48 protein-coding genes, 1 other RNA gene and 2 pseudogenes (1 of these 51 only partly in view) are annotated in these 57,549 nt (G+C 61.4%); 23 read left to right on the top strand and 28 right to left on the bottom strand.

Features of this window, described 5'->3' with window-relative positions; all coding sequences use genetic code 11:
• Positions 1-75 precede the first annotated feature (75 nt).
• From HU750_RS23240 to HU750_RS23255, 4 genes are all read left to right on the top strand, one after another.
• Positions 76-1,017, top strand: a complete 942-nt coding sequence (locus tag HU750_RS23240; RefSeq protein ID WP_186682628.1) for an EamA family transporter — start codon at positions 76-78, stop codon at positions 1,015-1,017.
• Positions 1,018-1,058: 41 nt separating this feature from the next.
• On the top strand, positions 1,059-1,397 hold the full coding sequence (locus HU750_RS23245; RefSeq protein WP_027592986.1) for an FKBP-type peptidyl-prolyl cis-trans isomerase: 339 nt from the start codon (positions 1,059-1,061) through the stop codon (positions 1,395-1,397).
• A gap of 517 nt (positions 1,398-1,914) precedes the next feature.
• Positions 1,915-2,577 (top strand): histidine phosphatase family protein, encoded by a 663-nt coding sequence (locus tag HU750_RS23250; RefSeq protein ID WP_186682630.1) that lies wholly within the window; start codon positions 1,915-1,917, stop codon positions 2,575-2,577.
• Between the two features lie 45 nt (positions 2,578-2,622).
• Positions 2,623-3,816 (top strand): D-amino acid dehydrogenase, encoded by a 1,194-nt coding sequence (locus HU750_RS23255; protein WP_186682632.1) that lies wholly within the window; start codon positions 2,623-2,625, stop codon positions 3,814-3,816.
• 115 nt (positions 3,817-3,931) lie between these two features.
• Here the strand turns inward: HU750_RS23255 and HU750_RS23260 are convergent, their stop codons facing one another.
• The 3 genes from HU750_RS23260 to HU750_RS23270 form a co-directional block, all read right to left on the bottom strand.
• Complete coding sequence (locus HU750_RS23260; RefSeq protein ID WP_027592983.1) at positions 3,932-4,660, bottom strand: aspartate/glutamate racemase family protein; 729 nt, start codon at positions 4,658-4,660, stop codon at positions 3,932-3,934.
• A gap of 16 nt (positions 4,661-4,676) precedes the next feature.
• Entirely contained in the window at positions 4,677-6,209 is a 1,533-nt protein-coding gene (locus tag HU750_RS23265; protein ID WP_085272517.1) for an NCS1 family nucleobase:cation symporter-1, read from the bottom strand.
• Positions 6,210-6,680: 471 nt separating this feature from the next.
• Positions 6,681-7,118, bottom strand: a complete 438-nt coding sequence (locus tag HU750_RS23270; RefSeq protein WP_027592981.1) for an Lrp/AsnC family transcriptional regulator — start codon at positions 7,116-7,118, stop codon at positions 6,681-6,683.
• Between the two features lie 133 nt (positions 7,119-7,251).
• On the opposite strand from HU750_RS23270, the gene HU750_RS23275 reads away from it, so the two are divergent.
• Positions 7,252-8,148: a DMT family transporter gene (locus HU750_RS23275; protein ID WP_186682634.1), complete on the top strand. Its 897-nt coding sequence runs from the start codon at positions 7,252-7,254 to the stop codon at positions 8,146-8,148.
• A gap of 146 nt (positions 8,149-8,294) precedes the next feature.
• Positions 8,295-9,221, top strand: a complete 927-nt coding sequence (locus tag HU750_RS23280) for a class I SAM-dependent methyltransferase (RefSeq protein ID WP_186682636.1) — start codon at positions 8,295-8,297, stop codon at positions 9,219-9,221.
• 58 nt (positions 9,222-9,279) lie between these two features.
• Here the strand turns inward: HU750_RS23280 and HU750_RS23285 are convergent, their stop codons facing one another.
• From HU750_RS23285 to HU750_RS23295, 3 genes are all read right to left on the bottom strand, one after another.
• On the bottom strand, positions 9,280-11,304 hold the full coding sequence (locus HU750_RS23285; RefSeq protein WP_186682657.1) for a mechanosensitive ion channel domain-containing protein: 2,025 nt from the start codon (positions 11,302-11,304) through the stop codon (positions 9,280-9,282).
• A gap of 93 nt (positions 11,305-11,397) precedes the next feature.
• On the bottom strand, positions 11,398-12,600 hold the full coding sequence (locus HU750_RS23290) for an alginate lyase family protein (RefSeq protein WP_186682659.1): 1,203 nt from the start codon (positions 12,598-12,600) through the stop codon (positions 11,398-11,400).
• 103 nt (positions 12,601-12,703) lie between these two features.
• On the bottom strand, positions 12,704-13,702 hold the full coding sequence (locus HU750_RS23295; protein ID WP_085272522.1) for a sulfate ABC transporter substrate-binding protein: 999 nt from the start codon (positions 13,700-13,702) through the stop codon (positions 12,704-12,706).
• 217 nt (positions 13,703-13,919) lie between these two features.
• Here HU750_RS23295 and HU750_RS23300 point away from each other — a divergent pair, with 217 nt between their 5' ends.
• Positions 13,920-14,921 carry an RHS repeat-associated core domain-containing protein gene (locus tag HU750_RS23300; protein WP_186682661.1) on the top strand — a complete coding sequence of 334 codons (1,002 nt, stop codon included), beginning with the start codon at positions 13,920-13,922 and terminating at the stop codon, positions 14,919-14,921.
• A gap of 57 nt (positions 14,922-14,978) precedes the next feature.
• On the opposite strand, the gene HU750_RS23305 is transcribed toward HU750_RS23300, so the two are convergent.
• On the bottom strand, positions 14,979-15,800 hold the full coding sequence (locus tag HU750_RS23305) for an ion transporter (protein ID WP_186682663.1): 822 nt from the start codon (positions 15,798-15,800) through the stop codon (positions 14,979-14,981).
• A 144-nt stretch (positions 15,801-15,944) separates the two neighbouring features.
• On the opposite strand from HU750_RS23305, the gene HU750_RS23310 reads away from it, so the two are divergent.
• Complete coding sequence (locus tag HU750_RS23310; RefSeq protein WP_238348826.1) at positions 15,945-16,685, top strand: RHS repeat-associated core domain-containing protein; 741 nt, start codon at positions 15,945-15,947, stop codon at positions 16,683-16,685.
• A 46-nt stretch (positions 16,686-16,731) separates the two neighbouring features.
• On the opposite strand, the gene HU750_RS23315 is transcribed toward HU750_RS23310, so the two are convergent.
• The 6 genes from HU750_RS23315 to gcl form a co-directional block, all read right to left on the bottom strand.
• Positions 16,732-17,607 (bottom strand): urea transporter, encoded by an 876-nt coding sequence (locus HU750_RS23315; RefSeq protein ID WP_186682667.1) that lies wholly within the window; start codon positions 17,605-17,607, stop codon positions 16,732-16,734.
• Between the two features lie 188 nt (positions 17,608-17,795).
• Positions 17,796-19,211 (bottom strand): pyruvate kinase, encoded by a 1,416-nt coding sequence (gene pyk / locus HU750_RS23320; protein ID WP_186682669.1) that lies wholly within the window; start codon positions 19,209-19,211, stop codon positions 17,796-17,798.
• A complete protein-coding gene (locus HU750_RS23325) occupies positions 19,208-20,482 on the bottom strand; it encodes a glycerate kinase type-2 family protein (protein ID WP_027592971.1) in 1,275 nt (424 codons plus the stop codon). Before HU750_RS23325 ends, pyk begins: the two co-directional genes overlap by 4 nt.
• A gap of 222 nt (positions 20,483-20,704) precedes the next feature.
• Positions 20,705-21,598: a 2-hydroxy-3-oxopropionate reductase gene (locus tag HU750_RS23330; protein WP_099428674.1), complete on the bottom strand. Its 894-nt coding sequence runs from the start codon at positions 21,596-21,598 to the stop codon at positions 20,705-20,707.
• Positions 21,599-21,689: 91 nt separating this feature from the next.
• Positions 21,690-22,514 (bottom strand): hydroxypyruvate isomerase, encoded by an 825-nt coding sequence (gene hyi / locus HU750_RS23335; RefSeq protein WP_186682671.1) that lies wholly within the window; start codon positions 22,512-22,514, stop codon positions 21,690-21,692.
• Positions 22,515-22,568: 54 nt separating this feature from the next.
• A complete protein-coding gene (gene gcl, locus HU750_RS23340; RefSeq protein ID WP_027592968.1) occupies positions 22,569-24,344 on the bottom strand; it encodes a glyoxylate carboligase in 1,776 nt (591 codons plus the stop codon).
• A 257-nt stretch (positions 24,345-24,601) separates the two neighbouring features.
• On the opposite strand from gcl, the gene HU750_RS23345 reads away from it, so the two are divergent.
• The gene (locus HU750_RS23345; protein WP_099428677.1) at positions 24,602-25,042 is read left to right on the top strand and encodes a GlcG/HbpS family heme-binding protein; all 441 of its coding nucleotides are present in this window, start codon (positions 24,602-24,604) and stop codon (positions 25,040-25,042) included.
• Between the two features lie 128 nt (positions 25,043-25,170).
• Here HU750_RS23345 and HU750_RS23350 read toward each other — a convergent pair whose 3' ends face one another.
• Positions 25,171-25,782, bottom strand: coding sequence for a TetR/AcrR family transcriptional regulator (locus tag HU750_RS23350; RefSeq protein WP_099428678.1), 612 nt, complete (start codon positions 25,780-25,782; stop codon positions 25,171-25,173).
• A 130-nt stretch (positions 25,783-25,912) separates the two neighbouring features.
• Here HU750_RS23350 and HU750_RS23355 point away from each other — a divergent pair, with 130 nt between their 5' ends.
• Complete coding sequence (locus HU750_RS23355) at positions 25,913-26,827, top strand: DUF808 domain-containing protein (protein ID WP_186682673.1); 915 nt, start codon at positions 25,913-25,915, stop codon at positions 26,825-26,827.
• A gap of 129 nt (positions 26,828-26,956) precedes the next feature.
• Here HU750_RS23355 and HU750_RS23360 read toward each other — a convergent pair whose 3' ends face one another.
• The 7 genes from HU750_RS23360 to puuE form a co-directional block, all read right to left on the bottom strand.
• Positions 26,957-27,739 (bottom strand): outer membrane protein OmpK, encoded by a 783-nt coding sequence (locus HU750_RS23360; RefSeq protein ID WP_027592962.1) that lies wholly within the window; start codon positions 27,737-27,739, stop codon positions 26,957-26,959.
• Between the two features lie 353 nt (positions 27,740-28,092).
• Entirely contained in the window at positions 28,093-28,878 is a 786-nt protein-coding gene (locus tag HU750_RS23365; protein ID WP_085272528.1) for an outer membrane protein OmpK, read from the bottom strand.
• A 143-nt stretch (positions 28,879-29,021) separates the two neighbouring features.
• The gene (locus HU750_RS23370; protein WP_027592960.1) at positions 29,022-30,377 is read right to left on the bottom strand and encodes a nucleobase:cation symporter-2 family protein; all 1,356 of its coding nucleotides are present in this window, start codon (positions 30,375-30,377) and stop codon (positions 29,022-29,024) included.
• A 163-nt stretch (positions 30,378-30,540) separates the two neighbouring features.
• On the bottom strand, positions 30,541-31,857 hold the full coding sequence (locus HU750_RS23375) for a urate hydroxylase PuuD (protein WP_027592959.1): 1,317 nt from the start codon (positions 31,855-31,857) through the stop codon (positions 30,541-30,543).
• A gap of 43 nt (positions 31,858-31,900) precedes the next feature.
• Positions 31,901-32,404 carry an ureidoglycolate lyase gene (locus HU750_RS23380; protein ID WP_027592958.1) on the bottom strand — a complete coding sequence of 168 codons (504 nt, stop codon included), beginning with the start codon at positions 32,402-32,404 and terminating at the stop codon, positions 31,901-31,903.
• A gap of 49 nt (positions 32,405-32,453) precedes the next feature.
• Positions 32,454-32,969: a 2-oxo-4-hydroxy-4-carboxy-5-ureidoimidazoline decarboxylase gene (uraD, locus tag HU750_RS23385; RefSeq protein ID WP_027592957.1), complete on the bottom strand. Its 516-nt coding sequence runs from the start codon at positions 32,967-32,969 to the stop codon at positions 32,454-32,456.
• Positions 32,969-33,895 carry an allantoinase PuuE gene (gene puuE / locus HU750_RS23390; RefSeq protein ID WP_027592956.1) on the bottom strand — a complete coding sequence of 309 codons (927 nt, stop codon included), beginning with the start codon at positions 33,893-33,895 and terminating at the stop codon, positions 32,969-32,971. Before puuE ends, uraD begins: the two co-directional genes overlap by 1 nt.
• Positions 33,896-34,270: 375 nt before the next feature.
• Between puuE and uraH the strand changes: the two genes are divergently transcribed.
• From uraH to HU750_RS27235, 3 genes and pseudogenes are all read left to right on the top strand, one after another.
• Positions 34,271-34,624, top strand: a complete 354-nt coding sequence (gene uraH / locus HU750_RS23395; protein ID WP_027592955.1) for a hydroxyisourate hydrolase — start codon at positions 34,271-34,273, stop codon at positions 34,622-34,624.
• A 182-nt stretch (positions 34,625-34,806) separates the two neighbouring features.
• Positions 34,807-35,583 carry an RHS repeat-associated core domain-containing protein gene (locus HU750_RS23400; protein ID WP_186682675.1) on the top strand — a complete coding sequence of 259 codons (777 nt, stop codon included), beginning with the start codon at positions 34,807-34,809 and terminating at the stop codon, positions 35,581-35,583.
• 252 nt (positions 35,584-35,835) lie between these two features.
• A pseudogene (locus tag HU750_RS27235) lies at positions 35,836-36,040 on the top strand (IS5/IS1182 family transposase); the annotation flags it as partial.
• 59 nt (positions 36,041-36,099) lie between these two features.
• Here HU750_RS27235 and HU750_RS27435 read toward each other — a convergent pair.
• Together HU750_RS27435 and HU750_RS23415 are read right to left on the bottom strand one after the other, a co-directional pair.
• The gene (locus HU750_RS27435) at positions 36,100-36,840 is read right to left on the bottom strand and encodes an RHS repeat-associated core domain-containing protein (protein ID WP_339549969.1); all 741 of its coding nucleotides are present in this window, start codon (positions 36,838-36,840) and stop codon (positions 36,100-36,102) included.
• Between the two features lie 158 nt (positions 36,841-36,998).
• Positions 36,999-38,348: a solute carrier family 23 protein gene (locus tag HU750_RS23415; protein WP_186682682.1), complete on the bottom strand. Its 1,350-nt coding sequence runs from the start codon at positions 38,346-38,348 to the stop codon at positions 36,999-37,001.
• A gap of 281 nt (positions 38,349-38,629) precedes the next feature.
• On the opposite strand from HU750_RS23415, the gene HU750_RS23420 reads away from it, so the two are divergent.
• Entirely contained in the window at positions 38,630-39,385 is a 756-nt protein-coding gene (locus HU750_RS23420) for a GntR family transcriptional regulator (RefSeq protein WP_186682684.1), read from the top strand.
• 236 nt (positions 39,386-39,621) lie between these two features.
• Positions 39,622-40,320, top strand: a complete 699-nt coding sequence (gene aqpZ / locus HU750_RS23425; protein WP_027592952.1) for an aquaporin Z — start codon at positions 39,622-39,624, stop codon at positions 40,318-40,320.
• On the opposite strand, the gene guaD is transcribed toward aqpZ, so the two are convergent.
• From guaD to xdhA, 4 genes are all read right to left on the bottom strand, one after another.
• Positions 40,317-41,621, bottom strand: coding sequence for a guanine deaminase (gene guaD, locus HU750_RS23430; RefSeq protein ID WP_186682686.1), 1,305 nt, complete (start codon positions 41,619-41,621; stop codon positions 40,317-40,319). The genes aqpZ and guaD overlap by 4 nt on opposite strands.
• Positions 41,622-41,631: 10 nt before the next feature.
• Positions 41,632-42,477 (bottom strand): xanthine dehydrogenase accessory protein XdhC, encoded by an 846-nt coding sequence (gene xdhC, locus HU750_RS23435; protein ID WP_085272530.1) that lies wholly within the window; start codon positions 42,475-42,477, stop codon positions 41,632-41,634.
• 120 nt (positions 42,478-42,597) lie between these two features.
• Positions 42,598-44,997 (bottom strand): xanthine dehydrogenase molybdopterin binding subunit, encoded by a 2,400-nt coding sequence (xdhB, locus tag HU750_RS23440; RefSeq protein WP_186682688.1) that lies wholly within the window; start codon positions 44,995-44,997, stop codon positions 42,598-42,600.
• On the bottom strand, positions 44,990-46,444 hold the full coding sequence (xdhA, locus tag HU750_RS23445) for a xanthine dehydrogenase small subunit (RefSeq protein ID WP_186682690.1): 1,455 nt from the start codon (positions 46,442-46,444) through the stop codon (positions 44,990-44,992). The genes xdhB and xdhA overlap by 8 nt, the downstream gene beginning before the upstream one ends.
• 267 nt (positions 46,445-46,711) lie before the next feature.
• Between xdhA and HU750_RS23450 the strand changes: the two genes are divergently transcribed.
• The 7 genes from HU750_RS23450 to HU750_RS23480 all read left to right on the top strand — a co-directional run bounded on the left by HU750_RS23450 (position 46,712) and on the right by HU750_RS23480 (position 56,735).
• Positions 46,712-47,371: a GntR family transcriptional regulator gene (locus HU750_RS23450; protein WP_027592947.1), complete on the top strand. Its 660-nt coding sequence runs from the start codon at positions 46,712-46,714 to the stop codon at positions 47,369-47,371.
• Positions 47,372-47,373: 2 nt separating this feature from the next.
• Positions 47,374-50,862, top strand: coding sequence for a chromosome segregation protein SMC (smc, locus tag HU750_RS23455; RefSeq protein ID WP_186682699.1), 3,489 nt, complete (start codon positions 47,374-47,376; stop codon positions 50,860-50,862).
• Between the two features lie 204 nt (positions 50,863-51,066).
• A complete protein-coding gene (zipA, locus tag HU750_RS23460) occupies positions 51,067-51,948 on the top strand; it encodes a cell division protein ZipA (protein ID WP_186682701.1) in 882 nt (293 codons plus the stop codon).
• Positions 51,949-52,186: 238 nt separating this feature from the next.
• Positions 52,187-54,517, top strand: coding sequence for an NAD-dependent DNA ligase LigA (ligA, locus tag HU750_RS23465; protein WP_186682703.1), 2,331 nt, complete (start codon positions 52,187-52,189; stop codon positions 54,515-54,517).
• Positions 54,518-54,638: 121 nt separating this feature from the next.
• Positions 54,639-54,735, top strand: an RNA gene (gene ffs, locus HU750_RS23470) — signal recognition particle sRNA small type.
• A gap of 155 nt (positions 54,736-54,890) precedes the next feature.
• Positions 54,891-55,445: a GNAT family N-acetyltransferase gene (locus HU750_RS23475; protein WP_186682705.1), complete on the top strand. Its 555-nt coding sequence runs from the start codon at positions 54,891-54,893 to the stop codon at positions 55,443-55,445.
• Between the two features lie 99 nt (positions 55,446-55,544).
• A complete protein-coding gene (locus tag HU750_RS23480; protein WP_186682714.1) occupies positions 55,545-56,735 on the top strand; it encodes an MFS transporter in 1,191 nt (396 codons plus the stop codon).
• Here the strand turns inward: HU750_RS23480 and HU750_RS23485 are convergent.
• A pseudogene (locus tag HU750_RS23485) lies at positions 56,682-57,125 on the bottom strand (helix-turn-helix domain-containing protein). The gene HU750_RS23480 and the pseudogene HU750_RS23485 overlap by 54 nt on opposite strands.
• A gap of 93 nt (positions 57,126-57,218) precedes the next feature.
• On the opposite strand from HU750_RS23485, the gene HU750_RS23490 reads away from it, so the two are divergent.
• Positions 57,219-57,549: the 5' portion of a DUF2938 domain-containing protein gene (locus HU750_RS23490; RefSeq protein WP_420876184.1), read on the top strand. It continues 143 nt past the right edge of the window; only the first 331 of its 474 coding nucleotides appear in the window; the start codon lies at positions 57,219-57,221; the stop codon falls past the right edge of the window.

Genomic DNA, 57,549 nt, shown 5'->3' on the forward strand with positions numbered 1-57,549 from the left:
CCCCCATCCCCCAAATCATTGCCTCCCCCCCGCACAACCAGTAGCCTGCGCCCAATTCAAACGAGGATCGCAGACGTGAGACGCGGTGTGATGTACGCCGGCATGGCCGGTGCGTTGTGGGGCATGGTGTTGATGGTCCCTGAGCTGCTGCCCGAGTTCAACCCGATGCTGCTGAGCAGCGTGCGCTATGCCATGGTCGGGGTCATCTCGTTGCTGCTGGCACTGCCCATGGCCCGGCAGCTGCGTCAGCTGACCCTGCACGACGCGTGGATGCTGCTACGCCTGGCCGTCATCGGCAACCTGGTCTATTTCGTTTTCCTGGTGGCCGCCATCCAGCGTCTAGGCGTGGCGCCGGCTTCGCTGATTGTCGGCGTACTGCCGCTGACCATCACCCTGTACGGTCGCAACGACAGTGGCGCGGTACCGCTGGCGCGGTTGATCGGCCCATTGGCGCTGATCCTGGCGGGCATGCTGTGCATCAACCTGCAGACGTTCGCCTTCGCCCCCGGCGACATCGGCGACAAGCTCCTGGGCCTGTTCTACGCATTGGCCGCCCTGGCCTGCTGGACTTGGTACGCGGTACAGAACAGCCGTTACCTCAAACAATGCGGGCATTTCGACAGCCATCAGTGGTCGGTGCTGTGTGGGGTGATGACCGGGCTGGCCAGCCTGGTGATGGTCGCAGCCCTGGCCCTGTGGCAGCCGCAACAGTTGCAGGTGGACGCGCCGATGGCGCGCTGGTGGTTGTTCTGGGCGGCCAGCCTGGGCTGCGCGGTGCTGGGTTCGTGGTTGGCCATGGCGCTGTGGAACGCTGCCTCCAAACGCCTGCCACTCACCCTGAGCGGCCAACTGATCGTCTTCGAAACCTTGTTCGCCCTGCTTTACGCTTTCCTTTGGCGGCAGACCGGGCCGAGCGTGCTAGAGGCGGCAGCGATCATTCTGGTGATTGGCGGCGTGCTGTGGTCCATGCGCCAGCACGGAACGCCGCGAGAACTTGCCAAACCGGTGCATACCTGAGAAAAGGGCGACTTTGATTTTTTCAGCGTTGGAGCATGCCCATGAGCAGCGAACTGCAGATCATCGACCTCGTCGAAGGCGACGGTAAAGCCGCCGTCAAAGGCGCCCTGATCACCACCCAGTACACCGGCTGGCTGGCCGACGGCAGCACGTTCGATTCATCCTGGTCGCGCGGCAAACCCTTCCAGTGCGTGATCGGCACGGGGCGCGTGATCAAAGGGTGGGACCAAGGCTTGATGGGCATGCGCGTCGGCGGCAAACGCAAACTGCAGGTGCCGGCGCACCTGGGGTATGGCGAGCGCAGTGTGGGGGCGATACCGCCGAATTCGGATTTGACGTTTGAGATCGAGCTGCTGGAAGTGCTGACGCGGGATGATTGAGATATTGATGAGTTTTTGCGGGTGTATGCCTTGAGGTTTGCAGTGCCTACGAGATCGAGCGCCGCCCGCGCGGCGCTTCGCAGCACAAGGCTGCTCCTACATTTGTTTCGGGCCAGTCACGCTTGCACCCTAGCGCGCGACCGCCTTGTTTGTCCGACTCGATATTGAGACGGGCACAAAGGGGCCGCGCGCCAATCTCACAGGACTAATTGGCCTGAAACCGATGTAGGAGCAGCCTTGTGCTGCGAAGCGCCGCGCGGGCGGCGGTCGGTCTCGTAGGCGCCAGATCATTCACGCCATACATACAGGGTATACATAATTCAGCAACACACATCCTCTAACGTTGGCCTTGCCTAGGGAACGGCAATCACGCTCAGGGAGGAACCAAACGGGTTGACGGCACTCTGACCCTCACTCGTTGCCAGGGATGGCACTCACTACAAGGACGCCCTGCGGCTGCGACGCAGGGCAACGTGGCGGGTCAACCCGATTTTCTCTGCCACAAGAGCCTGCCTTGATGAAGTTGCCAACCTTTCTCCGCCGTCGTCGCCACTTGCTGTTGAGCCTGGCGCTCACGGCTGTGGCCATACCGCTGGCGTTGGATGCTGTCGAAAGCCGTGCGCAGCCGGTCGATGGCACCCAGACCCTGGTCTTCCTGCGCCACGCCGAGAAACCGGGCGAGGGGCTCGGGCAACTGAACTGCCAAGGCCTCAACCGGGCATTGGACCTGGCCACGTTGCTGCCAGAACGTTTTGGCAATGCCGACTACGTGTTCGCCGCCAACCCATCGCGGCATGTCGAGGAAGGCAGCAAGGACCAGAGCTACAGCTATATCCGCCCATTGATGACCATCACCCCCAGCGCCATCCGCCAGGGGCTGCCGGTGAACATCGACTACGGTGCCAACGACACCGACGCACTGGCCGAGGAGTTGCTAAGCGACAAATACCGCAACGCGACGGTCTACACCGCTTGGTCCCACGGCTACCTGCCAGAGCTCATCAATACCGTGGCTGGCAAGGCCCTGGGCGAGGAGCGGGTGATTACCGAGGACTGGAACGGCGACGATTTCGACACCCTGTATGTGCTCACGCTGACCTGGCACGACGGCAAGGCCAGCCTGCTCAGCCGCAATGTGCGGCAGGGCCTCAATGACGGTGCCCATAGCTGTCCGAGCTGATGCGCTGCTACTGTGTGGGCAAGGAAGCCGAAACAGGGGCCACGCATGAAGCACGAGGTGACGGTCATTGGAGGGGGTGTCATTGGCCTGGCGACGGCCTATGCGCTGGTGCGCGAAGGGCTGTCGGTAGCGCTGATCGAGGCGCGTGACAGCCTGGCGTCTGCCACCAGTTTCGCCAATGGCGGGCAGTTGTCATACCGCTATGTGGCGCCATTGGCCGATGCCGGTGTGCCGTGGCAGGCACTGGGCTGGATGCTGCAGGGGGATTCGCCGCTGCGTTTGCGGTTGCGATTCGACCCGGCGCAGTGGCGTTGGTTACTGGCGTTCATGATGGCCTGTCGCAGCCGTGTCAATGCTCGCAATGGCGCACAACTGCTGGCGTTGGCGCTGGAAAGCCAAGCCGCCCTGGCGCGCTGGCGCGAGGAGGATGAGCTGACGGATTTTGCCTGGCGGCGTAACGGCAAGCTGGTCGCCTTTCGCAGTGAGCGGGCGTTCAACCAAGGGCGCAGGCGCCTGCTCGATCCAATCAACCAACGCGTGCTCGATGCCGCCGAGCTCAAAGCCCTGGAGCCGGCCTTGGCCGGGGGGCCGTTCGTGGGGGGCGTGCTCACACCTGATGAGGAAGTCGCCGACTGTCACCGCTTCTGTGTACGCCTGGCCGAGCGTTTGCGCGCATCCGGGCAGTGCCAGTTTTTGCTCGGTAAGCCAGTGACTCAGCTGGTCGCACATCACGATCGGGTGGTTGCGTTGCAATTGGGCAGCGAGCAGGTGGATGTGCAGCGCCTGGTGCTGTGTGCGGGTCATCGCAGTGCGGGGTTGGCGCTACCGGGTTTGAAGTTGCCGGTCTATCCGCTGAAGGGCTACAGCCTGACTGCGCCGATTGCCCCTGAGCATCGGGCGCCGGAGGTCAGTGTTACCGACTACGAGCGCAAGATCGTCTATGCGCGCCTGGACCGCCAGCTGCGGGTTGCGGCGATGGTGGATATCGTCGGTTACGATGAATCGGTGGATGCGCGCCGACTCGACAGCATGCGCCGGCTGGCGCTGGATACGCTGCCCAACGCCGCCGACTACGGGCAGGCGGTGGAATGGGCGGGGATGCGGCCAGCGACGCCTACCGGGGTGCCGATCATTGGGGCGACGGCGTATCGGAACCTGTGGCTGAACCTGGGGCATGGGGCACTGGGTTTTACGTTGGCCTGTGGCAGTGGGGAGCGGTTGGCCAGGATATTGCGCTGAGTGTACCGGCCTCTTCGCGGGTGAACCCGCTCCTACAGGGGCCGCGCAGTGCCTGAACACAGCGCTGAACCTGTGCGACTTTAGCCGCGAAGAGGTCGGTAAACACGAAGTAGCGTTAACGCCCGAAGCGCATCGGCCAGCCCACCACTTTCTTCACCCTCGGTGTGGCGTAGGTCCGCACCTTCGACGTACTCAACCCCATCCGCACCAGCGACTCGGCAATGGTCACCGCCGCACTTACACCGTCCACCACCGGCACGCCGGTGCGTTGACGGATCTGCTCATCCAGCCCCGCCATGCCTCCGCAACCCAGGCAGATCACCTCGGCCTTGTCGTCGCGCACAGCGCGCTCGGCCTGCTCGACGATGGCTTCCACGGCACGCTGCGGGTCGGCCTCCAGTTCGAGCACGGCCAGGCCACTGGCGCGCACCGACGCGCAGCGGTCGTACAGGCCGGAAAGCCGCAAGCGGTCTTCGATCAAAGGCACGGTGCGGTCCAGGGTGGTCACCACCGAGTAGGCGTGGCCCAGGTACATGGCCGTGCTGGCGGCGGCATCGGTGATGTCCACCACGGGGACGTTCAGCAGCTCTTGCAGGCCTTCGCGGCCGTGCTCACCGTAGCCGGCCTGAATCACTGCATCGTAGGGCCCATCGTAGGCCAGCACCCGGTCCATCACCGCGATGGCCGCCAGGTAGCTTTCAAAGTTGCCCTCCACCGACTCGGCGCCAAACCACGGGGTCAGGCCGATGATTTCGGTACCTGGCGCGGCAACGGCGCGCGCCTGCTCGGCGATGGCCTCGGTGATGGCTTCGGTGGTGTTGACGTTGGCAATCAGAATACGCATGGACAGTTCTCCCTGATCAGTGGCTGCTGTGGTCAACGGCGATGCACTCACCGCTGACATCCAGGTAGTGGCGGTTGCGTGGCGCGATCAGCAGGTAAAGGGCCGCGGCGATGCCGGCACCGATCAGCCAGGAGAACGGCGCCACGCTATGGAAGTTGGGTACCAGGGCGAGCACGATGGCCAGCAGTGCGGCCGGCACGAAGGCGGCCACGGCGCGCAGGTTGATGCCCTTGGTGTAGTGATAGGCGCCGGCCGGGTCTTCGCTGTACAGCTGCGGCACGTTGATGCAGCCTTTGCGCAGCAACCAGTAGTCGGCCATGATCACCCCGTACAGCGGGCCGAGCAGGGCGCCCAGGCCTGACAGGAAGTACACGATCACCAGCGGGCTGTTGTACAGGTTCCAGGGCAGGATCAGCACGGCGAGGGTGGCGCTGATCAGCCCCGCGCGACGGAAGTTCAGGTGGCGTGGCGCCAGGTTGCTGAGCACGAAGGCTGGGGCGACGAAGTTGGCCATGATATTCACGGCCACCGTGACGATCAGGAAGGCCAGGCAACCCAGGACCAGGAAGGGGGTGTTGGGGATGCTGGCGACGATCTGCGTCGGGCTGTCGATGATCTGGCCGTTGATCTGGAACTGCGCGCCGCACAGCACCACGGTGATCATCGCGAACACCAGGATATTCACCGGCAAGCCCCAGAAGTTGCCGACGCGGATGGTCTTGCGGCAGGGCGAAGAGCGGGCGAAGTCGCAGAAGTTGAGCACCAGGGTGCCGTAGATCGCCAACCACAGGGCACCGCCCGCGAAGATGTTGCGCCACATCTCGTAACCGGTCAGCGGCGCCGCCACCGACCAGGCGATACGCGCGTCGGCCTTGAAGTACATGAACACCGCCAGGCTGGCGACGGTGAGCAGGATCACCGGGCCGGCGAAGGCCTCGTAGCGGCGTACCATCTCCATGCCGTAGGCGAGGATCACCAACTGCACCAGCCAGATCGCCACGAAGCAGACCCAGCCCAGGCTCGACAGGCCAAGGATGCTGTCCTGGTCGTGGACGGCCAGTTGCGGCCATACGGCGGTCAGCAGCACGCGCAGCACGACCGAGGCCAGGTAGGTTTGGATGCCGAACCAGGCAATGGCAATGACCGCGCGGATCAACGCCGGTATTTGCGCGCCATGGATACCGAAGGCAATGCGGCTGATGACCGGAAACGGTACGCCGGTCTTTTGCCCCATGTAACCGGACAGGTTCATGAAGAAGTACACCAGCGCCGCACCAATGGCCAGCGACACCAGTATCTGCCAGCCGCCCAGCCCGAGGGCGAACAGCCCCATGGCGAACGAGTAGTTGGCGATGTTGTGCACATCGTTGGTCCATAACGCAAAGATGCTGTAACCGCCCCAGCGCCGACCTTCGGCGCGTGTCGGGGCGAGGTCGCGGTTGTGCAGGCGTGGGCTCAGTTCAAGTGCTGGCGCAGGGCCGGCAAGTGTGGAGATGGGGTTGCTGCTGGCGACGGAAAGTTCAGGGGCAAGGTCGAGGCTTGTACGCATTCCGGCAGGCTCCTGATGCACGTGGACTGCGATGAGCGGGCAATGCGCACGGGCTCGCCATCTCGTCGGTGCAGCGTCGGCATCACTGGGTTCTGGGCGCGGCGGCCGACGGGTAGGGCGGCGTCGCGGGTTCTTGTGTATTTATGTTTTGCCTAACTTGTATACAAAACACGAACACACAAAAGCGAGTTCCATGCCAGCCGAAAAGCGACGTTCAAGTTTCCATTGTTTTGAAATCGTCTTGTTTAACGCTAACTAAATGAAATTAAGGAAATAAAATTTGACCAATTAAACAGCTTTTATTTTTTGATCGTTATATTAGTTGATCAATTGGTCAAAATAAGTAGCGCGGAGGGTGTAACGTATTGGGGCACGGTTGAGAAAAGTGCACACAAAAATGGCACCTATAGTGACATTTATGTGTACAAAAAATAGTCAGCTTTTGCCTATGCCGACCACTTAGAGGTAGGTTCAGCCCATCGGCGGCAGGCGTCGCTTCACCGGGCTCTTCTTGATGATCGCGGTGTTGGTTTCGGCCAGCACATTGATCCGGTCGAGCAGGGTGTCAAGCTGTTCCATCGAGCGCACATGCAAACGCGCAATGAAGCAGTCCTCGCCGGTCACCTTGTCGCATTCGGTGAATTCAGGGATCGCAATGATCTGCCGCTCCACTTCCTGCAACTGCCCCGGCAGCGGGCGGATACGCACGATCGCCTGCAACTGGTAACCAAAACTGCGTGGGTCGACATCCACGGTGTAACCGCGCAAGACGCCGCGTTCTTCCAGGCGGCGCAAGCGCTCGCTGACGCTGGGGGCAGACAAGCCACTGATCTGCGCCAGGGCCTTGAGTGAGCGCCGCGAGTCTTCCATCAACGCGTTGATCAGCAGTTGGTCGATAGCATCGGTCATGCGTAACCTCATCAGGCTATTCGGGTGATTTGCCTTGATAGTAAAGGCAAGCTGGCGGATGCGCCTTTGATATCCGCTGGAAGGTCCCCCGTCACCCTTTGCATACTGTTGCCATTATCAACGGAGGTGTGAGATGGACAGTTCATTGCGCCGTGGCTCGCTGGAAATGGTCGCTGCCATGCTGATTTCCGGGACTATCGGCTGGTTCGTGCTGGTGTCGGGCCAGCCAGTACTCGACGTGGTGTTCTGGCGATGCGTGTTCGGTACGGGCACGTTGCTGGTGATCTGCGCGGCCTTGGGCTTTCTCAAACCGGGTGTGATCGGCCGCACGGCGTTTCTGCTGGCGATTGCTAGCGGTGTGGCCATCGTCGGCAACTGGGTGTTGCTGTTTGCCTCTTATTCACGCGCTTCGATCGCCATCGGCACCGCCGTTTACAACGTCCAACCGTTCATGCTGGTGGGCCTGGCGGCTGTGTTTCTGGGCGAAAAGATCACCTTGCCCAAGGTCACCTGGTTGAGCGTTGCCTTCCTGGGCATGCTGGCTATCGTCAGTGCCCACGGCGTGGGGCAGGGCAGTGGCGAGGATTACCTGCTGGGTATTGGCCTGGCGCTGGGCGCGGCGTTTTTGTATGCAATCGCTGCGTTGATCATCAAGCGCCTTAAAGGTACGCCACCGCACCTGATTGCATTGATCCAGGTTGCCACCGGCGTGCTGCTGCTGGCACCGTGGGTCAAGCTGGGTGGGTTGCCGGGTGAGACTTCGGCGCTGGCCAGCCTGGTGACCCTCGGCATCGTTCATACCGGTGTGATGTATGTGTTGCTGTACAGCGCTATTCAGCGCTTGCCTACCGCACTGACTGGCGCGCTGTCGTTCGTTTACCCGATTGCGGCAATTCTTGTCGACTGGGTGGCCTTTGGGCACCGGCTGGCACCGTTGCAATGGCTGGGCGTGGCACTGATTCTGCTGGCAGCGGCGGGGATGCAGCAGGGATGGTGGTTTAGTTCTGCGCGGGTTGCAGCCAAACATTGAGGTGACCTTGCGGGCCTCTTCGCGGGTAACCCGCTACCACAGGTATCGTGCTGTCCTTCGAAGCGGTGCAGTACGGGTGGGAGCGGGTTTACCCGCGAAGAGGCCCGCAAGGGTAGAATGCCGCTTTTTCCAGCTTGCGACCCGCCATGACCTCGCCGATCCAGACCCTTGAGCAACACCTGCTCGCCGCCCTCGACCCCGCCCCACAGGAAACCCGTCGCCTGTTCCACGGCCGTGGCCGCTGCTGGCCGGGCCTTGAGCAGGTGACGGTGGACTGGCTGCAAGGCGTGCTGTCGGTGGCGCTGTTCCGTGAGCCGCCTGAAGGCCAATTGGAAGAGTTGGAGGCCATGCTGAGTAACCTCGCCCAGCGCCCGCAATGGCATGGCCAGGCCATCCTCATCCAGCATCGCTACCTGCCGGACAGCCCCGGCCAATGGCTGTGGGGCGAGCCGTGCCAGCAGCGGGAGGTCGTCGAGGACGGCCTGACTTACCTGCTGGACCTGGGCGTACGTCAGAACAATGGCCTGTTCCTGGACATGCGCTATGGCCGACGCTGGGTACGCGAACAGGCAGCAGGCAAGCGGGTGCTCAACCTGTTTGCCTATACCTGCGGTTTCTCGGTAGCGGCCATTGCGGGTGGGGCGGAGCAGGTAGTGAACCTGGACATGGCCAAGTCGGCGTTGTCCCGTGGGCGAGACAACCACCGGCTCAATGGCCACGATGCGTCACGGGTGGCGTACTTGGGGCATGAGCTGTTCAAGTCCTGGGGCAAGGTGCGCAAGTACGGGCCCTATGACTTGATCATCATCGACCCGCCCACCTTCCAGAAGGGCAGCTTTGTGCTGACCCAGGATTACGCGAAGATTCTGCGGCGGTTGCCGGAGCTGCTGAATGAGGGCGGGACCGTGCTGGCCTGTGTGAACGACCCGGGGATCGGGCCAGAGTTTTTGATCGAAGGCATGGCCGAGCAGGCGCCGGCGTTGGCTTTTGTCGAGCGACTGGAGAACCCGCCGGAGTTTCCTGATGCGGATCCGGCTGGGGGCCTTAAAGCCTTGGTATTCCGGCAGGTTTGAGGCTTGCTTTGCTGGCCCCTTCGCGGGCAAGCCCGCGAAAGGGCCGGTGAAGCCTGCATCACGCTGAAACTCCACGCATAGGCAGCGGATACACCTGGGCAAAGCTCACCTGCTCCGTCTGGTCCACCCGCTTCTTCAGCCGCTCGTTGAACGCGCGGCTCACCGCATACTGCCCACCGGAAATGGTGCGGAACTGCGCCGTCAGCACAAACCCGTTCAAGTCCATGCGGTCGACCCCGAATACCTGCAACGGCCCCTGCAGGTTGATGCGCAGCAGCGGGTCGTCGCTGATTGATTGCCCCACCTCATGGATCAGCGCCAGCGACTGGTCCACATCGCTGTCGTAGGTGAATTGCACCGAGAAAAACGCATAGGCGAACTGCCGCGACTGGTTGGTGACCGCCTTGATCTGGCCAAACGGCACCGAGTGCACAAACCCCTTGCCGTCGCGCAGGCGCAGGGTACGGATGGTCAGGCTTTCGACAGTGCCGGCGTGGCCAGAGTCGAGCACCACCCAGTCGCCGATCGAGATGGTGTCTTCGATCAGGATGAACAGCCCGGTGATCACGTCCTGCACCAGTTGCTGCGAGCCAAAGCCGATGGCCAGGCCGATCACCCCGGCACCGGCCAGCAGCGGCGCGACGTTGATGCCCAGGTTGGCCATGGTGGTGATGGTGCAGATGACGATCAGCACCACTTTGATGGCATTGCGCAGCATGGGCAGGATGGTCCGCACCCGCGTGCTCGGCTGGCGCGCGGTACGGCGCCCGGGCGCTGGTTTGAGTGCTTCCTGGATAGCGGTGTCGAGCACCACCCAGAGCAGCCAGGTGACCAGCAGGATCAGGCCGATGCTCGACAGCGAATTGCTGATGGCCTGGCCCAGGCGGTTGCTCAGGGCGAAGCCGATGACCGAGACGCCCCAGATACGCCCCAGCAGTTCGATGAAGGCCACCGCCATGGCAATGCGCAGCAGCGCGTGGGCCAGGCTGCGCAGCAGTTCCTTGTAAGGCCGTACCCGTTGCCCAGCATCGGCTTCGCGGGGCGCCAACAGGTGTTGCAGCAAAGTACTGAGAAACAGCGTGGACACCAGCAGCACCGTGGTCAGCAAGGCTTTTTGCAGCGCCTTCTGGCTTTCTTCGCCAGCGCCGATCAGGTGAATGGCCGAGACCAGAATCATCAGCAGGATTGGCAAATACCACACTACCGAGAAGATGCGCAGGGTTTCCTGCACCGCCCGGTGTTGCAGGCGGTCCTTGAAGGCGCGGTTGCGGATCAGGTGGGCAACCGGGCGGCGCAGGCGAATCACCAGGCTGGCAAAGATGACCGTGGCGGTGAGGCCGGTGAGTACCGCGATGCTGGCGGTGATGTTGCCGCCTAACTGGCGGGCGATCTGCGGGCTGGTCAGCGCATCGCTCCAGGCGGCCAGGAAGCCGATCAGGAACAGCGGACGCGGTGCCAGGCGTTTGATCACTGCCACGGCCGAACGTTTGTGGCCCGCGTCGAACAGGGTGACCAGGCACAGGATGATCGAGGTAGAGAACAGGCCGCTGCTGGTGGCGTACGACAGGCTCAGGCCCAGGGCGCGGGCGATCGATGGGTCGAGAAAGCGGCTGACATACAAGGTCAGCGGCAAGCTGGCCAGGGCGGGAAGCGTATAGGGCAGCAGGTAGCCGAGCAGGCTGCTGGCACGTGGGCGTTCGCGCAACCATGCCGTGCGGGCGCTGCGCGTGGCGCCCCAGCGGCCAAGGGTGGTGAGCGCTGCGAAGGCCGCGGCCCAAGTGAATGTCAGCAGGATGAAGTTACCTGCCAGGGTGAGCGAGTCACTGGCCGAATGGCGATCGACCAGGCGTTCCACTTCCTTGGCTGCACGGTCAGTGCGCAGGCGCCAGGCGTCGACCAAGTGGGCATCCAGGTCAAGCTCCTGGGCGGCACTGTCCAGGCCGTCGGCCAAGGCACCGAGCAGGCCGCCCTGAAGTACCGGCTCCGGTTCGGCAGGTTGTGCGTCGGTGGGGGCGGGGTCGGCCGCCAGCAGGTGGGTGCTCAGCAGGCAGCCGAGCAGCAGGGTGGTGAGGTAGCGCAGCACTGGAGTACTCCTTGGGCCGGGATGAGCGGGGCAGGGTTACTCCAGAAACTGAGCCGTTCAGCGGTGCGAAAGTTCGATGTGCGTGTGCTGGGGTCAGCGATTGCCTTGCAGCGAGCCCGTCAGCCCATGGGTGAGCGTTTCCCAGCGCAGGTGAAACGCGCCCACTTGTGGGCGTATTTTTGCCAGAAATGTTTGCGTCTCGGGCAGGTTGACCCCTTTGCGCAGTGCGTAATGGTTGTAGGCAATTTCGAAGGTGCCGCTGATGTTCTCGCGGATAGGCCCTTCGCAGAGCGGCTGCGGGATGTTGCCATTCATCTGCGCGCTATGCAGTTCCAGCGCTGCGACGATGCGTTGCTGCTCTTTGCTATACAAATCGACGCCCTGCAGCCTGGCGGTTTCTGCGACATTGATGATGGCTGCCAAGCCCATTGAAGTGTGGGCGAGGTCACGGCAGGTTTCTTGGCTAAGGCCCTTCACGTAGTGGGTGGGAAAGTGCCAGTGGGCCTTGATGCGATCGTCATCGAGCCTGCACCACGGTGCATTGGGCGGCCTGTTATCGTTTTGCTCGTCATAAATATAAGCAGGTACGAGTTGATGCCAACGCCCGATGGCTTCGTCGAATAACGCGCGGTCATCCGTGACGATACCGATATTGGCCATTGCCTCAATCGCGGTGGCATGCCAGTTCTTGTTATGGCACAGCGAGCCAGAGATGAACATCTGCCTGATAGTGGGGAGGTGCTGCTCTGTGAGCATTTTCTTAACCTTCGCCCGTTCATCCGGCAACCAACCGGTGTAGCCTTCATCGACGATTTCAAGGCCCCGGGTAAAGAGTGCGGCGGTCCAGGCAGCTTGCAATGGGCCATTACTTGCCTGATGTCCGCCCGTCAGCGTCGTTGCCCACGCCAGCAGAATGCTTCTGACGTTCGCGGCATATTGAGGATTACCGGTATACGACCACAGCAACGCCTGTGTGTACGTCGCCGCTGCGTCATCCATTTCTTCAAAGCAGCCAACGCGTGGGTTAGTGGAGCCCGAGCCGCATTCAACCTTGGCGAAGGGGGTGGCCTTGTAGTCCTCAGCGGCCCATTTACTGTGCTTGGCTTGCGCAAAGGCATCCTTCCAAGGCTGCGTGTCTAATCGGGCTTTGACGAGATTCAAAAGTGCGGTGTCAACCAGGATGCCAGGGTGGTTCAGTGGCAGACCGACAGTCGGCGAAAGGCTTTGGGAGTTTGCAGAATTGGCCGTGCTGAGGCCTGCAAGGGTGAGGGCGGAGATTAAAAGGAATTTACGCATGGTGAGTGCCTCATTGAGTCATGAGGCCCATGCTGCCAAGTTTCTGAAGTACGGCTACTGCTAGAACTAGCAGTAGCCGTACGGCGAGGACTGTGTTTGTAAGTTACTGCCCGCTGTAGATCTGGTCGAACACACCACCGTCGTTGAAGTGGGTCTTTTGCACGGTACGCCAGTCACCAAAGGTTTTTTCCACCGACAGGAAGTCGACTTTCGGGAAACGGTCGGTGTACTTGGCCAACACCGCCGGATCACGTGGGCGCAGGTAGTTGTTGGCGGCGATTTCCTGTGCCGCTGGCGACCACAGGTACTTCAGGTATTCCTCGGCCACGGCCTGGGTACCTTTTTTCGCCACCACCTTGTCGACCACGCTTACCGGTGGCTCAGCTTCGGCGGACACACTTGGGTAGACCACTTCGAACTGGTCGCGGCCGAATTCGCGGGCGATCATTTCGGCTTCGTTTTCGAAGGTCACCAGCACGTCGCCGATCTGGTTGGTCATGAAGGTGGTGGTTGCGGCGCGGCCACCGGTATCCAGCACGGGCGCCTGTTTGAACAGCTTGCCGACGAAGTCGCGGGCCTTGGTCTCGTCACCGCCTTGCTTGAGCACATAGCCCCACGCCGAGAGGTAGGTGTAACGGCCGTTACCCGAGGTTTTCGGGTTGGGCACGATCACTTGCACGCCATCCTTGAGCAGGTCGGGCCAGTCTTTCAGTGCCTTGGGGTTGCCTTTGCGCACGATGAACACGGTGGCCGAGGTGAACGGCGCGCTGTTGTTCGGCAGGCGGGTGACCCAGTTGTCTGGCACCAACTTGCCGTTGTCGACCAGGGCGTTGATGTCGGTGGCCATGTTCATGGTGATGACATCGGCCGGCAGGCCGTCGATCACCGCGCGCGCTTGCTTGCTCGAGCCGCCGAAGGACATCTGCACATTGACCTTCTCGTTGTGCTCGGCTTCCCAGTGTTTCTGGAAGGCCGGGTTGTAGTCCTTGTAGAAGTCGCGCATCACGTCGTAGGAGACGTTGAGCAGGGTCGGGGCGGCTTGGGCGAGGTTGCCGAGGGCCAGGCCTGCGGCGAGCAGCGAGGCGGTGAAGAGTTTTTTCACTGGGAGCGTTCCTTGTTCTGACTCAAAGGTTGGCGATTAGCCGTCGACTATAGCGGGTGACTGACAGACGGATAAAGAACAAAAAACGCTTTGTTTATGCTGTGAAGTTAGGGCAGCTGACCAATGCTCAATAGGTTTTCGTTTATGACGGGCCAAGGACATGAGTCAACTGTCAAATGTGACAGTGGCAAGGCCTCCACGAAGTAAGTTTAACTGCGTGAAAATACAAGATGAGCATGTCGCTATGTCCTCCAGTCAGAAGCCGTTGAAAGAGCGTAACCGATCACGTTTCTTTGGTCAGGGAGATCGACTTTGCAGTGTGTTGATCGACGGTGACCATCATCGATTGATGAGTGGGAATGCACTGCTCATCGCTCGGCTGGTAACGTGCTCCCCCCCGATGTTGTTGCGCACGAATCACGCAGGGACTGTGACGGGAACACAGGGTAGGGAGGGCGACAAACATCTTTCCTATACCTCTTACGGTTTCAGAGCACCGTTCGGGCAGGGAGCGCTTCCAGGACTCAATGGTGAGTACCTGGATCCAATGACTGGCTGTTACCCACTGGGGCGCGGGAGGCGATTTTTTAGCCCAGCCTTGATGCGCTTTCTGTCATCGGATGTGCTGAGCCCGTTTCATGCTGGTGGGTTGAATGGATACAGCTATTGTGGGGGGGATCCTGTCAATAAGCACGATCCCTCCGGTCACAACGGCGTAATACTGAAAAACTTTCCAGGTATTTCCGAGTTCTTGACGGGGGATCCAAATCGACGAGTCACGGGCGCACTCTTCAACCCGGACACAAAAAAACTGACAGATTTTCGCGTCAAGATGGTTAATGGTGAGGCGCAAATCCGCTTGACTGACTTCGACTATAGCGATCGAACAATGTATGTCAGTGCGGATAGGACAGTATTCATTGATGAGCGTTTCAGTTATCAAGGCTCCTCCGATATCGACCTGATGCCCCTCGTGAAAACTCACCAACGGGATATGTTAGAGAAAGGTTTTGAGCTCAAGACGGTCAATCCTCGCAAAGCAGTTATGACTGAACATGGTCTTGTGGTGCAATCCCACGACATTTACTTGAGTGAACGAGGAGCTGTTGAAACGTCGCAAGCGCCGATTCATCCGCAGGTACCCGCCTCTGGCTCGTCGCGTGAGCCGCAGATGAGTTTTCTAGTGCGCCTCCGAGACAAATTACGGCGAAAAAAGTGAACTCAATGGTCATGGCCGCTTGAGCGAAGTGACTTGCCGCCCTTCGTCACCTAGAGCTCATTGCTTTGGAAACAACGCATTGCCACACCGCGAACAGAAGGCGGCGCTGTGTTCGTGGGATCTCTTACTGCATGTCGGGCAATCATGCTGCAGCTGTTCCCCCCGCATCGCATTGGCCAACTCTGCCGTGAAGATCCCGGTCGGCACCGCAATGATCGAATAACCGGTGATCATCACCAGTGACGACAGCACCTGCCCCAGCGGCGTCTTCGGCACGATATCGCCAAAGCCCACCGTGGTCAGGGTGACAATGGCCCAATAGATGCCTTTGGGAATGCTGGTAAAGCCGTGCTCCGGCCCTTCGATCACGTACATCAAGGTGCCGAACACGGTCACCAGGGTCGAGACAGTGACCAGGAACACGATGATCTTCTGCTTGCTGCCCCGCAGCGCGGCCATCAGGTAGTTGGCCTGCTTAAGGTACTGGCCAAGCTTGAGCACGCGGAAGATCCGCAGCATGCGGATGACCCGGATGATCAGCAGGTATTGCGCGTCGCTGTAATAGAGGGCGATGACCCCGGGGACGATCGCCAGCAGGTCGACCAGGCCGTAGAAGCTGAAGGCGTAGCGCAGGGGCTTGGGCGAGCAGTACAGGCGCGTGAGGTATTCGGCCAGGAAGATCGCGGTGAAGCCCCACTCGATGGCAGCGAGCAGGCCGGCGTAGCCTTGGTGTATTTCGTCGATGCTGTCGAGGATGACGGTGACCAAGCTGGCCAGGATGATCAGCAGCAGGATCTTGTCGAAGCGGCGGCCGGCTACGGTGTCGGTCTGGAAGACGATGACGAAGAGCCGCTCGCGTATTGATTGCGGGGTTTGCATGGCTTGTGATCCGGATACGTAAGCAACAAGCCTAAAAGGTCAGTGTCCGAGGCTGCAACAGGCTGAACTGGCAAAAATGCCAGTTTCAGGGATGTGAGTGTTGGCCGCAGAATGGCGTCAGGCATGGGCGAGTGTGAGACGGTCATGAAAGGGGCAACTGAACTACGGGGCTTGGCAGGGCGGGCGCTGGCATATACCGCTTATGGCTACTTGCGAAAGGTGTCGGGCGCTGCGTTGGGGTTCAATGGTGAGTGGAAGGACGAGCTGCTGCAAGGCTATGCACTGGGCAATGGGCATCGGTTGTATTGCCCTGCACTTATGCGTTTTTTCAGCCCGGATGTGTTGAGCCCGTTCGGTAAGGGGGGGGTCAATACTTATTCCTATTGCCAAGGTGATCCGGTCAATCGCTTAGACCCGACTGGTGGAGCAGGCGTTTCAAAGCGCTCGCCGGGGGGGGCAGAGCGAGTGGCGGTGCACAGGCCTGTAAAAGCGACTAATGATCGAATTTCCCCGGAGTTCAAAAAAGGTCCCGGCAAGTATCAACTTGCGAGCACTGTTTCGCGTGAAGTCGTTGAATATAGCGGTCCTGGCTTTACCGGAGGCTTCAGTGGTGCGCCTGTGAAGGTACGTCCCGTAGGGGCGGCAGCAGGCGTACAGTCACAAGGGCCAACTATTGATGAGCTTGGAGAGTATTGGCAGAACTATTGGCACTGGGAACACAGGCCTGGCACTAAGCCGATGACTCGGGACCAGATGATTCCCAATCATCAGCGGGCCCAGGGCACTCAGATTGCAGATATCGAGTACGGCATGGCGCTTATCAGGGAGCAGGAAGCACGCCGGGAAATAGATATTCAGGTGCTGGCATCCTTTGGTCATTGGTAGGGCACAATAGGCTGACAGCGTCCTGCACATTCGATGTGCTCCGCGTTCAGTTATGTAGACGCCAAATATCCCGACGCAGTAAAAGCTGCCAGAAGTGGTTGCCCGAATGCATCAGCCAGCAGGCCAGTACGAACGGCGCTGTAAGCCCGGCAATGGGCATCAAGTTGAACAGCGGTTGTAGCAACAGTGCCAGGGCAATTGCCAACAACGTCACACAGGGTTTTTCACTCTGGCGGCTGAACGCCAGTGCCGCCAGCGCTGCGTTGAAGCCGTATAGTCCCATCCAGGCCACCTGCGCCTGGTCGATGAGCAGCGCGACGCCGCCCCCGATGGCAGAGCCGATCACGGCCCACATAGCCGCGTAGGGGCTGGCGATGAACATGCCGACGATGATCAGCAGCCCGGCGAATGGATTATCAAGCAGGAAGATCTGGCCGACACCGCGCGCCAGGGCGTACAGCGGGTTTGGCTCGGCAAAGACAGCCGTCGAGGGTTCAGCGATCAGCAAAGCGCCCCAGCCCAACAGCACGAACGGTGCCGTATAGGCGATCAGCAACTTGCCACCGCGCTTGCGCCATTGGTGGGTGATGATGCTCGACAGCCCACCGGCTGCGAGGATCAGCGGCGGCATGATCGCTGACCACGGCAGTACCGCACTGATCAGGATGCCGATCAGTATGCCGTTGTAACAGTACAACCCGGCCTGGCGGTCGGCGCGGTCGTAGCCGCGGCGCTGGGCGGTGAGCAGGCCTGCAAGGGCGCCGAGCAGGGCGCCCCCAACCAGGTTGGGGGCGGTCAGCAGGATGGCCAGCAGGCAGCACAGGCCGCACAGGGGGTTGCGCAGCAGCAGCACCTGGCTGAAGCCGTTGAGCAGCGCCGTGGCCCAGTCGGGGCACGGGTTGACGAAATTTTTGGTGTACATGGGCAGTCAGTGAGGTTGATTGAAAAGCGGTGGGCCTCTTTGGGCCTCGGTTTTCCGCAGGGTTTTTGACGCTGAGCAAGGGGAGGGCTTTGCCCTCCATCGCCGGCAAGCCAGCTCCTACAGGGACCGCGTACGGCCTGTGGGAGCCGGCTTGCCGGCGAAAGGGGCGCAAAGCGCCCCCAGCGGTTTCAGACCAAGGTCTCGATCCGCAGCGTATTAGTCGAACCCGGCTTGCCGAAAGGCACACCGGCGGTGATCAACAGCGTGTCCCCGCGGCTGGCCATGCCTTGCGCCTGGGCAATTTCCAGGGCGGTCGAGCAGATTTCGTCAACCTGACGCAGGCGGTCGTTGACCACCGAATGCACACCCCAGGCCACGCTCAGGCGGCGCGCTGTGTTCAGGTTCGGCGTCAGGTTGAGGATCGGCGCCCGTGGTCGCTCGCGCGCGGCACGCAGCGTCGAGGCGCCCGACTCGCTGTAGTTGACCAGCACCGCCACCGGCAGAATGCCGCTGATACGGCGGATCGCGCAGCTGATGGCGTCCGATACGGTGGCTTCGGCTTTGGGCCGGCCAACGTCGAGCTGGGCCTGGTAGTCGGGGCCGTTTTCCACTTGGCGGATGATCTTGCTCATCATCTGCACGGCTTCCAACGGGTAGTCACCCGACGCAGTCTCGGCCGACAGCATCACCGCATCAGCACCCTCGGCCACAGCGTTAGCCACGTCGGTGACCTCGGCGCGGGTGGGCGCAGGCGAGAAGCGCATGGATTCGAGCATCTGCGTGGCCACCACCACCGGTTTACCCAGCTGGCGGCAGGTGCCGATGATGCGCTTCTGGATCTGCGGCACGCTTTCGGCGGGTACTTCCACGCCCAGGTCACCGCGGGCCACCATGATCGCGTCTGCCAGTTCGGCGATTGCCTGCAGCTGTTCGACCGCCGAGGGCTTCTCGATCTTGGCCATCAGGTAAGCACGGTCGCCAATCAGCTGGCGCGCCTCGACGATGTCTTCAGGGCGCTGCACGAACGACAGGGCCACCCAGTCCACGCCCAGCTCCAGGCCGAAGGCCAGGTCGCGGCGGTCCTTCTCGGTGAGCGGGGAGAGGTCGAGCACCGCTTGCGGCACGTTGACGCCCTTGCGGTCGGACAACTCACCGCCGTTCAGCACGGTCGTGTCGATGGCGTCGTCGTGCTTGGCGGTCACGCGCAGGCGCAACTTGCCGTCATCGAGCAGCAGGTCCATGCCGGGTTCCAGCGCAGCGATGATCTCTGGGTGCGGCAGGTTGACCCGGCGGCTGTCGCCCGGTGCCGTGTCCAAGTCCAGGCGCAGTGCCTGGCCACGTTGCAGTTGCACCTTGCCTTCAGCAAAACGGCCCACGCGCAGCTTTGGCCCTTGCAGGTCCATGAGGATGCCCAGCGGGTAGTTCAATTGCTGCTCGACTTCGCGGATCCACTGGTAGCGCAGGGCATGGTCGGCGTGCTCGCCGTGGCTGAAATTGAGGCGGAAGATGTTCACCCCGGCTTCGACCAGTTGGCGGATGTCGTCGATGCCGTTGATCGCAGGGCCGAGGGTGGCGAGGATTTTGACTTTTTTATCAGGCGTCATGATTGCGGAGTCTCGAGGATCAGAATGGCGCGGAAGTCGTTGACGTTGGTGCGTGTCGGCTCGGTGACGATCAACGCATCGAGCGCGGCGAAGTAGCCGTAGCCGTTGTTGTTGTCCAGCTCGTCACTGGCCGACAGGCCCAAGGCTTCGGCGCGGGCATAACTGCAAGGGGTCATGAAGGCGCCAGCGTTTTCTTCGGAGCCATCGATGCCGTCGGTGTCGCCGGCCAGCGCGTACACGCCCGGCAGGCCCTTGAGGTTTTCGGTGAGGCTGAGCAGGAACTCGGCATTGCGCCCGCCGCGGCCGTTGCCGCGTACGGTGACGGTGGTTTCGCCACCCGACAGGATCACGCAAGGTGCCTTGAGCGGCTGGCCGTGCAGAACGATCTGCCGGGCAATGCCAGCATGCACCTTGGCCACTTCACGCGACTCGCCTTCCAGGTCGCCCAGAATCAGCGGGCTGAAGCCAGCCTGGCGCGCTTTGACGGCGGCGGCTTCCAGCGACTGCTGGGGCTTGGCGATCAGTTGGAAATGGCTGCGGGCCAGGGCCGGGTCATCGGCCTTGACGGTTTCCGAGGCTGGGTTGTTGAGCCAGTCGATGACGGCCTTTGGCGCTTCGATGTTGTACCGCTTGAGGATGGCCAAGGCGTCGGCGCGGGTGCTTGGGTCGGCGACGGTGGGGCCGGAGGCGATGACCGTGGCCAGGTCGCCCGGTACATCGGAAATGGCATAGGTGTAGACCGTGGCCGGCCAGCAGGCCTTGGCCAGGCGGCCACCCTTGATCGCCGAGAGGTGCTTGCGCACGCAGTTCATCTCGCCGATGGTGGCGCCGGACTTGAGCAGCGCCTTGTTGATGTGTTGCTTGTCGGCCAGGGTCAGGCCCTCGGCGGGCAGTGCCAGCAGTGCCGAACCACCGCCAGAGAGCAGGAAGATGACACGGTCGTCTTCGTTCAGGTTGCTGACCAGCTCCAGCACGCGCTTGGCCACGGCCAAGCCGGCAGCATCAGGGACCGGGTGAGCGGCTTCGACCACCTCGATTTTCTGGCAGTTGGCGCCGTGGCCGTAACGGGTGACGACGAGGCCGGACACTTCGCCCTGCCAGCTTTTCTCGACCACTTCGGCCATGGCGGCTGCGGCCTTGCCGGCGCCGATGACGATGACCCGGCCGCTACGGTCGGCGGGCAGGTAGGGTTCGAGGACTTGGCGCGGGTGGGCGGCGGCGATGGCTGTGTCGAACAGCTCGCGAAGAATTTTTTGCGGATCGACCGACATGGCAGGCTCCCAAATTATTGTTGTTCTGCAGAATCGAAAACGCCCCTGGAACTGCCTCCGTGCAGGCCGAACCAGGGGCGGGTGTTGCTCGGTGTTGGGTCAGAGACCCTGGGGGCGCTTTGCGCCCCTTTCGCGACACAAGGCCGCTCCTACCTGAGACCGCGATCCCTGTAGAGCGGCCTTGCGTCGCGAAAGGGCTGCAAAGCAGCCCCCAAATTCAGCTTACTTGTCGTCGCGGATCGAGAAGTTGGCCATGTGCTCCAGGCCTTTGATCAGCGCCGAGTGGTCCCAGTTGCCGCCACCCAGGGCCTGGCAGGTGTTGAACACTTGCTGGGCGTTGGAGGTGTTGGGCAGGTTGATGCCCAGTTCCTTGGCGCCTTGCAGGGCCAGGTTCAGGTCCTTCTGGTGCAGGTTGATGCGGAAGCCTGGGTCGAAGGTGCCTTTGATCATGCGCTCGGCGTGCACTTCGAGGATTTTCGACGAAGCGAAGCCACCCATCAGTGCTTCACGAACCTTGGCTGGGTCGGCGCCGTTCTTGGCGGCGAACAGCAGGGCTTCGGCAACCGCCTGGATGTTCAGCGCAACGATGATCTGGTTGGCCACCTTGGCGGTCTGGCCGTCGCCGTTGCCACCCACGCGGGTGATGTTCTTGCCCATGGCTTCGAACAGCGGCAGGGCGCGCTCGAAGGCCTTCGGGCAGCCACCGACCATGATGCTCAGGGTCGCGGCCTTGGCGCCGACTTCACCGCCGGACACCGGGGCGTCCAGGTAGGCGGCGCCGGTGGCTTTGATCTTCTCGGCGAAGGCTTTGGTAGCGGTCGGCGAGATCGAGCTCATGTCGATCACGACCTTGTTCGGGCCGACACCTTCGGCCACGCCGTTCTCACCGAACAGGACGGCTTCCACCTGCGGGGTGTCGGGGACCATGACGATGATGAATTCAGCTTCCTGGGCCACTTCTTTCGGGTTGGCCAGGGCCACCGCGCCAGCGGCGATCAGGTCGGCCGGGGCGGCGTCGTGGTGGGTGGAAACGAACAGGCTGTGACCTGCTTTTTGCAGGTTCTGAGCCATGGGCTTGCCCATGATGCCGGTGCCGATAAAGCCGATTTTAGCCATGATAAATGTGCCTCTTTATAGTTGTTGATACCTAATCGCGGGGCTGCCACAAAACCCTGTGGGAGCGGGCTTGCCCCGCGAATGCGGTCGGTCAGGCAATGGAGGTGTCTTTGCGGGCGCTTTCGCGGTACAAGCCCGCTCCCACATGGGTCTTCAGCCAGCCCAGGCCCGCTTCAGTGGTGGTCAGCGGCTTGTACTCTGCGCCCACCCAACCCTGGTAGCCGATGCGGTCCAGGTGCTCGAACAGGAAGCGGTAGTTGATCTCGCCGGTGCCTGGCTCGTTGCGGCCTGGGTTGTCGGCCAGTTGGATGTGGTTGATCAGTTTCAGGTTGGCTTCCATCGTGCGAGCCAGGTCACCTTCCATGATCTGCATGTGGTAGATGTCGTACTGCAGGAACAGGTTGTCGCTGCCGACTTCGGCCTGGATTTCCAAGGCTTGCTTCGTGGTATTCAGGTAGAAGCCTGGGATGTCGCGGGTGTTGATCATTTCCATGACCAGGCGGATGCCGGCGGCTTTCAGTTTTTCGGCGGCAAACTTCAGGTTGTCGACGAAGGTCTTGCGCACGTCGGCGCATTGCAGGCCTTGCGGGCGGATGCCGGCCAGGGCGTTGACCTGGGTGTTGCCAAGGACCTTGGCGTATTCGATGGCCTTGTCGACACCGGCGCGGAACTCTTCAACGCGGTCGGGGTGGCAGGTGATGCCACGCTCGCCTTTGGCCCAGTCGCCGGCCGGCAGGTTGAACAGCACCTGGGTCAGGCCGTGCGCATCGAGCTGCTGCTTGATTTCGGCGGCGCTGAAATCGTACGGGAAGAGGTATTCGACGCCGCTGAAACCAGCATCGGCGGCGGCCTTGAAGCGGGCCAGGAAGTCCTGTTCGGTGAACAGCATGGACAGGTTGGCAGCGAAGCGAGGCATGAGTTGTCTCCTTGCGATGAAGGCCCCCAGGGCATGCCTGGGGGCGTCAGGCGATCAGTCCAGCATCGAGATGGCGGTTGGCGCGTCGTTACCGACCAGGGCCAGGTCTTCGAACTCGTTGACCGCGTTGATCTCGGTGCCCATGGAAATGTTGGTCACACGCTCGAGAATCACTTCAACCACCACCGGCACGCGGAACTCTTCGGCCATCTTCTGCGCCTTGAGCAGGGCAGGGGCGATCTCGCCTGGCTCGAATACGCGGATGGCCTTGCAGCCCAGGCCTTCGACCACGGCGACGTGATCGACACCGTAGCTGGCGGCGTCGCTGGAGTTGATGTTCTCGAACGCCAGTTGTACACAGTAATCCATGTCGAAGCCACGCTGCGCCTGACGGATCAGGCCGAGGTAGGCGTTGTTCACCAGCACGTGGACGTACGGCAGGTTGAACTGCGCGCCGACTGCCAGCTCTTCGATCATGAACTGGAAGTCATAGTCACCCGACAGGGCGACCACTTTGCGCGATGGGTCGGCCTTGACCACACCCAGTGCGGCAGGGATGGTCCAGCCCAGCGGGCCGGCCTGGCCGCAGTTGATCCAGTGACGTGGCTTGTACACGTGCAGGAACTGCGCGCCGGCGATCTGCGACAGGCCGATGGTGCTGACGTAGGTGGTGTCCTTGCCGAACACTTGGTTCATCTCTTCGTACACGCGCTGCGGCTTGACCGGCACGTTGTCGAAGTGGGTCTTGCGCTGCAGGGTGGCCTTGCGCTCCTGGCAGTCTTCCAGCCAGGCCTTGCGGCACTTGAGCTTGCCAGCGGCTTTCCACTCGCGGGCCACTTCGAGGAACACATCCAGCGCCTTGCCAGCGTCCGACACGATACCCAGGTCTGGGGTGAATACGCGGCCGATCTGGGTCGGTTCGATGTCCACATGCACGAACTTGCGGCCTTCGGTGTAGACGTCGACGGAGCCGGTGTGGCGGTTGGCCCAACGGTTACCGATACCGAACACCAGGTCGGATTTGAGCAGGGTGGCGTTGCCGTAGCGGTGCGACGTCTGCAGGCCGACCATGCCGACCATCAGGGCGTGGTCGTCCGGGATGGTGCCCCAGCCCATCAGGGTCGGGATGACCGGTACACCGGTCAATTCAGCGAACTCGACCAGCTTGTCGCTAGCGTCGGCATTGATGATGCCGCCGCCTGCCACCAGCAGTGGGCGCTCGGCGTCATTGAGCATTGCCAGGGCTTTTTCGGCCTGTACACGGGTGGCGGATGGCTTGTTGACGGCCAGCGGCTCGTAGGCGTCGATGTCGAATTCGATTTCAGCCATCTGCACGTCGAACGGCAGGTCGATCAGCACAGGGCCTGGGCGGCCGGTGCGCATTTCATAGAAGGCCTTCTGGAACGCGTAAGGCACTTGGCCTGGCTCCAGCACGGTGGTCGCCCACTTGGTCACCGGCTTGACGATGCTGGTGATGTCGACGGCCTGGAAGTCTTCTTTGTGCAGGCGTGCACGCGGGGCCTGGCCAGTGATGCAGAGAATTGGGATGGAGTCGGCCGACGCACTGTACAGGCCGGTGACCATGTCGGTGCCGGCAGGGCCGGAAGTGCCGATGCACACGCCGATGTTGCCTGGGTTGGCACGGGTGTAGCCCTCGGCCATGTGCGAGGCACCTTCAACGTGGCGAGCGAGGACGTGATCGATGCCACCGACTTTTTTCAGGGCCGAGTACAGCGGGTTGATGGCAGCCCCTGGGATGCCGAACGCGGTATCTACACCTTCACGGCGCATGACCAGAACGGCTGCATCGATTGCTCTCATTTTGCTCATGGGTTGTGCCTCATCGATTTTGTAATTGTATACAACTTGCTGTGCGACAGAGTGTATTCACGCCTGTGCGCTTAGGTCAATGGATTTTCATCGGGGAGAATGGCTTTCGTCGGAGCGCCCGTGAAAACGGCGTTCTGTCGGATCGAGTACGATCGTTTTAAAATATTGTATACAAAAATATCTTCTGTTGTGTTCTATTTGCGCTATTGGTTTTCAACTGCCCTTAGGGCTTCTCACAACAAGAAGAGGACCTTTTCATGAACGTTCTGAACCTGAAAGTCGCGGTAAGCCTGGTCAATGCTGCGCTGGCGGCAGGCCGCCAGATCAACGCTGCGCCGTTGACTGTGGCGGTGCTGGATGCGGGCGGGCACTTGCTGGCGCTGCAGCGCGAGGATGGCGCTAGCCTGATTCGGCCGGAAGTAGCTACCGGTAAGGCCTGGGGGGCGATTGCCCTGGGCAAGGGCTCACGCTTGTTGGCGCTGGATGCGCAGCAACGGCCGGCGTTTTTTGCCGCCTTGAATGGGCTGGGGGAGCGGCCGGTGGTGCCGGCACCGGGGGGGGTGCTGATTCGTGATCAGGACGGCAAGGTGCTGGGTGCGGTGGGGATCAGCGGGGATACGTCGGATATCGACGAGCAATGCGCAATCAGTGCGATCGAGGAAGTTGGGTTGAAGGCGGATGCGGGGGTGGCTGCATAAGGCTTTAGATTGCTGGGGCCGCTTTGCGGCCCAATCGCGACGCAAGGCCGCTCCTACAAGGGACCGCGTAACCCCTGTAGGAGCGGCCTTGTGTCGCGATGGGCTGCAAGGCAGCCCCACTGGCCCTATCAGGCCGCCTCAGGCTCACAGCCCTTGAGCACCAGCCGAATGATGGTCTCGGCCGCCGCGTCATAATCACTCTCAGCCAGCTTGGCCTTGCCCGTCACCGCCGAAATCTGCCAATCGAAATCGGCATAGGTCTGGGTCGCCGCCCAGATGCTGAACATCAGGTGATGCGCATCCACATTGGCGATCTGCCCGCGCTCGATCCAACCCTGGATGCACTCGATATTGTGCCGTGCCTGCTCGTTGAGCTGCTCCACCTGGTTGGGCGACAAATGCGGCGCACCGTGCATGATCTCACTGGCAAACACCTTGGAGGCATGCGGCAAATCGCGGGAAATGCGGATTTTCGAGCGAATGTAGGCACTCAGCACTTCTTTAGGGTCACCGTCAGCATTGAACGGCGTCGAGGCCTGCATGATCGGCGCGATGATGCTCTCCAAGACCTCGCGGTAGAGGTTGTCCTTGGATTTGAAGTAGTAATACACGTTCGGCTTGGGCAGGCCGGCCTTGGCCGCGATATCGCTGGTCTTGGTGGCGGCGAAGCCCTTGTCGGCGAATTCCTCGCTGGCCGCGCGCAGGATCAATTCCTTGTTGCGCTCGCGAATGGTGCTCATTGTCAGGGATCTTCCTCGTGTCTGGCCACCTCTAAGAGGGATCGGGCATGTTAGCACCGCGGCTGAAGGGCGCTCAAGGCAGCGACTTTCGGCTAGACTCCGGCACATTCATTTCACGGGAAACAGGCACATGGCAGGAAGCAGTCTACTGGTACTGATCGACGATATCGCCACGGTACTCGACGACGTGTCGTTGATGACCAAGGTCGCGGCGAAAAAGACGGCCGGCGTGCTGGGGGACGATTTGGCGCTCAATGCCCAGCAGGTGACCGGCGTGCGCGCCGAGCGCGAGATCCCCGTGGTCTGGGCGGTGGCCAAGGGCTCGTTCGTCAACAAGGCGATCCTTGTGCCGGCGGCGTTGCTGATCAGCGCCTTCATCCCGTGGGCGGTGACGCCGTTGCTGATGGTCGGTGGCGCGTACCTGTGCTACGAGGGGTTCGAGAAGCTGGCGCACAAGTTCTTGCACAGCAAGGAAGAGGACAGCGCGCAGCATGAGGCCCGCAAGGAGGCCGTGGCCGACGCCAGTGTCGACCTGGTCGCCTACGAGAAGGCCAAGATCAAGGGTGCGGTGCGCACCGACTTCATCCTGTCGGCCGAGATCATTGCCATCACCTTGGGGATCGTGGCGGATTCGCCGCTGCCCCAGCAGATCATCGTGCTGTCGGGCATCGCCGTCGTCATGACGGTTGGCGTTTACGGGCTGGTGGGCGGCATCGTCAAGCTCGATGACCTGGGCCTGTGGATGACCCAGAAAGCATCCAAATTATCCCAGGCGGTCGGTAAAGGCATCCTGCGCGCCGCGCCCTACATGATGAAGAGCCTGTCGGTGATCGGGACTGCGGCGATGTTCTTGGTCGGCGGCGGGATTCTGGTGCATGGCATCGCGCCCCTGCATCATGCGATCGAGGCGTTCAGTGAAGGGCGCGGTGGGGCGCTGACCGGGGCGCTGCTCAATGGGGGCGTGGGGATTGTCGCGGGGGCCGTGGTGCTTGCCGTCGTCGCTGTGGCGGGCAAGTTGTGGCGGGCGGTAAAGCCAGCTACCTGATGTGTGTGGCCGGGGCAAAGCCCCGGATCGCCAGCAAGCCGGCCCCACAGATACCCCGCCTAACTCAGGCGTGGCGCCATCTCTGTAGGAGCCGGCTTGCCGGCGATGGGCTGCAGAGCAGCCTCACGATCAGAAGTGTACTTTTACCAAGAAGCTCGCCGTGTTTTGGTCAGTGGTAAAGGCATCGGAATCCTTGATGCCGTACTTGTTCTTCCAGTAATCGTACTCAAAACCTACATACAGCTGCTTCTCACCCAGGTGCAATGCTTTGCCCAGGTCATATTTGACCTGTGGGTTGAAGTGCAGGTTGGCTTGGTAGGTGCCGCGACGGTTCTCGTCGTTGTCCACGACCCAGTCCATGAAGCCGTCGATGAGGATGTCGGACGAGCCCACTGGAATGGTGTAGGACCAGACCGGGGTAATCTGCCAGACGTTGTCACCCGCGCGGCTGCCGTCGGTGGTGCGCTGGTAGAAGTTCAGCTGGAAGTAGTCGAAGCCTGGGATGTCCAGGTCGAAGCCCGGGCCGATCAGGTAGGACTCGGTATCACCCTCGCCGAACTCGTAGGTCATCGCCAGCAGCACGTCCTTGACCGGGCCGAACGCCAGCTTCTGGTCGAAGATCTTGCCAAACGACAGGCGTGGGCTGATTTCACCGTAGTAGGTGTTGGGGCCGTTACCCGCGTCTTTCTTGCCTTGGTAGAAGATCTTGTCGACGAAAATGAAGTTGTCGCCGTACTTCCAGCCATCGGCGTGCTCGAAGGTCACGGTTTGCTGGATCTCGGGGTTGACCTTGAAGTTCTTGCCCCACAGGTAGGTGAGGCTGTTGTTCTGCCACTGCAGCAGGTCGCCGCCGAAGGTGGTGCCGCAGGCCAGCAGGCCGCCGGCGAGGATCAGGCTGTTGATGGTACGCATTGCGAGTGTCGCTCCCTTGATTGATCTGTTGTCAGCGCTCGGTGTTGGCGCTGTTTTTGTCTTTTGAGTCAGCTTTTTTCGATAGGCCACAGCTGTTTGGCAAGAGCTGAGCCAACTTTTCCGGGCTGGCACAACCTTCCTGCTCGACTTCGTTCTGAACGGATGAAAAGGGTCTTTCAGGCTGGCAACACGTTGGCCAACCGCCCGTATTCATTGACTGAGCGGTCAGTAAACGCAGGCAGAATCCGTTCTGCCCTGATCGAGGGGGCGCGCAGATTACTGGCTTGCGCGCCGGTCCTCAAGTGCTCCGTCCTGGAGCGGTGTGAATCAAACTTGTGCGTTTGGTCAGGTTATTAGAAATGGACTTTGATCAAGGCGCTTGCAACGCTCTGGTTACTGTCCACATTGCCACGGCTGTCGATGCCGTATTTGTCCTTCCAGTAGCTGTATTCAAAGCCCACGTACAACTGCTTGGCACCCAGGTTCAGCGCCTTGCCCAGGTCGTACTTGACCTGCGGGTTGAACTGCAAGTTGGCGTGGTAGGTGCCACGGCGGGTCTGGTCGTTGTCCACGACCCAGTCCATGTAGCCGTCGATGAGGATGTCGGACCTGCCCACGGGAATGGTGTACGACCAGGCCGGGGTGATCTGCCAGACGTTGTCGCCGGGGCGGCTGCCCTCGGTGTTGCGCACGTAGAAGTTCAAGGTGAAGTAGTTGAAGCCGGGGACGGCCAGGTCGAAGCCGGGGCCGATCAGGTAAGCCTCGTTGTCGCCTTCGCCACGCTCGTAGGTCATGGCGATGAGCACGTCTTTGATCGGGCCGAATTCGAATTTATGGCCGGTCATCTTGCCAAGCGACAGGCGTGGGCTGAACTCACCGTAGTAGGTGGTCACGCCTTTGCTGCGGTCGGCCTTGCCGTTGTAGAAAATCTTGTCGACGAACATGAAGGTGTCGCCGTACTTCCATTTGTTGGCGTGCTCGAACGTGATGGTCTGCTGAATATCAGGGTTGACCTTGAAGTCCTTGCCGTACAGGTAGCTCAGGCTTTCGCCGTGCCATTGCAGCCATTCGCCTGCATGCGAGGGGAGGGTGGCCAGCAGGCTGCTGCCCAATAACAGGGACGTGGTGATGCGCTTCATGTCGTGATTCCCGGACTTATTGTTTTTGTTGGCGGTTTTTTTAGCGCGCAGGGGCGCCCCGAGCGGCCCATTCCGGCGGGCCGACGGTGTAGCGGTTACTGCGGGTGTGAGTCAGGGGCGGCCATTGCGCCGCCCCCTCTGGCTCAGTGCTGGTGACAGGCGTCGTTATGCGCCGCGCGGTCGGCACCCCCGAGGATGTTGAACAGCACGTTCAACACCAGGGCGCTTACCGTGGCCATGGCGATGCCACTGTGGGTGATCGGTTCCATCCACTGCGGCATCTGTGCGAAGAACTCCGGGCGTACCACGGGGATCAGCCCGAAACCGACACTCACCGCAACCAGCAGCTGGTTGCGACGGTCGCCGATGTCTGCTTCTTGAAGGATCTTGATCCCGGTGGCGGTGACCATGCCGAACATGGCGATGGACGCGCCGCCCAGTACCGCAGGCGGGATCGAAGCAATCAGGAAGGCCGCTTTGGGCAGCAGGCTGAGCAGGATCAACAGCGCGCCGGCCACCACGGTGACGTAGCGGCAGCGTACCCCGGTCATCTGCACCAGGCCGATGTTCTGGGCGAACGAGGAGTGGGTGAAGGTGTTGAAGAAGCCCGCGACAAACGACGCGCCGGCATCGCACAGCAGGCCGCGACGCAGCATGCCAGGCGTGACTTCACGATCGGTCACCTTGCCCAGGGCGAGGAACATGCCCGTGGACTCGACGAAGATGATCACCACCACCAGGCACATCGACAGGATCGGTGCCAGGCTGAAGGTCGGCATGCCGAAGTGCAGTGGGGTGACCACTTGCAGCCACGGTGCGTCTTTCAGGCCGGTCAGGTCGACCATGCCGATGGAGCCGGCCAGGATGTAACCCAGGCCCATGCCGACCAACACCGAAACGTTGACCCAAAAGCCACGCATGAAGCGGTTGATGAGCAGGATCACGGCCAGTACCAGGCCTGCGACCATCAGGTAGATGGGCGAGCCGAAGGCTTCTGCCTCATGGCCGCCACCGGCCCAGTTGACCGCGACCGGGAACAGCGACAGGCCGATCGAGGTGATGACGGTACCGGTAACCAGGGGCGGGAAGAAGCGTACGACCTTGGACATGAACGGCGCGATCAGCATGCCGAAGAACCCGGCGGCGATGGTCGCGCCGAAGATCCCCTGCAGGCCGACGCCGGGCATGCCGGCCATGGCCACCATGCTGCCGACGGCAGCGAAGCTGGCGCCCATCATCACGGGCATGCGGATGCCCACCGGGCCGATACCGAACGACTGGATGATGGTGGCAACGCCTGCGACCAGCAGGTCGGCGTTGATCAGGAAGGCGACTTCTTCACGGGACAATCCGGCGGCTTGGCCAATGATCAAAGGCACGGCAATCGCGCCTCCGTACATCAACAGCACATGTTGCAGGCCTACCAGGATCAGTTGGAACAGGGGCAGAGGCTGACGCGGCGGCGCAACGGGAATGTACGCCTTGCGTGACTCGGACATGCAGCACCTCGAGTTTTGTTTTTATTCTCGGATCCAAGCGCCAGGCTGCAGGCCTGGGCGCTCGATGCTTGCTAGTTGCGTATTGCCTTGAAACAGAGGCCGGACAGGCCGGCCTCTTCGCGGGTAAACCCGCTCCCACCGGGAGCGGTGTGTGCCCGATGGGTCAGTTGACCGGGGCGCCTTTGGCGATCCAGTCACCGACGAGCTTGCGCTCTTCGGTGGTCATCTGGGTGATGTTGCCCAGCGGCATGATCTGGCTGGCGACCGCTTGCGCCTGGATGCGCGCGGCTTGTGCCTGGATCTGCTGCGGGGTGTCGAACATCACGCCGGCAGGGGCGGCGCTGAACAGTGGGCTGGTCGGCTTGGACGAGTGGCACACGGTGCAGCGTTCCTGGATGACATTGTGGATCTTGTCGAAGCTGTCGCCGCTTGCCTGGGCAGTGGCTGGCGCCGGTGCCGCAGGGGCTTCGGCGGGCTTGCTGGCCTCCTCGGCGCGCAGCTCGGCAGCCGTCTTGCCGCCGACGGCGGTGGCGGGCAGCGGCTGGTACTCGATCTTCGCGGCGGCTTGCTCAGGGCTGACGGCCATCGGCTTGGGGCCGGTGACGTAGGCCAGGCAGATCATCGCCAGAGCGCCGACGGGCAGGGTCCAGGCGTACTTGCTGCTGTCATGGCGGGTGTTGAAGTAGTGACGGATCAATACCGCCGCCACTGCAATGCCGGCCAGGATCAGCCAGTTGTACTGGCTGCCGTAGGTGCTCGGGAAGTGGTTGCTGATCATGATGAACAGCACCGGCAGGGTGAAGTAGTTGTTGTGACGCGAACGCAGCAGGCCTTTGGCCGGCAGGCGTGGGTCAGGCGTGGTGTTGTTCTCGATTGCAGCCACCAGCTGGCGCTGGGCCGGCATGATGATGCGGAACACGTTGCCGACCATGATGGTGCCGATGATCGCGCCGGTGTGCAGGTATGCGCCACGGCCGCTGAATACCAGGCTGAAGCCCCAGCACGCAGCGATGATCAGCACGAACAGCACGCCACCCAGCAATGCCGGGCGCTTGCCCAGCGGCGAGTCGCAGAGCAGGTCGTAGATGAACCAACCGGCCACCAGCGAACCGATACCAATGGCCACGCCCTCGGCACCGCTCAGGGTGCTGCCAGGGGCCAGCAGGTACAGGGTCGGGTTCCAGTAGAACACCACGCACAGCAAGGCGATACCGGACATCCAGGTGAAGTAGGCTTCCCATTTGAACCAGTGCAGGTTCTCGGGCATTTTCGGGGGTGCCAGCTTGTACTTTTCAAGGTGGTAGATACCACCGCCGTGGATGGCCCAAAGGTCACCCGACAGCCCGTCACGCGGATTGCTCCGGTTCAGGTTGTTTTCCAGCCAGACGAAGTAGAACGATGCACCGATCCAGGCGACACCGGTGATCATGTGAACCCAGCGAATGCTCAGGTTCAGCCATTCGTGAAGGTGTGCTTCCACAGTATGTACCTCTGCCGATCACCTTACGATGATCGACCTTTTCTTATTGGTGGGGATTGAGGATCAGCATCTGTTCCTCGGTGAAGTAATGCTCATCGCAGTTGTTGCCAGAACCACTGCGATCAACCACCAGGAAATCATCCCGCTTTTCGATCGTAAGCACCGGGTGGTGCCAAACGCCGCGATGGTAATTGATGCCCTGCCTGCCGTTACTGCGGAAGGCGCGGACCAAGCCTGATACAGGTGCATCGCCAACGGGCGCGACCACGATCAGAAAGGGGTTGCCGAGCAGCGGGATGAAAGCCTGGCTGCCCAGCGGATGGCGTTCCAGCATGCGTACGGTCAGCGGCATGTCCAGCGCGTCGGCGCGGAAGATGCTGATGATCGCTTTGTCTTCAGGCTCGGCGGTTTCGACCGTGGCGAGCTTGTGAAAGCGCATGGTCGAGCCGTTGTTGATCATGAAGTGGTCGCTGCCATCGGTTTCGATCACGTCACCGAAGGGGGCGAAGGCTTCTTTGGTCAGGGGCTCGATCATCAGGGTGCGCATGCGGTTATCTCTTCTATTGTTCGTTTTCTGAATGAGGTTCGGCTGTTGCTTACAGCTGCAGCAGACGGAACAGGGCGATCAGGTTGATCTGCGCCAGGGCTTCCTTGAATTCGGCATCCGCGTCGTTGTGGATGCGTTTCTCGAAAGCGGCGAGAATCTGGTGCCGGTTGCTGCCCTTCACGGCCATGATGAAGGGGAACTGGAACTTGGCCTTGTAGGCGTCGTTGAGTTCGGTGAAACGGGCGAACTCTTCGGCGGTGCACTGGTGGATACCGGCGCCGGCCTGCTCGTTGGTGCTCGATTCGGTCAGCTCGCCCTGGATGGCGGCTTTGCCGGCCAGGTCCGGGTGAGCGTTGATCAGCGCCAGCTGGTCGGCGTGGTTGGCGCTGAGCAGGATGTCGCTCATGCGCTGGTGCAGCACTTCGATCTCGTCCAGCTCGCTCAGGTTGCCCAGGCCATAGGCTTTTTCAGCGACCCACGGCGAGTGCTCGTAGATGTCGGCAAAGGCGGCGACGAAGGCGTCGCGGCCCAGGGTCGATGGCGTGAGGGTCTTGAAAGCGGTCATCAGGCGTTCTCTTTCTTGTACGGGTGGGTGGTGTGCCAGTGGCGGGCGATGTCCGCGCGACGGGCGAACCAGACCTGGTCATGGCTCTTGGCGTAGTCGACGAAGCGCTTGAGCGCGGCCAGGCGCGCCGGGCGGCCGACCAGCCGGCAGTGCAGGCCGATGGAGAGCATCTTCGGCGCTTCGGCGCCTTCGGCGTACAGCACATCGAAGGCGTCCTTGAGGTACTGGAAGAACTGCTCGCCGCAGTTGAAGCCTTGTACCTGGGTGAAGCGCATGTCGTTGGTGTCCAGGGTGTAGGGGATCACCAGGTGCGGCTTGCCGGTGGGGTTGTTCGGCTCCCAGTAGGGCAGGTCGTCGTCGTAGGTGTCGCTGTCATAGAGGAAACCACCTTCCTCCATCACCAGGCGGCGGGTATTCGGGCCGGTGCGGCCGGTGTACCAGCCCACAGGGCGCTCGCCGGTCAGTTCGGTGAGGATGCGGATGGCTTCGAGCATGTGCTCGCGCTCTTGGGCCTCGTCCATGTTCTGGTAGTCGATCCAGCGGTAGCCGTGGCTGCAGATCTCGTGGCCGGCTTCGACCATGGCGCGGATCACATCCGGGTGGCGCTGGGCGGCCATGGCCACGGCGAACACGGTCAGCGGAACGCCGCTGTCCTTGAACAGCTTGAGCAGGCGCCACACGCCGGCACGGCTGCCATACTCGTACAGCGACTCCATGCTCATGTTGCGTTGGCCCTGCAACGGCTGGGCGGCGACCATCTCGGACAGGAAGGCTTCGGACTCTTTGTCACCGTGCAGGATGTTGCGCTCGCCACCTTCTTCGTAATTGAGGACGAAAGACAGGGCAATGCGGGCGTTGCCCGGCCATTGCGGGTGAGGTGGGTTGTTGCCGTAACCGATCAGGTCGCGAGGATAGTCAGCGCTCACTGCAGTCTTCCTTCTTGTGTGTTAGTGCGGGGTGGGCGGGCCGCGTCGGTATGTCGCACCACCGGATGGGCTGATTGTATACAACTTCTGAAATCTTTTGTAAGCCTGTTTTTCCGCATTTCTTCCCTTTTGTCGCCTGAGAATCCCTTGCAATAAACCTGCCTGATTGGTCAGCTAATGACGTTGCCCTCGGCACGGTGCCTGTATTTGCGACTGTTGGCGGGTTTGCCTGGGCCGCGACGGATGGGTTCAAAAAATTGTGTACAATTTGGCGATGGAATGTCTTAATAACGTCATTCCCGCACATCGCAGGCCGGTTGGCGTGATGATGGCCGTGTATTTTTTGCCCACAGATTGAACAAGAGGCGACAAGCAATGGGACGTTTGACCACACACGTACTGGATGCCGCGCATGGCTGCCCGGGCAGCTCGATCAAGGTCGAGCTGTACCGTGTCGAAGGCCAACAGCTGGAGCTGGTGAACACCGCCCTGACCAATAGCGATGGCCGTGTTGATGCGCCGTTGCTGCAGGGTGACGATTACCGCACGGGCGTTTACCAGTTGCAGTTCAGCGCTGGCGATTACTACCGCGCTCGCGGTGTGCAACTGCCGGCCCAGGCGTTTTTGGATGTTGTCGTGCTGCGCTTTGGCATCGACGAGAAACAGGAGCATTACCACGTGCCGCTGCTGATCTCGCCGTACAGCTATTCGACCTATCGCGGAAGCTAGTTGGTCGCTAGAAGAATCTTCGTAGGTCCTTTGGCCCGCTCTCACACTGGCGGGCTTTTTTTCGTCTGGTGTATTTAATTTCTCAGGTGGAATCAACCGCGCGACTGATATTTTTGTCAGTAGATTCTTGCAGGTGCGTTAGGGATGATCGGGTTTTCCGTCGCACTTGAGGATGTGGTCTGATGGACACAAGAAATGCGTATTCGCCCTATGGTTACCGAAGCGCCAAAACGGCGACGGCCGGAGCTTTAGGCTTCAATGGTCAGTTTTTTCATGCTGCGCTGGAGTGCTATGCACTGGGAAATGGGCACCGGATATACAACCCTCGCATGATGCGATTTATCAGCCCAGATGCCTTAAGCCCTTTCCTCAAAGGCGGCATCAACGCTTATACTTACTGCCTGAACGACCCTGTCAATGGGCTGGATCCCAGTGGGAAAACGGCTTTATTTAAGACCGCAGTTCAGGGGGCTGATCGTTTAGCGACTCTGGCAGCCAGCTATCTTAAGTTTTCTGTTCGGGACGGGATGTTCACGAATCTTCAGCACTGGCTTCTTGGCGATGAGATGTCGTACGCGAAGCTAGCAGTAAAGGCAAGCTACATCACCTATCGCGAGATGGAGAGCAAAGCCAGCTTCTCCCAGCTCAATCCGTCAAAAGCACACAAGTTCGTATTCACGACTGAGCGAAAAGTCGTGGTTTTCAGCGGTCCGGTAGGCGGAACTATGCCGAGTCATGCCAGTCTCGGAGAATATTCAGGGCTGGGTTACGGCACAAAAGGTCTTGGCGAGAAAGCTATCAGCGCCGGTTATATCATTAGAGACAAAGAGGGTAATATATCTATTAATAATCATTCTGGCCACTTTCAGCCTGATTTAGAAAGCCTGAACCTCGTGAAGGAACATCTGAATAAGCTCGGAGTCGACGTAACACTCATACGTACTGGGTTCTCCACGTAATCCCGAGAAACCAATCAGTGCCCCTCGGGGGCTGAATTTTTGTGGAGTTTCCAGCCATCTACGGAGAGGAATTCTGCGATGGCAACGCGTTACGAACTCTCGGATGATGCTTGGGCTGTGTTTGCTGATCTCTTCAGCGAAAGCCGTGGCCGGGGGCGCCTGAATGACCGGTTGAAGTTCGATGGCATGCTCGGGTGCAATGCTCGGTTGCTGCCTGGCGAGAAATGCCGGGTCGCTTTGGTCCATGGCTATAACAGGGGCTACAATGCCGAAGCGCTATGCCGCTACTTCGACCAATATCGAATGTAACCGGTCATTCCGCTGTGCTCGATGAGCGCAAAGGCTGGCTAAAAGAAAACCGCCGGATCGTGATACGCGTCGACAAACTCGCGAAATCTTTGCTGCTATGGTCCCGCTGGATAGTTCCATGCGGTGTTTGCGACATCTCTTTTCGTAAAGAGACTAGAAGAATCTTCTATGGTCCTTCGGCCTGCTCTCACAACTGGCAGGCTTTTTTTATTGACGTACGTCGCCGACTGGAACCCTGAAAATCGCTCCCGATTTGTTGGCTATGTGATCCAGAGCTCCTGAAATCAATGTAGCGCTGGCATTGAACAAGAACCCGGTCGCCGCTGCCGGATCTCCGGTCTGCGCAAGTTGCAGCGCCCAGCCGACGGTGCTATGTAAATGCAGGGTGGTGTTGCTGTCCTCTGACCACGTTCCTTCTGTGTAGTAAGCGGCTTGTGTTGCTGAAAGTGCGCCATCACCGTGTGATCCCAGATTTTCGTTCACCCGGTTCACCGCGTTGTTGAAAGGTTTGTCAGCCTTGTTCGCGTTTCTCCAGAGGTTATATCGGTGCTCCGGGAAATTTTCAGGCGGTATCGGTCCGCGAGTGAGTGCTCGCTTGCTGGTCGTGATGACTTCACTGATGAAGTCACGGCCCTTTATTGCTCCCCCGACAATCCCTCCTCCTGCCAGCAGTTCAATAGCGGTTTTGAGCGGTAGGGAGATTCTGCCGCTCGGGTCTGTACGATTGACCGGGTCTGATTCGCAGTACGCATAGCTGTTCAAGCCACCTTTGTCGAAAGGGCTAAACTTGTCGGGGCTAAAGAATCTCATCAGGATCGGGCTGTACATACGATGGCCGTTACCCAGTGGATAAAGGCCGGTAAGCCCATCTTGAAACTCGCCATTGAAGGCCAATAGGCTTTGACCAGACGTGCTTTGGCCAAATGGGGTATAGATACGTTTGTGCACTGAGCTGTCTCCAGCGGTTGCGCTAACGGTGTAGTTGTAACTTTGTATCAAATATCAATTTTCCGCGCACCTGGCAATAATATCAGGGAGAAGCTGTTAATGTGTGGTGAAGGACATTACAAAGGGCGCCGAGGCGCCCTTTGTTGGTGTTGTGAAGGTCAGAGGAATATGAATTTGGCAATGAAAATCGCACACAGCACCCACAGGCTGGCCGAGATTTCCTTGTACTTGCCAGTCCCCGCCTTCAGCGCCACATAGGTAATGAACCCCAGGGCAATACCGTCCGCGACCGAGAAGGTCAGCGGCATCATGATCACCGTGACGATCGCCGGAATGCTGTCGGTGGCTTCGTCCCAGTGGATGTGGGCCATGCTGCCCATCATCAGCATCGCTACATAGATCAGCGCACCGGCAGTGGCATAGGCAGGAATCATCCCCGCCAACGGCGCGAAGAACATCGCGGCGACGAACAGCAGGCCGACCACGACGGCAGTCAGGCCCGTACGGCCACCCGCCGCAACCCCCGCAGCACTTTCCACATAGCTGGTCACAGGCGGCACGCCGACCACGGCACCGAACACGCTAGAAGCACTGTCGGCCTTCAACGCCCGCGACAGGTTTTCGATGCGGCCATCCGCTGCCACCAGGTTGGCGCGTTGCGCCACGCCCATCAGGGTGCCGGCGGTGTCGAACATGTGCACGAACAGGAACGCCAGCACCACGCTGATCATGCTGACGTTGAACACGCCGGCCACGTCCATCGCCATCCAGGTCGGTGCCAGGCTCGGCGGCATCGACATCACCCCGCCAAATTTCACCAGGCCCAGGCCCCAGCCGGCCAGGGTGACGCCGATGATGCTGATCAGGATCGCGCCGAACACCCGCTTGTAACTGAGGATGGCAATCGACAGGAAGCACACCGCCGCCAGCAGTGGGCCGGGTTCATGCAGCGAACCGAGCTTGATCAGCGTGGCCGGGCTGTCGACGATGATGCCTGCAGTCTTGAGGCCGATCAGCCCGAGAAACAATCCGACGCCGGCCCCCATTGCATGGCGCAGGCTCACCGGGATGCTGTTGAGCAGCCATTCGCGCACTTTTGACAAGGTCAGGAACATGAACAGCACACCCGAGACGAACACCGCGCCCAGTGCCGTTTCCCAGTTGTAGCCCATGGTGCCGACCACGGTGTAGGTGAAGAACGCATTCAGGCCCATGCCGGGCGCCAGGCCCACCGGCCAATTGGCGTACAGGCCCATCAGCAGGCAGCCCAGCGCGGCGGCGATGCAGGTGGCGACGAACGCCGCGCCGTGGTCGATGCCGGCGTCAGCCATGATGTTGGGGTTGACGAAGATGATGTACGCCATGGTGATAAAGGTGGTCACCCCGGCGATCATTTCGGTTTTGACAGTGCTGCCATGTTGCTTGAGTTTGAAAATCCGCTCCAGCCAGCTCGTTTCGAGCGGTGGGGCGAGATCCAGCGTAGGGGCTTCGGATTTGCGGCTTTCCACAGCGGGTACTCCTCAAGTCTTTCTTGTTGTTTTGGAGCCATTGTCCTGCGCTTGCACTTGGCGGCTCCGCGAGGGAAGGCAGACGTCTGACCGTTTTGTTGACTTATGGGTCAGGAAGTTGCACGGTGGATTATGCTTTTGTGTACAAAGAAAGCAAATAATGTTTTATCTTTTGTGTGCGCAATGCGCAGTACAACGGCTATATAGGTAAAAGGCCACCTGCAGAAACGGCTCAGCCTGTGTACAATGGCGCCATACTTTCCTTCGTGCCTCGAGAGCCCATGAACGAACAGCTGCAACCTCTGAAAAAACCTGTGCGCGCTGGCAAGGCCGGGCGCAGCGGTACCCAGGACGACATCGTCTACGCGCATATTTTCGAGGCGATCCTCGAACAGCGTCTGGCGCCGGGCACCAAGTTGAGCGAGGAAGCGCTGGGCGAGATCTTTGGTGTCAGCCGTACCATCATCCGTCGCGCCCTGTCGCGCCTGGCCCACGAAAGCGTGGTGCTGCTGCGGCCCAACCGCGGTGCGGTGGTGGCCAGCCCGACGGTGGAAGAGGCACGCCAAGTGTTCTTCTCGCGGCGCATGGTCGAACGCGCCATCACCGAACTGGCCGTGCAGCACGCTACCCTCGATCAGCTCAACGAGCTGCGTCAGATGGTGCGTGAGGAGCGTGACAGTTTCTCCCGTGGTGACCGCGGCGCGGGCATCCGCCTGTCTGGCGAATTCCACCTGAAGCTGGCCGAGGCGGCGGGTAATGCGCCGTTGGTCAGTTTCCAGCGCAGCCTGGTGTCGCAGACCTCGCTGATCATTGCCCAGTACGAAAGCGGCAACCGCTCGCATTGCTCGTACGACGAGCACATGCAGCTGATCGATGCCATCGAGGCGCGTGACGCCGAGCAGGCGGTAAGCCTGATGATGCATCACATGGACCACATCGACAGCAAGCTGAACCTGGACGAAGAAAGTGCCTCGGACGATCTGCATGCGGTGTTTTCGCATCTGTTGAAAAAGCCCAAGGTTGCTGCCAAGGGTTGATCGTTTGCTTGTATGAACGAGGGGGCCGCTTCGCGCCCCATTCGCAGCACAAGGCTGCTCCTACAGGGGTTACGCGATCCTTTGTAGGAGCAGCCTTGTGCTGCGAATGGGGCGCGAAGCGGCCCCTGGTCGTTACTGGCCATAAACCAAACGTCTGCTAAATTCTTGTGAGCAAACCTTCATCAAGCAGTTGGGCTTGCGCATTCGTTGCGTTCAACTTCTTGAGGAAAGGGTTCATGAGCATGTCCCTCGGTACACGCATGGGGGCCGAACTGATCGGCACCTTCTGGCTGGTCCTCGGTGGCTGTGGCAGTGCGGTAATCGCAGCCAGTTCTCCGCTCGGCATCGGCGTTCTCGGTGTCGCCTTCGCGTTCGGCCTCACTGTCCTGACCATGGCGTTCGCCATCGGTCACATCTCTGGCTGTCATCTCAACCCCGCCGTGTCGTTCGGGCTGGTGGTGGGCGGGCGCTTCCCCGCCAAAGAACTGCTGCCCTACGTCATCGCCCAGGTGATTGGCGCCATCCTTGCGGCAGCGGTGATCTATTTCATCGCCAGCGGCAAGGCCGGTTTCGAGCTGTCGTCGGGGTTGGCGTCTAACGGCTACGCCGATCACTCGCCCGGCGGCTATTCGCTGGGGGCGGGGTTTGTCAGTGAGGTGGTGATGACGGCGATGTTCCTGGTGGTGATCATGGGGGCCACCGATGCCCGCGCCCCGGCAGGCTTTGCGCCGATTGCCATCGGCCTGGCCCTGACCCTGATCCACCTGATCTCGATCCCGGTGACCAATACCTCGGTCAACCCCGCGCGTAGCACGGGGCCGGCACTGTTCGTCGGTGGTTGGGCCCTGCAGCAGCTGTGGCTGTTCTGGCTGGCGCCGCTGATCGGGGCAGCGATCGGCGGCGCGTTGTACCGGGGCCTGGCGAAAGAGCCTTAGCGCTGGTGCACGCAACGCCCAGCGGCGTAGGTTTCGCGCACGGTGCGGTCATCGCCCAGGGTGGTGAGCACGAACAGGGTCTCTTCGATGCTGTTGGACTGCTGAATACGGTAGTCCATCAGCGGCGTGGCCTTGTAGTCGAGCACCACGAAGTCGGCATCGTTGCCGGCGCGCAGGCTACCAATGCGGTCGTCCAAGCGCAGTGCGCGGGCGCCGCCGAGGGTGGCCAGGTACAGCGACTTGTACGGGTGCAGGCGTGCGCCCTGCAGTTGCATGACCTTGTACGCCTCGTTCAGTGTGTTGAGCAGCGAGAAGCTGGTGCCGGCGCCCACGTCGGTGCCCAGGCCAACGTTGACCTTGAAGCGCTCGGCCTGGGGCAGGTTGAACAAACCGCTGCCCAGGAACAGGTTGGAGGTCGGGCAGAAGGCCACGGCCGAGCCGGTTTCGGCCAGGCGCTGGCACTCGTCGTCGCACAGGTGCACGCCGTGGGCGAACACCGAGCGCTCACCCAGCAGCTCGAAGTGGTCATAGACGTCCAGGTAGCCTTTCTGCTCGGGGAACAGCGACTTGACCCAGTCGATTTCCTTGAGGTTCTCCGACAGGTGCGTGTGCAGGTACACGCCCGGGTGCTCCTTGAGCAATTGGCCGGCCAGGGTCAGTTGCGCTGGGGTGCTGGTCGGTGCGAAACGCGGGGTGACCGCATAGTGCAGGCGGCCCTTGCCGTGCCAGCGCTCGATCAGTGCCTTGCTTTCGGTGTAACCAGACTCGGCCGTGTCGGTCAGGTAATCAGGGGCATTGCGGTCCATCATCACCTTGCCGGCGATCATCCGCAGGTCGAGCCGTTCGGCTTCTTCGAACAAGGCGTTGACCGACTCCGGGTGCACGCTGCCGAACACCAGGGCCGTGGTGGTGCCGTTGCGCAGCAGTTCCTTGAGGAAGATTTTCGCGACCTGGTCGGCGTGGCCCTTGTCGGCGAACTGTTTTTCGCACGGGAAGGTGTAGGTGTTGAGCCAGTCCAGCAGCTGTTCGCCGTAGGAGCCGATCATGCCGGTCTGTGGGAAGTGAATATGGGTATCGATGAAGCCCGGGGTGATCAGGGCATCCTGGTAATGCACCACGTCGATACCGGCATCCAGGGTCGGCAGCAGCTCGCTGGCGTGGCCGATGGCGCTGATGCGGCCATCGTCGACCACCAGCAGGCCGTCTTCGTAGTATTCATGGGAGGCCTCCAGGCCGACCTCGGCCGGGTCGGCGATGCTGTGCAGGATGGCGGCACGGTAGGCTTTGCGGGTTGCGGTCATAAAGCGCTCGTCAAATGGCTTGGCTGCGCCGGGAGGGCGGCAGCAACTGGGCAATGGGGCCGGCGTTGGCGGCAGCGTCATGCTGGCCGAAGCAGGCGTTGTAGGTGGCAATGATTTCCGCGGCGATGGACACGGCGATCTCGATCGGCAGCTTGCCCTTGACCTCGGCAATGCCCATCGGGCAGCGCATGCGGGCCATGACGGCAGCGTCGTAGCCGCGCTCGCGCAGGCGGTGCTCGAACTTGGCCCGTTTGGTCTTCGAGCCGATCAGGCCGAACCAGGTGAAATCGTTGCGCTTGAGAATGGCGGCGGTCAGTTCTAGGTCGAGCTGGTGGTTATGGGTCATGACGATGCAATAGCAACCGGCTGGCAGCTCGGCCACTTCATCGACCGGCTCCTCGTTGACCACCTTGGTCACCCCAGGGGGGATGAGCTCGGGGAATTCCTGTTCGCGCGAATCGATCCAGCGCACCCGGCAGGGCAGCGCGGCGAGCAAGGGTACCAGAGCGCGGCCGACATGGCCCGCACCGAACACCGCGATCTGCGCCTGCACTGCGGCCATCGGTTCGAACAGCAGCACGGTGACGCCGCCGCAGCACTGGCCGAGGCTGGCACCGAGGCTGAAGCGCTCCAGGTGCGGGGTGGTGCGTTGTGCTTCGAGCATCTGCCGGGCGATGTGCAGGGCCTTGTATTCCAGGTGGCCGCCGCCGATGGTGTCGAACAGCGCGGTGGCACTGACGACCATTTTCGAGCCGGCGTTGCGCGGGGTAGAGCCGCGTTCCTCGATGATGGTGACCAGTACGCAGGGTTCGCCACGGGACTGGTGGTCGGCGAGGGCGTTGATCCATTGGTGCATGATTCAACCTCTCTTGAAGGCTGACATTGTCCTTGTGGGAGCGGGCTTGCCCCGCGAATGCGGCAGTGGCCACACCCTCGTATTCGCGGGGCAAGCCCGCTCCCACAGGGTTACGCGATGTCAGTGAGTCACGGTTTCCAGTTCTTGTTCGGCAGATTGTTGCTGAGCCACTTCCTTGCGCATCTGCTCACAGCCCCACAACACGCGCTCCGGGGTCGCCGGTGCGTCGATGTTCGGCTGCACGCGGTAGTCGGCCAGGCTCGCCACGGCGTCCTTGATCGCACACCAGGCGGCGATGCCGAGCATGAACGGCGGCTCGCCCACGGCCTTGGAATGGAACACCGTGTCCTCCGGGTTCTTGCGGTTTTCCACCAGTTTCACGCGCATGTCCAGCGGCATGTCGGCTACTGCCGGGATCTTGTAGCTGGCCGGGCCGTTGGTCATCAGTTTGCCCTTGGCATTCCACACCAGTTCCTCGGTGGTCAGCCACCCCATGCCCTGGATGAAGCCGCCTTCGACCTGGCCGATGTCGATGGCCGGGTTTAGCGAGTCGCCCACGTCATGCAGGATGTCGGCGCGCAGCATCTTGTACTCGCCGGTCAGGGTGTCGACGATCACTTCCACGCAGGCCGCGCCAAAGGCGAAGTAGTAGAACGGCCGGCCGCGGGCCTGGCTGCGGTCGTAGAAGATTTTCGGCGTGCGGTAGAAGCCGGTGCTCGACAGCGACACCTGGGCGAAGTACGCCTGCTGCACCAGTTGCTCGAAGCTGACGATCTGGTCGCGCACGCGCACATGGCCATTGCGGAACTCGACGTCCTCTTCGGTCACCTGGTAGTGCCGCGCGGCGAATTCGGTCAGGCGCTTCTTGAGGATCTCGGCGGCGTTTTGCGCTGCCTTGCCGTTCAGGTCGGCGCCGCTGGAGGCCGCGGTAGGCGAGGTGTTGGGCACCTTGTCGGTGTTGGTGGCGGTGATCTGGATACGGTCGAAATCGACCTGGAAGATCTGCGCGACCACCTGGGCGACTTTGGTATTCAGGCCCTGGCCCATCTCGGTGCCGCCGTGGTTCAGGTGGATGCTGCCGTCGGTGTAAATGTGGATCAGCGCCCCCGCCTGGTTGAGGAAGGTGGCGGTGAACGAGATGCCGAATTTGACCGGAGTCAGCGCCAGGCCCTTCTTGAGGATCGGGCTGTTGGCATTGAACCGGCGGATCGACTCACGGCGTTCGGCGTAATCGCTGCTGGCTTCCAGGTCGGCGGTCATCTCGTCGAGCATGTTGTGCTCGACGGTCTGGTAGTAGTGGGTGACGTTGCGCTCGGTCTTGCCGTAATAGTTGGCTTTGCGCACGGCCAGCGGGTCACGGCCCAGGTGGCGGGCGATGTGATCCATCACCTGTTCGATGGCGACCATGCCCTGTGGGCCGCCGAAGCCGCGGTAGGCGGTGTTGGAGGCGGTGTTGGTCTTGCAGCGGTGGCCATGCACGGTGGCATCGCCCAGGTAATAGGCGTTGTCGGAGTGGAACATGGCGCGGTCGACGATCGAGCCGGACAGGTCGGGCGAGTAGCCGCAGTTGCCGGCTAGGTCGAAGTTGATGCCGTGCAGGCGGCCGTTGTCATCGAAGCCGACGTCGTACTCGACATAAAACGGGTGACGCTTGCCGGTCATGGTCATGTCTTCAACGCGCGGCAGGCGCATCTTGGTCGGCAGGCCGGTCAGGCGCGCAATGACCGCGCACAGGCAGGCCGGGCTGGCGGCCTGGGTTTCCTTGCCGCCGAAACCACCACCCATGCGGCGCATGTCGAGGACGACCTTGTTCATCGGCACGTCCAGCACTTCGGCCACCAGCTTCTGCACCTCGGTGGGGTTTTGCGTGGAGCAGTAGACGATCATGCCGCCGTCCTCGGTGGGCATCACCGAAGAAATCTGCGTCTCCAGGTAGAAGTGCTCCTGGCCGCCAATGTGCAAGGTACCTTGCAGGCGATGCGGAGCACTGGCCAAGGCCGCGGCCGAGTCGCCGCGTTGGTGGGTGTGGCTGTCGAGCACGAAGTGCTTCTTGCGCAACGCTTCGACCACATCCAGTACCGGCTCCAGGTCTTCGTACTCGACGATGGCCGCCATGGCGGCGCGGCGGGCGGTTTCCAGGTCACGGGCGGCCACGGCGAGCACCGGTTGACCAAAGAACTCGACCTTGTCGATGGCCAGCAGCGGGTCACCGGCTACGACTGGGCCGATGTCCTTCAGGCCCGGGATGTCTTCGTGGGTGATGGCGATGCGCACGCCTTCGAAGGCATAGCACGGCGTGGTGTCGATGCGCAGGATGCGCGCATGGGCACGGTCGGCGGTGCGCGCATAGACGTGCAACTGGTTGGGAAATTCGAGGCGGTCATCGATGTACACCGCTTCGCCGGCCACGTGCTTGTCGGCGCTGTCGTGCTTGACGCTGCGGCCGACCCCGGTGGTCAGGTCCTGGCTGAACAGTTCGGCCATCTCGGCCTGGCTCTTGGCTACGTGATGGTTAGACATAAGCGGTCACCCGGGTTTCGATGTGCGGCGTTTGCTGTTCGATGAAGTACTTGCGCAGCAGGTTCTGTGCTGTCAGCAGGCGGTATTCCTTGCTGGCGCGGAAGTCGCTGAGCGGGGTGAAGTCTTCGGCCAGGGCCTGGCAGGCGCGCTCGATGCTGGCCTGGTTCCATGGCTTGCCGCGCAGGGCTGCTTCGCAGGCGCGGGCGCGTTTGGGGATCGCGGCCATGCCACCGAAGGCGATACGCACACCGCTGACCACGCCGTTCTCGATGCTCAGGTTGAACGCTGCGCACACGGCAGAGATGTCGTCATCCAGGCGCTTGGACACTTTATAGGCGCGGAAGGCCCAATCCTCACTGGCGCGCGGCACGATGATCTTCTCGATGAACTCGCTGTCCTGGCGCGCGGTGATGCGGTAGTCGATGAAGTAATCCTCCAGCGCCAGGGTGCGCTGACGTTCGCCTTGGCGCAGCACCACCTGCGCATCCAGGGCGATCAGCAGGGGCGGCGAGTCACCAATCGGCGACGCGTTGCCGATATTGCCGCCCAAGGTGCCCTGGTTGCGAATCTGCAGCGAGGCGAAGCGGTGCAACAGGTCGCCGAAATCAGGGTACTCGGCGTTGAGCGCCTCGTAGCAGTCAGTGAGCGGGGTAGCCGCGCCGATTTCCAGGTGGCTGGCGGTTTTGTCGATGCGCTTGAGCTCGGCCACATGGCCGACATAGATCATCACCGGCAGGGTCTTGTGGAACTGGGTCACTTCCAGCGCCAGGTCGGTACCACCGGCCAGCAGACGTGCTTCGGGGTGCGAGCTGTACAGGTCGGCCAGGTCGGCCACGGTCAGCGGCACCAGGCAGCGTTTGTCGCCGCTGTTGAGCTCGCCGGTCTGGGTTGGCGCAATGGCCTTGAGGCGGCTGATGGTTTGGGCCTGCTGGGCGTCGAACTGATCGCGGCAAGGCTGGCGGCAGCTTTGCTCGGCGGCATCGAGGATCGGCCGGTAGCCGGTGCAGCGGCACAGGTTGCCGGCCAAGGCTTCCTGGGCCTGATGCACGTCGGCGCCTTGGCTGTTTTTCTGCAGGGCGAACAGCGACATGACAAAGCCTGGGGTGCAGAAGCCGCATTGCGAGCCATGGCAGTCGGCCATGGCTTTTTGCACGCTGTGCAGTTCACCTTGGTGCTTGAGGCCTTCGACGCTGATCAACTGCTTGCCGTGCAGTGACGAAACGAACGTCAAGCACGAATTCAGGCTACGGTAGCGCAGGGTATCCTGGCCCTGGTCGTCCTGGGTCAATTCACCCACCACCACGGTACACGCACCGCAGTCACCGCTGGCGCAGCCTTCCTTGGTGCCGGGTTTGCCCAGGTGCTCGCGCAGGTATTGCAGCACCGTCATGTTCGGGTCCAGGGCGTGCTCATTACGCAGCTCCTGGTTGACGAGAAACTGGATCACGGGGATGGCCTCGCAATGGTTTTATTGTTGTTGGGCGGACAATAAGCAGACCTGACGAGCTGGTCAATATTTTTCTGACTCAAAGGTCAGGAAAATGCGTATGTCTACACCCGGCCGAACACATTGCCCATATCACAAGCATAGATCGCGCCGTGCAGGCAGCTGCCTGGCAGGTCAAATAAAGCGCAAGGCCCCTCTGCGCGAGTGCGGGTCAAGTACGCTACAATCCGCCCCTTGTGCCCAGTTCAATGATTTTGAAGGAAAACCATGACGTTCAAGGCCCCGGACAGCCTCTCCGAGCAGATTGCCGATTACCTGGCCGAACGCATTATTCGCGGCGAGCTGGCGCCGGGCGAGCGCATTCAGGAGCAGAAGGTTACCCAGGCGCTGAATGTCAGCCGCGGCTCGGTGCGTGAAGCGCTGTTGATCCTCGAGCGTCGGCATTTGGTAGCGATCTTGCCGCGTCGCGGTGCGCATGTGACCAAGTTGGACGAGCGCAGCGTGCGCAGCCTGTGCAACTTGATGGGTGAGTTCTATATCCTGCTGGGCAACGCCGTTGCACAAAAATGGCGCCTGGAGGCCGACTTGCGCCCGTTTCTGGAGATCCAGCAGCGCTTGCAGCATGCCCGCGACCAGCAAGACATCAAGGCCTTCGTCGCCGAAAGCTTCGCCGTCATGCGGGCTGCCTACCCGTTCGCCGACAACCCGTACCTGCAGGAAACCGTCGAAAACCTGCAGCCGGCCATGAGCCGCGCCTACTACCTGGCCCTGGACCAACGCCAGGCCAGCACGGACGACTACCTGGAGCTGTTCGCGCGCCTGCTCGAGGCCGTGGTCGCCCGCGACCTGCCGCGCATTCGCGAGGTGCTCACCGCCTATTGCCAGCGCAGCTGTGAGCTGGTGCTGGCGGCGTTGGCCCGGGCCTGACGATGCGCCTCAAGTGCATTCGCCTGGCCGGGTTCAAGTCGTTCGTCGACCCCACCACGGTCAACTTCCCCAGCAACATGGCGGCCGTGGTAGGCCCCAACGGTTGCGGCAAATCCAACATCATCGACGCGGTGCGCTGGGTGATGGGCGAAAGTTCGGCGAAGAACCTGCGTGGCGAGTCGATGACCGACGTCATCTTCAACGGCTCCACCAGCCGCAAACCGGTCAGCCAGGCCAGTATCGAGCTGGTGTTCGACAACAGCGACAACACCTTGGTCGGGGAGTACGCGGCTTACGCTGAAATCTCCATCCGCCGCAAGGTGACCCGCGACGCGCAGAACAGCTATTACCTCAACGGCGCAAAATGCCGTCGCCGGGACATCACCGATATTTTCCTTGGCACCGGCCTTGGGCCGCGCAGCTACTCGATCATCGAGCAGGGCATGATCTCCAAACTGATCGAAGCCAAGCCCGAAGAGCTGCGCAACTTCATTGAAGAAGCGGCGGGCATCTCCAAGTACAAGGAGCGCCGCCGCGAGACCGAGAACCGCATCCGCCGCACCCAGGAAAACCTGGCGCGCCTGACCGACTTGCGTGACGAGCTCGAACGCCAGCTCGAACGCTTGCACCGTCAGGCCCAGGCAGCCGAAAAGTACCGTGAGTACAAGGCCCAGGAACGCCAGCTGAAAGCCCGCTTGTCGGCCCTGCGCTGGCGCGACCTGGACGAACGCGTACGTCAGCGCGAGGCGGTGATCGGTGATCAGGACGTGTCTCACGAGGCCTTGGTGGCCGAGCAGCGCAACGCCGACGCGAGTATCGAGCGCCTGCGCGATGGCCACCACGAATTGTCCGAGCGCTTCAACCAGGTGCAGGGCCGCTTCTATTCAGTAGCGGGCGATATTGCCCGGGTCGAACAGAGCATCCAGCACGGCCAGCAGCGCCTTCGCCAGTTGCAGGACGACTTCAAGGAAGCTGAGCGCACGCGCTTGGAGACCGAGTCCCACCTGGGCCATGACCGCACTTTGTTGGCCACCCTCGGCGAAGAACTGGCCATGCTCGAGCCGGAACAGGAAATGACCCTGGCGGCCGCCGAAGAAGCCGCCGCCACCCTCGAAGAAGCCGAGCTGGGCATGCACGGCTGGCAAGAACAATGGGACACCTTCAACACCCGGTCCGCCGAGCCCCGCCGTCAGGCAGAGGTGCAACAGTCCCGCCTGCAGCAGCTTGAAGCCAGCCTGGAACGCTTGTCGGAGCGCCAGCGCAAGCTGGGGGAAGAGCGCGACCTGTTAGGTGCCGAGCCGCAGGACGCGGCCCTGGTCGAGCTGTCCGAGCAGTTGGCCAGCAGCGAGATGCTGCTCGAAACGTTGCAACTGTCCGAAGAGCAAGTGGTCGAGCAACTCGAAGGCACGCGTGAGCAATTGCAGAAGGCCACCCAGGCGCAACAACAGGCGCAGGGTGACCTGCAGCGCCTGGGCGGGCGGTTGGCATCGCTGGAGGCCTTGCAGCAGGCCGCGCTGGAGCCGGGCGTGGGCGCCTCAGACTGGTTGCGCGAGCAGGGCCTGGCACAGCGCCCGCGCCTGGCCGAAGGGCTGCGGGTCGAGCCGGGCTGGGAGCTGGCCGTGGAGACGGTGCTTGGCGCCGATCTGCAGGCCGTGCTGGTTGATGATTTCAACAACCTCGCTTTTGCCGACCTGGAGCAAGGCGAGTTGCGCTTGCTGCTGGCAAGTGGCGAGGGTGCGCGGCTGGCGGGCAGCCTGCTGGATAAAGTCGAAGGGCGTACCGACCTGACCCCCTGGCTGGGGCAGGTCAAGCCGGTCGATGACCTGGCCCAGGCGCTGGCACTGCGTGCGACCCTGGCTGAAGGGCAAAGCCTGGTTAGCCGCGATGGTTATTGGGTTGGCCGGCATTTTTTGCGGGTCAGCCGAGGCGGCGAGGCCGAAGGCGGGGTGTTGGCCCGTGGCCAGGAGATCGAGCGCTTGGGCCAGCAACAGCTGGAGCAGGAAGCCGCCCTGGAGCACCTTGAGCAACAGCTGCAGGATTTGCGCGAGCAGCAATTGGGCCTGGAAGAACAGCGCGAGCAACTGCGCCGCCGCACCCAGGAAGAAAGCCGCCAGCACGGCGAGCTCAAGGCCAGCCTGTCGGCCAGCCGGGCCCGTGCCGAGCAAGTCGAATTGCGTCGCCGCCGCCTGCACGAAGAGCTGACCGAGCTGCAAGAACAGCGCGCCCTGGAGCACGAGCAACTGGGTGAGGCGCGGCTGGTGCTGCAAGAAGCCCTGGACCTGATGGCCCAGGACACCGAGCAGCGCGAACAGTTGATGGCTCGCCGCGATACCCTGCGCGAAGGCCTTGACCGCATCCGTCAGGAGGCCCGTCAGCACAAGGACCACGCCCATCAGTTGGCCGTGCGCCTAGGCTCGCTGCGTGCCCAGCACGACTCCACCCATCAGGCCCTGGAGCGCCTGGAACAGCAGGCAGCACGCCTGACCGAACGCCAGGAGCAACTGAGCCTGAACCTGGAGGAGGGCGCAGCGCCCCTCGAAGAGCTGCGCCTCAAGCTCGAAGAGCTGCTGGAGCGGCGCATGAGCGTCGACGAAGAAATGCGCCAGGCGCGCCTGCACATGGACGAAGCCGACCGCGCCCTGCGCGACGCCGAAAAACGCCGCACCCAAGCCGAGCAGCAAGCCCAACTGCTGCGTGGCCAGTTGGAGCAGCTACGCCTGGAGTGCCAGGGCCTGGATGTGCGGCGCAAGACCCTGCAGGAACAACTGCTGGCCGACGGCTACGACCTGCAAGGCGTGCTTGCCACCCTTGAAGCGGACGCCACCGAACAGAGCACCGAACAGGCGCTGGAGCAGACCGAGGCGCGTATCCAGCGCCTGGGCGCGATCAACCTGGCGGCCATCGAAGAGTACGAGCAGCAGTCCGAACGCAAGCGCTACCTGGACGCCCAGAACGCCGACCTGGTCGAGGCCTTGGAGACGCTGGAAAACGTCATCCGCAAGATCGACAAGGAAACGCGCAACCGCTTCAAAGATACCTTTGATCAGATAAATGCCGGATTACAGGCACTTTTTCCAAAAGTTTTCGGTGGTGGCAGCGCTTATCTGGAACTGACGGGCGAAGATCTACTCGATACAGGGGTAACGATCATGGCGCGACCCCCGGGCAAGAAGAACAGCACCATCCATCTGCTGTCCGGTGGCGAGAAGGCACTGACCGCCCTGGCGCTGGTGTTCGCCATTTTCAAGTTGAACCCCGCACCGTTCTGCATGCTCGACGAAGTCGATGCGCCGCTGGACGATGCCAACGTCGGGCGTTACGCCAGGCTGGTGAAGGAAATGAGTGAAAGCGTGCAGTTCATCTACATCACCCATAACAAGATTGCCATGGAGATGGCGGATCAATTGATGGGGGTGACGATGCATGAGCCGGGCTGCTCACGCCTCGTTGCAGTGGACGTGGAGGAGGCGATGGCCATGGTCGACGCCTGATGCGCGAAGATAGGGCACATTCTGTAGCGAAATGGCCCCGCCATGTGCGACAGACGGTGTAAAGTTGTCTTTGGTCGTGCTAGCTTAATGTCACTCGTTTTTTGCGTGGGTAAAACGCCTGTCAGAACATAGAGTTGGCGCCACGTGTTAAAGGGCTTTGAACCCTTTGTTTTCAAGCATATTTTTATAGAGGCACGGGATTACATGGAAATCGGTCTGCGCGAGTGGCTGATCCTCATCGGCATCATTGTCATTGCCGGTATTCTTTTCGACGGCTGGCGCCGCATGCGCGGCGGGAAAGGCAAGTTGAAATTCCGTCTGGACCGCAGTTATTCCAATGTCCCCGACGAAGAGGGCGGCGCCGAAGTGCTCGGCCCATCGCGGGTATTGGATAACCACAAGGAGCCAGAACTGGACGAGAGCGACCTGCCCTCGCTCAGTGCGTCGTCGCGCGATCGCGAACGCGAGCCCAAGCCGGTCAAGGCCAGCAAGCGTGGCAAGCGCGCCGCAGAAGTGCCGCAAGGTGACCTGAACCTGGTCGCAGAGGCGCGCGAGCCTGATCTGTTCGCCGATGCCGATGATGATTTTGCGGCCGACAACAACCGCAACAGCGGTGTATCGTCCAGCAACAACACGGTCAAGGAACTGCCTCCCGCTGAAGAGGTGCTGGTGATCAGCGTCATCTCCCGCGACGAGGGTGGTTTCAAGGGCCCGGCACTGCTGCAGAACATTCTCGAGAGCGGCCTGCGTTTTGGCGAGATGGACATCTTCCACCGCCACGAGAGCATGGCCGGCCACGGCGAGGTGCTGTTCTCCATGGCCAACGCCGTGAAGCCCGGTATTTTCGACCTGGACGACATCGACCACTTCAGCACCCGTGCGGTGAGCTTCTTCCTGGGGCTGCCAGGCCCGCGTCACCCTAAGCAGGCTTTCGACGTGATGGTCGCGGCGGCGCGCAAGTTGGCCCATGAGCTCAATGGCGAACTCAAGGACGACCAGCGCAGCGTGCTGACCGCCCAGACCATCGAGCACTACCGCCAGCGCATCGTCGAGTTCGAGCGCCGCGCGCTGACCCAGAAGCGCTGATAGATCCAGACGAAAGAGCAGCCTGCGGGGCGTGCTGGCCGGTTCGGGCTCCTAGGTTGTCTGATCTGGCCCCTTCGCGGGTAAACCCGCTCCCACAGGTACCCCACTGTTTTTGAACCCAGTGGCGTACCTGTGGGAGCGGGTTTACCCGCGAAGGGGCCAGACCAGGGATAAAGGATCCAGAGCCCCAGGCAACGTCCCCAGGCTGCTCTTTTGCTTTGCAAGAGAAGACAAACGAATGACCGCCGAATCCCGAATCCACGCCCTGCGCGCCGAGCTCGACCAGCATAACTACCGCTACTACGTGCTCGATGAGCCCAGCGTGCCCGATGCTGAATACGACCGCCTGTTCAATGAGCTCAAGGCGCTGGAAGCCGAACACCCGCACCTGGTAACGCCTGACTCGCCAACCCAGCGCGTCGGCGGCCAGGCCCTGGCTGCATTCAGCCAGGTGCGCCACGAAGTGCCCATGCTCAGCCTGGGTAACGCCTTCGAAGAAGCTGACCTGCGTGAATTCGGCCGCCGTGTGGTAGATGGCCTCGATCAGCCGGGTGCGGTCGACTACAGCTGCGAACCCAAACTCGATGGCCTGGCGGTAAGCCTGTTGTACCGCGACGGTCAATTGGTGCAAGGCGCCACCCGTGGCGATGGCACCACCGGCGAAGACATCAGTGCCAACGTGCGCACCGTGCGCAACATCCCGCTCAAGCTGCAGGGCGAAGGTTGGCCCGCGGTGCTGGAGGTGCGTGGCGAGGTGTACATGAGCAAGGCCGGTTTCGATCGGCTCAATGCCGCCCAGGCAGAAGCGGGTGGCAAAACCTTCGCCAACCCGCGCAACGCCGCCGCCGGCAGCCTGCGCCAATTGGATTCGAAAATCACCGCCAGCCGCCCGCTGGAGTTCTGCTGCTATGGCGTAGGCCAGGTGTCCGCAAGCATCGGCGACAGCCACATTGGCATCCTTGAGCAGCTCAAGGCCTGGGGCCTGCCGATCAGCCGTGAGCTACGGCATGCCGCCGGCATCGAAGAGTGCCTGGCGTATTACCGCGACATCGGCGAGCGCCGTAACAGCCTGCCGTATGAGATCGACGGCGTGGTGTTCAAGGTCAACAGCCTGGCGTCTCAGCGTGAACTGGGCTTCCGCGCCCGCGAGCCGCGTTGGGCGATTGCCCACAAGTTCCCGGCCATGGAAGAGCTGACCGAGGTGCTGGATGTGGAATTTCAGGTAGGGCGTACCGGGGCGGTGACGCCTGTGGCACGCCTGAAGCCGGTCAAAGTGGCCGGCGTGACCGTGTCCAACGCCACCCTGCACAACATGGACGAAATCGCCCGCCTGGGCCTGCGCATTGGCGACACGGTGATCATCCGCCGTGCCGGCGACGTGATCCCGCAAGTCATGCAAGTAGTGCTCGAGCGCCGCCCCGAAGATGCCCGCCCGGTTGAAGTGCCGAGCGCATGCCCGGTGTGTGGCTCGCAGGTCGAGCGCACGCAGCTGGTCAAACGCAGCAAAGGCAAGGAAACCACCAGTGAAGGCGCGGTGTACCGGTGCGTCGGTCGCCTGGCCTGTGGCGCCCAACTCAAACAGGCGATCATCCATTACGTTTCGCGCCGCGCGATGGATATCGACGGCCTGGGCGAAAAGAGCGTCGAGCAGTTGGTGGACGAAGGGCTGATCGGCTCGCCAGCAGACCTGTACAAGCTTCAGTTCGACCAGGTCGTCGGGTTGGAAGGTTTTGCCGAAGTTTCCAGCAAGAAGCTGCTGGATGCCATCGAAGCCAGCAAGCGCCCGAGCCTGGCGCGCTTCATCTACGCCCTGGGCATTCCGGATGTGGGGGAGGAAACCGCCAAGGTCTTGGCTCGCTCGCTGGGCAGCCTGGCGCGGGTGCAGCAGGCGCTGCCACAGGTGCTGACCTACCTGCCAGACATCGGGCTTGAAGTGGCATACGAAATCCACAACTTCTTCGAAGACGAGCACAACCGCAAAGTCATCGAGCAACTGCTCGCCTGCGGCATGCAGTTGCAGGACGAAGGCGACTTGGCCGCCGAGTTCGCCGCCAGCACCACCCTGGCCGGGATGATTGCCAAGCTCGACATCGCCTCGGTCGGCCCGACCGGCGCTGAGAAGCTGGTGGCCAAGCTCGACAGCCTGGACAAGATCATCGCCGCCGACGGTATCGACCTGCGCCAGGCCCTGGCCGCCAAGCAGGCCGAGGCCGTGCGCGAGTTCTTCAAGGACGAACCGAACCAGACGCTGGCGCGGGACATCGAAGCCCAGTTGCTGGCGTTCGGCATGCACTGGAACAGCGAGAAGAAAGTCGCCGAAGGCCTGCCTCTGGCCGGGCAGACCTGGGTGTTGACCGGCACCCTGGAGCGCATGAGCCGCGACATTGCCAAAGACAAACTGGAAAGCCTAGGCGCCAAGGTGGCAGGTTCCGTTTCCGGCAAGACCCACTGCGTGGTCGCCGGCCCTGGCGCGGGCTCCAAGCTGGCCAAGGCCAGTGAGCTGGGTGTGAAGGTGCTGGACGAAGACGCGTTCATCGCCTTCCTGGCGGAGCAGGGCATCGCAATCTGACCCACCTTTAAACAAGTCATTGAGAAATGATGACTTTTTCTCCCCGCAGAGGTTGTAACTTCGCCTCAGACCGGTACAATGGCGCGGCTCGCTGCTTAGCGAGTTGCGTCAGTGGTGGCCCCATCGGTCCCCCCGCATTGATTACCCGTTAACCTGGTCAGGCCCGGAAGGGAGCAGCCATAGCGGGAACATCGAGTGCCGGGGTGTGGCTGGTGGGGCTGCCTCCATTCTTTAAGTCCTTGAGCTCTCAAGGATCTCTCGTTCAAAACTACCTCTTAGTCAATGTGCGAAAGCGCATGACGTCTCGACGTTTCTACCTCTGCTCTGTGAGAATGCCAGAAGGCCATACCGCCTCCAGAACGGACGCTGCGCCATGGACAGCCTTCCTCCCCTCGAAACTTCGCGCCTGATACTCACGCCGCTGCAGCTTGGCGACGTACCCGCTATTCAGCAGCTGTTCCCGCACTGGGACATTGTCCGCTACCTGGACAGCCGCGTGCCATGGCCCTATCCCGAAGACGGCGCACTCGTCTACGTCCGAGACATCGCATTGCCTGCCATGAACGCTGGTTGCGAATGGCACTGGATGATCCGCCTGAAAACCGCGCCAACGCAGGTCATCGGCAGCATCAGCCTCTATGACCAGCCGGGTAACAACCGTGGCTTCTGGCTCGCCCCTGCATGGCAAAAAAACGGCTACATCCGCGAAGCCTGTGTTGTCATCAACGACTATTGGTTCGAGACGCTTGGGCGTTGCGTCATGCAGGTGCCCAAGGCGGCGAGCAATGACAGGTCGCGCAGTGTTTCCCTGCACGAAGGCATGCGCCTGGTCGGGACTGAGCCGGGGCATTTCGTCTGTGGTGCCGTGCTCAAAGAGATCTGGGAGTTGAGCCGCGATCAGTGGCGTCAAAGGGTGGCGGTCGTTTAGGTACTGAAGTGACGATCTCAACGTCAGCAAATGCATGCCTTTGCCTGTGCCGTGCCGTGCCGTGATAGAAAGCAGTACCTTTCAGCAAGGACTGCTTACATGAAGTCGTCTGTACCCCTGCCACGGTTTCAGCACTTTACTGTGTTCTGCATCGCCTGTTTCCTACTGTCCATCAGCTATGGCACGACGTTTCTGCTCTCTATGCTGGTGCAGGCGTTGGGCGGCACTGCGAGCGATGCAGGGCGGGTATTTGCAGTCGCGATGCTCAGTACGCTGCTGTCTGTGGTGGGCTCGGGGCATCTGTTGCAGCGCGTTGGTGCTGCTCGCGCTATCGCTGTCGGGGCGTTCTGCCTGGTCGTGGCGTCAGTGGGTTTTGCCGTGGTGCCCGGCCTGGGCGGCGCGTTGTTGGCGTGTGGCTTGATGCTTGGGGTTGGTTGGGGGCTCTTCTACACGGTAGGGCCGATCATGGTTGCTCAAATGGTCGAGCCATCACGCCGCACGCACTGTTTTGCATTGCTCTCCGGCAGCATGTTGACTGGCATAGGTGCCGGGCCATTACTGGGTAAGTTCGCGGCCTTCGTGGCGCTGCCTACCCAACTCGCTTTTTGGGTGGCGGCGTGTGCTGCAGGTTTGGCGGGGTTGTACTTTACTTGGCTTGGTTCGACTTCGCTGGGGCAACGACCGGCTGAGAAGGTGCAGATCGGTTTGGTGTCCGCGCTCAACGTGATGCGTTCACGTTCGGGCTTGTCGATTTTGATGGTAGGGCTGGGTGGGGCGATTTTCGGCACGATGGGCAGTTTCCAGACCCGCTATGCCGACCGCCTCGGGCTTGATTACTCGATCTTCTTCATTGGCTTCATGGGCGCTGCGATCGCCTGCAGGCTCTTGCTGGCCGGCTGGGTTGTGAAGCAACCGCCGCTGGCAACTTCGTGGGTTTTAACCTTGATCATGGCCACTGCTGTAGTGGGCTTTGATCAATGGGTGCACAGCGCCGAACGCTATCTGGCGATGGCCATGCTGTTGGGCGTGGGTTATGGCTTGAACTACTCGGTAATCAACGGGCTGGCTGCCAACGAGGCGCCGGCAGGCCTTACCGCGCAAGCACTGCTGCTGTTCAGCCTGTCGTATTTCATCGGTGTGTTCGGGTTCCCCTTCGTAGCCAGTCAATTGATCACGCAGCTAGGCATCAGCGCGATGATGTTGAGCATTGAGGGCGTTGCGCTTTTGGTTGTAGGGCTAAGTACGGCGAGGTGGCTGGCTTCGCGGTTTTCCAGGCCCGCCCTGGTGTAGGTGCTTTTCCCCCAACACCCCGGCGGCTGAAAGCTTCATCAAGCGCTGAAATTTCGGACAGGCCAGGTGATCGTCCTCCGGGCACTGCGCTGCATGCCGCAGCCCCTTGCTCATTGCTTGCAAGCGCTTGACCCGTGCATCGATTTCGTCCGCTTTAGCTATCAGCATTTACCGATCGACCTGCAGGTCCACCAGCATCGCGCCCACTTCATCCAGGGAAAAGCCTGCAGCCTGGCCTAGGGCAATCAGTGCCAGCCGGTCTGCCACGTCGGCAGCAAACTGCCGCCGCTGGCCGCGGCCGGCGAGGGACTTGAGCAAGCCTTTCTTTTCGTAATAGCGCAGCGTTGATGCGGGTACGCCTGTGCGCTTGGCGACATCGGCAATGTCCATTCTAGGCCTTGACTTGAAGTTGACTTCAACTTCTATGCTGCGCGGCATGTTGCTGAACGTCAATCTTAGAGGGCTGAATCGATGACGCTTGCCATGCTAAAAGCCGCTTTGCTGATCGGGGTTGGGGCCACCGTGATCATGGACCTGTGGGGGATGTTGCTGCGGCGCTTGGGTATCCCTACCTTGAATTTCGCCATGGTGGGGCGCTGGGCGGGCCATGTGATGAAGGGGCGGGTGCGCCACGACGCTATCGCCAAGGCCGAACCGGTTGCGAACGAACTGGCCTTGGGGTGGGTTATCCACTACGTGATCGGTGTGCTGTTTGCCGTGATGCTGGTGGGGATGGTCGGGGAGGGCTGGCTGAGTGCCCCGACGCTTTGGCCTGCGCTGGTTTGGGGTATGGCGACGGTGGTGGCGCCGCTGT

The sequence above is a fragment of the Pseudomonas sp. SWRI50 genome, from assembly GCF_014269095.1.
Classification (GTDB): domain Bacteria; phylum Pseudomonadota; class Gammaproteobacteria; order Pseudomonadales; family Pseudomonadaceae; genus Aquipseudomonas; species Aquipseudomonas kermanshahensis.

What these genes read in the sequence shown, in the direction of transcription:
- HU750_RS23380 (WP_027592958.1), bottom strand. Translation starts at nt 32,404, where the DNA reads ATGCGCACCCTGATGATCGAGCCCCTGACCAAAGAAGCCTTCGCCCCC.
- uraD (WP_027592957.1), bottom strand. Translation starts at nt 32,969, where the DNA reads ATGACCGCTTTCAAGACCCTCACGCCATCGACCCTGGGCCGCGACGCC.
- HU750_RS23420 (WP_186682684.1), top strand. Translation starts at nt 38,630, where the DNA reads ATGAACGAACAGCTGCAACCTCTGAAAAAACCTGTGCGCGCTGGCAAG.
- smc (WP_186682699.1), top strand. Translation starts at nt 47,374, where the DNA reads ATGCGCCTCAAGTGCATTCGCCTGGCCGGGTTCAAGTCGTTCGTCGAC.
- HU750_RS23265 (WP_085272517.1), bottom strand. Translation starts at nt 6,209, where the DNA reads ATGCGTACAAGCCTCGACCTTGCCCCTGAACTTTCCGTCGCCAGCAGC.
- HU750_RS23290 (WP_186682659.1), bottom strand. Translation starts at nt 12,600, where the DNA reads ATGCGTAAATTCCTTTTAATCTCCGCCCTCACCCTTGCAGGCCTCAGC.
- HU750_RS23365 (WP_085272528.1), bottom strand. Translation starts at nt 28,878, where the DNA reads ATGAAGCGCATCACCACGTCCCTGTTATTGGGCAGCAGCCTGCTGGCC.
- HU750_RS23315 (WP_186682667.1), bottom strand. Translation starts at nt 17,607, where the DNA reads ATGTACACCAAAAATTTCGTCAACCCGTGCCCCGACTGGGCCACGGCG.
- HU750_RS23310 (WP_238348826.1), top strand. Translation starts at nt 15,945, where the DNA reads ATGAAAGGGGCAACTGAACTACGGGGCTTGGCAGGGCGGGCGCTGGCA.
- guaD (WP_186682686.1), bottom strand. Translation starts at nt 41,621, where the DNA reads ATGACCGCAACCCGCAAAGCCTACCGTGCCGCCATCCTGCACAGCATC.
- HU750_RS23360 (WP_027592962.1), bottom strand. Translation starts at nt 27,739, where the DNA reads ATGCGTACCATCAACAGCCTGATCCTCGCCGGCGGCCTGCTGGCCTGC.
- HU750_RS23480 (WP_186682714.1), top strand. Translation starts at nt 55,545, where the DNA reads ATGAAGTCGTCTGTACCCCTGCCACGGTTTCAGCACTTTACTGTGTTC.
- uraH (WP_027592955.1), top strand. Translation starts at nt 34,271, where the DNA reads ATGGGACGTTTGACCACACACGTACTGGATGCCGCGCATGGCTGCCCG.
- HU750_RS23370 (WP_027592960.1), bottom strand. Translation starts at nt 30,377, where the DNA reads ATGTCCGAGTCACGCAAGGCGTACATTCCCGTTGCGCCGCCGCGTCAG.
- HU750_RS23245 (WP_027592986.1), top strand. Translation starts at nt 1,059, where the DNA reads ATGAGCAGCGAACTGCAGATCATCGACCTCGTCGAAGGCGACGGTAAA.
- HU750_RS23325 (WP_027592971.1), bottom strand. Translation starts at nt 20,482, where the DNA reads ATGTCGGTCGATCCGCAAAAAATTCTTCGCGAGCTGTTCGACACAGCC.
- HU750_RS23345 (WP_099428677.1), top strand. Translation starts at nt 24,602, where the DNA reads ATGAACGTTCTGAACCTGAAAGTCGCGGTAAGCCTGGTCAATGCTGCG.
- HU750_RS23475 (WP_186682705.1), top strand. Translation starts at nt 54,891, where the DNA reads ATGGACAGCCTTCCTCCCCTCGAAACTTCGCGCCTGATACTCACGCCG.
- xdhC (WP_085272530.1), bottom strand. Translation starts at nt 42,477, where the DNA reads ATGCACCAATGGATCAACGCCCTCGCCGACCACCAGTCCCGTGGCGAA.
- aqpZ (WP_027592952.1), top strand. Translation starts at nt 39,622, where the DNA reads ATGAGCATGTCCCTCGGTACACGCATGGGGGCCGAACTGATCGGCACC.
- HU750_RS23270 (WP_027592981.1), bottom strand. Translation starts at nt 7,118, where the DNA reads ATGACCGATGCTATCGACCAACTGCTGATCAACGCGTTGATGGAAGAC.
- HU750_RS23275 (WP_186682634.1), top strand. Translation starts at nt 7,252, where the DNA reads ATGGACAGTTCATTGCGCCGTGGCTCGCTGGAAATGGTCGCTGCCATG.
- HU750_RS23330 (WP_099428674.1), bottom strand. Translation starts at nt 21,598, where the DNA reads ATGGCTAAAATCGGCTTTATCGGCACCGGCATCATGGGCAAGCCCATG.
- HU750_RS23260 (WP_027592983.1), bottom strand. Translation starts at nt 4,660, where the DNA reads ATGCGTATTCTGATTGCCAACGTCAACACCACCGAAGCCATCACCGAG.
- xdhB (WP_186682688.1), bottom strand. Translation starts at nt 44,997, where the DNA reads ATGTCTAACCATCACGTAGCCAAGAGCCAGGCCGAGATGGCCGAACTG.
- ligA (WP_186682703.1), top strand. Translation starts at nt 52,187, where the DNA reads ATGACCGCCGAATCCCGAATCCACGCCCTGCGCGCCGAGCTCGACCAG.
- HU750_RS23250 (WP_186682630.1), top strand. Translation starts at nt 1,915, where the DNA reads ATGAAGTTGCCAACCTTTCTCCGCCGTCGTCGCCACTTGCTGTTGAGC.
- hyi (WP_186682671.1), bottom strand. Translation starts at nt 22,514, where the DNA reads ATGCCTCGCTTCGCTGCCAACCTGTCCATGCTGTTCACCGAACAGGAC.
- HU750_RS23280 (WP_186682636.1), top strand. Translation starts at nt 8,295, where the DNA reads ATGACCTCGCCGATCCAGACCCTTGAGCAACACCTGCTCGCCGCCCTC.
- HU750_RS23350 (WP_099428678.1), bottom strand. Translation starts at nt 25,782, where the DNA reads ATGAGCACCATTCGCGAGCGCAACAAGGAATTGATCCTGCGCGCGGCC.
- zipA (WP_186682701.1), top strand. Translation starts at nt 51,067, where the DNA reads ATGGAAATCGGTCTGCGCGAGTGGCTGATCCTCATCGGCATCATTGTC.
- HU750_RS23305 (WP_186682663.1), bottom strand. Translation starts at nt 15,800, where the DNA reads ATGCAAACCCCGCAATCAATACGCGAGCGGCTCTTCGTCATCGTCTTC.
- HU750_RS23355 (WP_186682673.1), top strand. Translation starts at nt 25,913, where the DNA reads ATGGCAGGAAGCAGTCTACTGGTACTGATCGACGATATCGCCACGGTA.
- gcl (WP_027592968.1), bottom strand. Translation starts at nt 24,344, where the DNA reads ATGAGCAAAATGAGAGCAATCGATGCAGCCGTTCTGGTCATGCGCCGT.
- HU750_RS23450 (WP_027592947.1), top strand. Translation starts at nt 46,712, where the DNA reads ATGACGTTCAAGGCCCCGGACAGCCTCTCCGAGCAGATTGCCGATTAC.
- HU750_RS23255 (WP_186682632.1), top strand. Translation starts at nt 2,623, where the DNA reads ATGAAGCACGAGGTGACGGTCATTGGAGGGGGTGTCATTGGCCTGGCG.
- pyk (WP_186682669.1), bottom strand. Translation starts at nt 19,211, where the DNA reads ATGACGCCTGATAAAAAAGTCAAAATCCTCGCCACCCTCGGCCCTGCG.
- HU750_RS23400 (WP_186682675.1), top strand. Translation starts at nt 34,807, where the DNA reads ATGGACACAAGAAATGCGTATTCGCCCTATGGTTACCGAAGCGCCAAA.